The organism is Effusibacillus consociatus, assembly GCF_042652925.1.
Taxonomy (GTDB): domain Bacteria; phylum Bacillota; class Bacilli; order Tumebacillales; family Effusibacillaceae; genus Effusibacillus; species Effusibacillus consociatus.
Genome location: NZ_JBHSHC010000098.1, coordinates 1 through 48,105 on the forward strand (window position 1 = coordinate 1; position 48,105 = coordinate 48,105).

Below are 48,105 nucleotides of genomic sequence, written 5' to 3' on the forward strand. Positions count from 1 at the left end.
CAACCGCCGCTTCCCTTGTCCTGATTGGGCTCGTGGCGGTTTGTACATCTACGGACTGTCGAAGCCGGGTTCTTCACACCCCTAGTTTCTCCGATCAAGAAAAGAAAAAGACCTTCGGAAACAACTCCCAAGGTCTTTTCTGTAACTGTGTTCAATTACAGTACTTTGCTCAAGAATGCACGTGTCCGTTCATTTTGGGCATTTGTAAATATTTGCTCCGGGGAACCCTCTTCCATAATAATTCCTTGATCCATAAAAATCACACGGTCACCAACTTCACGGGCAAATCCCATTTCATGGGTTACAACCACCATGGTCATGCCTTCAGCGGCAAGAGACTTCATGACGTCCAACACTTCGCCGACCATTTCCGGATCCAGCGCCGAAGTTGGTTCATCAAACAGCATGATCTTCGGCTGCATTGCGAGAGCACGTGCAATTGCAACGCGCTGCTGCTGTCCGCCCGATAACGAGTTCGGGTAGGCATCCGCTTTTTCTGACAGACCCACTTTTGCCAAAAGCTGCCGAGCCCTTTTTTCGGCCTCGTCTTTCGATACTTTCCGAACCTGCATCGGAGCCAACATAATATTCTCCAACACGGTCATATGCGGAAAAAGGTTGAAGCGCTGAAACACCATTCCTACCTCTTCCCGGACCTTGTTAATGTTGGTCCGTCTGTCGGCAATATTAAAACCATCCACGATCACTTCGCCTGAAGTAATCTCTTCCAAAGCGTTCAAACAGCGCAGGAAGGTACTTTTGCCCGAACCGGAAGGTCCGATGACACACACCACTTCACGTTCCTTAATCTCACAAGTAATGCCTTTTAAAACCTCATTTTTGCCAAAGTATTTATGAAGATCCTTAACGTATATCACCTTTGCCGTACCTCCTTTCGAGCCAAGAGACAAGGACGGATAAACCTAAGGTCATTACCAAATAAAATATGGAAATTGTGATATACGGTTCCCATACGCGAGACGTCGCTCCAAAAGCGCTTTTTGCGGCAAACGCCATTTCTGCCAAACCTATCACTGATACAAGTGAAGAGTCTTTTAAAAGCATAATCGCTTCATTTCCAAGAGGTGGTAACATACGACGAAAAGCTTGTGGTATAATAATAAAGCGCATTGTTTTACTGTAAGTCATTCCTAATGAGCGAGCAGCCTCAGCTTGTCCTATATCGATCGATTGAATTCCGGCACGGAAGATTTCTGCAATATAAGCACCAGCATTTAAAGATAAGGCAATAATTCCGGACACCAACGCACCATGTTCTGATTTGATTTCACGAGCCAAATCCCCCGCAATCAACCAACCTCCGTCTGGATTGATCAGCAAAGGCATGATGGCGAAATGAACAATCAAAATTTGAACGAATAAGGGAGTGCCCCGAAAAAATGTTATATAAAGCAAGGCTGGCCAACGGAAGAAAATTGCAACCAAGTATTTGCCCAAACCGTACTTGGCGTAAGCTAAACGTGCGATACCAGCGAATAGCCCGATTAGTGTTCCGAACAAAACCCCAATTACTGTGATTTCGAGCGTCATCACAGCTCCCTGCAAGAACATGGGCATGTAATCACTTATGACATCCCATCTGATCCCCATCAATTCGACCCACCTTTTAGATCATTAAATTCCTTGGACCTCCACAAAAAGAAGAACGCAACCTGCTGGCCACATGTTGCGCCTCCCAATTTTTTTAAAATTTACTTCTTACCGAAATATTTTTCCACGAGCTTGTCGTAGGTTCCGTCTTCTTTAACCTTTTTGAAGCCGGCGTTGATTTTGTCAAGAAGTTCCTTGTTTCCTTTTTTAACGGCGATTCCATAGTATTCTTTTTCAAATGACTTGTTGTCTTCTATGAACTTCAAATTTTTCGGAGCGTTATTTTTGACGTAGTTGTTAACAACACCGTTATCGGCTACTACCGCTGCCAAACCACCGTTCTCCAATTCTTTGAGTGCCAGCGGGGTGGTGTCAAAGCGGACAATATTCGGATTTGTCTTGCCAAATTTTTCGGAAACAATCTCGTCACCGGTAGTGCCTGTCTGCACGCCTATCTTTTTGTCCTTTAATTCATCAAGTGACTTCACGGTCGAAGATTGGGGAAGAGCAATTAATTGTTGCGCCTCGAAATACTTTTCGGAGAAGTCCATATCTGCTTTACGTTTGTCAGTAATGGTTATTGCCGAAATCAGGATATCACGATCCCCATTTTTGAGTGTTTCAAAGATGCCATCCCAAGGAGTATTCTTGAAAGTCACCTTAAAGCCACCCTTATCCGCGATAGCTTGCAAAAGTTCAATGTCAAAACCTACAATTTCTTTCTTATCGTTTACAGACTCGAACGGAGCGTAAGCTGCATCCGTACCCACTACATATTCTTTTGCTTGCGGTGCAGGAGTCGAACCTCCAGCTTGATTGTTGCCCGCCGGCTCAGTCTTTCCTCCGCATCCCACCAATGCTGTTCCCAGCAGCAAGGTAGCCGCAAACATGAGACCTTTTACTTTCTTCATTCAATAGAACCCCCTTCGTGTTGTGTAGAAAATTCTAATTTCTATTATCTATAGAACTAGTGAATTTGTACACAAAAATTAATATACATATTATCGAATAACTATGCAATAGGCATTTTTGGCTCAGTTTTATACAATAATTTCCATTATAAATGGAATAAACAGTAATTTTACGCTGCATTAAGATCATCGCTCGTTTAAATATTTATGTAAAACTGATGGAAACTTATGAGGTTCCAATGACTGCTTCGGTACCCTGAACAACCGGATTAGAAAAAATCCCCAGGATCCACCTAGGGCTCGAATACATTAATTGCATAACTACCAGTTCTGTCTTGCCGATTAGCGTAGATTTTCCAAGTTTAACAATCACCCTCATGTATTTTACTTCCTCAAGTAGATTACTTTATCTCTTGCAAGAGTATCCCGACTACCCTTAAATCAAACTCCGTGTCTACATCAACTGATCGAGAATGTGGCATTGGAAAGGCAACTGTGCCAATATTTACAAAGCCTTTCTTTTCCCTTAACCACTGGCATTCCGCCACATATACGGCCCCATTTAACGAATAAACTTTTGGCAAATCTTGACGCCTTAAAATCAACCGTTCTGTTTGAACTAACGGTTTCAACGCATTTCCCTCATCCAATGTATACATCCAATAGGGACTTTTCTCGGGTTCGGTGACAGAAACACACGCTGGAGCGCCCTGATTCACACATTGTTCAATACACCCGTCAATGTCCTCCGCTGTTCGCAAAGGAGAAGTAGGCTGCAGCAACACGACATAATCATATTTTGGGGAGAGTATGTCAACGGCATGCAGTACCGTGTCAATTCCTGGAGTATCATCTTGTGCCAATTCCAAAGGTCGTTGAAATGGCACCTCGCATCCCCACGACTCAGCCACTGTCATGATCTCTGCATCTTCGGTCGAGAGGATCAGACGGTCTATATACTTTGACTTCTTCGCCTCTTCAATCGTCCAAGCAATGAGCGGTTTTCCTGCCACTTCCCGAATATTTTTTCGGGGAACTCCTTTGGAACCGCCACGGGCGGGGATAATTGCCAGAACAGTCTTCCCCTGTATCATCTGAAGACCTCCCAATACTCCCCGTTCGCCCGCTCGAAATCATCTTTTCTCCCGATGTCCATCCAATATTCCCGAATAGGAAATACCACAGTTTCACAATTAAGTTGCATCAGCTTTTCATAAAGACTTGGCATATCAAAAAATTCGTTTTTCGGAATCAGTTCCAATGCAGCGGGGTCCAATACATAGATGCCTGCATTAACAAAAAACTTGTGAATCGGTTTCTCATCAATACCAATAAGTCTAAGTTTATCGACCTTCACGACCCCATAAGGAACTTGAAAATCATATTCACGAACACACATGGTAGCCTGGGCATGGTGTTCCAGATGAAAATCAAGCAACTGCTGGAAATTTACTTTTGTAAGCAAATCGCCATTCATAACTATTAGGGGATTGGTAGGTTTTTCAGGCAGCAATCCTAACGCTCCGGCCGTACCCATTCGCTTGTTCTCATGAATATAGCGAATCTCCACTCCCCACCGCGAACCATCACCAAAATATTCCTCGATCATTTCAGCTTTATAATTCACCGACAAATAAAATTGTCGAAATCCGTATTCGATAAAATTATCCATGATGGTTTCCAGTATCGGCTTGCTGCCTACTCGAAGAAGCGGTTTGGGGGCCTCATCGGTTAACGGACGAAGTCGGGTACCTAATCCGCCCGCCATTAGAACCACCCAATTGTCCCGACAATTAGTCTTGAGAAGATTATCCAAAATCTCAATACCGACCACATATCCCTGCCCGTCCACGATTGGAATTTGATGAAGCCGTTTCAATTTCATAATTGCAAGAACTGTTTCTCTCGTTTCAGTTGAACGTGCTGTAATCGGATTGGAATTCATCACAACTTGAACTGCTTCATTTAATGAAATTCCTTTGAGAATACCACGACGAATATCTCCGTCCGTGACGGTTCCCAATAAACGATTATTCCCATCCGCTACTAAAGCGATTTTCATTGCTCCTGCATCAATAATTTCAATCGCCTTTAAAATAGGTGTTTCTGGGGAAATCATGATTTCTTTCCAACGGGTCATCTTTATACCTCCTTGGCAGGAACACCGACTACTGTTACCCCCTCAGGAACTTCTTTTAGTACCAATGCCCCTGCACCAATAATGCTGTTGTTTCCAATTCGCACCCCTTGGATTACTGTTGCCCCCGTACCAATGTGCACTCCATCCCCCACGTGCACTCCTCCGGAAAGTGTAACACCCGGAGCTAAATGTGCATGTTCCCCAATTACACAATCGTGATCAACAGAAGCCTTTGTATTTATGATTGTATTTTTTCCGATTGAACTGCCTGGCTGAATGACAGCTCCAGCCATTATCTGTATTCCTTCTGACAAGACAACATCGCGGGCAATTACAGCCGATGGATGAATCACGCTTGCAAAGCTATATCCCCGATCTTTAAACTGATCGAACAACCTTTTTCGAGCAACCGGTACTCTCAGTGATCCAAGTCCATTGACTAAACCTAACGAATCCGGGTGGTAGTCTCCAACTACGTCGTCATTACCAAGGAATTGAATTCCTAATACATGATTTAGAACCACCTCCGGTTTTGGATCAGTAAATCCCAGTACAGATATATTTTGAATTAATAGTGTATCGAGCAGCACCTTGGCGTGACCACCTCCACCAAGAACGATCACCGGTAGACTCATCTTCTCACCTTTTCATCCGCTTCATAATTTTTTTCTGCTGTCTTTCCAAGCCACTCCCAATAGTACATAGGCGAAATCCCATCTCCCGGCCTTTTCACCGTTAGGTTTTCTGTCGTGAATATCTCGCCTTCCCGAATCGTTCGAGCAGCTACCAGGCTTTTTCGTGCAACCGATATGTTTTTTAACTCGGATGGGGCCGGAGTTTTAAGCGGCGATCCTAACGCTGCCTCGACCTGTCGAATTGATCGGACCATATCTTTTAACTCATCCGGTTCCAACGAAGCCTTGTGATCGGGGCCGGGAAGATTCCTGTCCAACGTGAAATGTTTTTCTATGACCACGGCTCCACGGGCTACCGCAGCAATGGGTACAGCAATTCCAGATGTATGATCCGAAAATCCTACAGGCAATCCAAAAGCGGTCGCTAAGGTATCCATTGCCCGAAGATTTACATCTTCAAATGGAGCGGGATACTCGGTTGTACAATGGAGCAGGACGACATTTTGTCGTAATGCCTGTTGACCCTCCACGGAGCAATATGCGAAATGAAAAGCCTCGATTGATGGCATGGAATCGGGTTCCGTATATCCGAACGCCAGAACTGCCAAAGCTTGCTCAACCTCTCCTAATGTGGACATTCCTGTGGATAGGATGATTGGCTTGCTCGACCTGGCCGCTTTTAAAAGTAAGGGAGCGTTTGTAATTTCACCCGAAGAAATTTTTAATTGTTTCACGTTGAATTTATGGACGAGCAGATCTACACTATCGAAATCGAAAGGAGTAGAGAGAAACTGAATTCCGCGATGATCGCAGTGCTGAATAAGAATCTGATGATCCTCTTCGTCCAATTCAAGTTTTTTGATCATCGCATATTGGGATTCGGACGCATCCGTTGTTCTGGTCTGGTACTCCGCTTTCGATGCATTTTTCCTTACAAGATTGTCTGCCTTGAAAGTTTGGAACTTTACCGCATCAGCTCCCGCTTCGGCAGCAACATCAATCAGCTTCTTTGCCAGGTCGAGGGATCCGTTGTGATTCACCCCGGCTTCGGCGATAATATATACATTTTGGGATCGGTTTACCATTCGCCGTCCACCTCAAAAAAATGTTTGTGCAGTAAACCACTTAAATCCGGTAACCCCTTTAAGACGGCTACAATTCTCTCTGAACTGTTTCCGTCCCCATACGGGTTGTCCGTGTCCGAGCAATCTTTTATGAATGCTTCTTGAATCGCCTTAACAATTTCATCGGCAACCGGTTTGCATTTGATTACGGACGATGCTTGTAAGCGCCCTTTTTGTCTGTCTCCGATATTGACTGTAGGCTTCTTAAATGACGGAACTTCGTAAAGACCGCTGGAAGAATTGCCGACTACAGCATCCACTTGTGCAATCGTACTGAGGTAACGAAGTTGACCAAGTGATGTATAGGCTTTGGCATTTTGACGAGTTGAAACATAATCATCGATCATTCGAATCAAAATCCGTCCGTCGGTGTCCGCATTAGGTTTGGTAAATATCAGGCCCACATCGTTCCCCAGACAGTCCAAGGCGGATAACAGTTGTTGAAACTGTTCCCCGGCAGGCTGTTCATCCAATGTCGCCGGGTGAAAAGTAATCAACAAATTCCGCTTTTTAAATTGAAAGTTTAAATCCCTTTCTAGTTCCTCTCTGCCAAGCAAGGACAACCTTTTTATTTGATCAATTCCGGGACTGCCCACGTTATGGATGTGTTCCGGATTTTCCCCCAGTTGGCGAACCCTTCTAGCAGCCGCCTCATTGGTCACAAAATGCAAGTGTGCCATTTTGGTGATACTGTGACGAATCGATTCATCGAAGGCTCCCTCCGTGGTATCCCCACCTGCTATGTGTGCAATTGGAATTTTAGCAACCATTGCAGCCTGGGCAGCCGTCAAAATTTCATAACGATCTCCAAGCAGCACCAGAATGTCCGGTTTCAATCGCGCCAATGCATCGGCAAAACCTATCACACCCAGACCAATCGACTTGGCAATTGCGACAGGTGTATCACCGGATAGAAGCATCTCAATTTTTTCATCAATAATGAAACCATCTGCTTCAATAGTCTTATAGGTGAGCCCAAACTCGGGAGACAGGTGCATGCCGGTGACAATGAGCTGCAGTTCCAACTCCGGATCATCCTGAATCCCTTTCATTAACCAGTAAAGAAGACCATATTCAGCACGTGTTCCCGTCACAACACAAATTTTCCGTTTAGACATACGCCTCACCTAAAAAACACTGCTGGGAATATTAATTAATCGTTTCTCTATACTTTCCGCCTTAGATACATCCATTCGCGGACACTCCTTGTACATGGGCAGTTTATGCATTAACGTCCATGCAGGTCGGGTCATAATTCCTTGGTTATTGGTGAGTTCCAGTAATGCATCCCGCATTTCAGCCTGTTCTTCATTTAGCAACAATACGTTGAGCCAATAGTTACTCAGCGCAAACTCAGGTTCCTCAAAACATCTGATTCCCTCAATCGTTTTGAAAACTTCCTGATAACGTTTCGCAAGCGCACGCTTTTTTTGCAAGAAAAGAGGAAGCTGCTCAAACTGGGCACATCCGAGTGCAGCATTGAGGTTTGGAAGTCGGTAATTATATCCGATCTGATCGTGGTAAAACTCCCATTTGTGAGGAACCTTGGCCGTAGTCGTTATGTGTTTGGCCCACTTTGCCAGAGAATGATCGTTTGTAAGGACCGCCCCGCCACCCCCTGTAGTGACTATCTTGTTCCCGTTAAAGCTAACAGCGGATACACGTCCCCAGTTTCCCGTATGACGACCTTTATAATAAGACCCGAGGGATTCAGCTGCATCTTCAACCAGTTCAAGATGATACCGAAGACACAACTCTACCAAAGGATCAAGGTCTACGGGGTGACCAAAGGTATGCATCGGCACAACCGCTTTTATCCGTCGGCGGGTATATTTGTTGAAACATCCTTCAGGTCGAATTTCAGCAATGTCTTTGAGGTAGAGATCCAGTTTTAGCGGATCCAATCCAAGAGTTTTCTCCTCACTGTCGACAAAATGGGGAATCGCTCCACAGTATGCAATTGCATTTGCGGTTGCGATAAAAGTGAAGGTCGGCAGCAGTACCTCATCGTTTGCCTCAACCCCAACCAGTTTGAGACACACATGTAAAGCAGCCGTCCCATTCACAACAGCAACCGCTCGTTTCACTCCGGTAAATTCGGCCAACTTCTCTTCGAACTGATCCACAAACTTTCCAACAGACGATACCCATCCCGTATCCAAACACTCTTTCACATAGGCCCATTCGTTGCCGGAAAAATGCGGTTCGTGCAATCCGATAAAATCACGATCATTTGGAACACAGCTTTTGATAGCATCAAGTATTGATTCCGGGCTGATTTTATTGGTCATATATTGTAGAAATCGGCCTTATAGCGGCTCAAGTTTTCCGGGTTCGTGAACCACTTTACCGTTTCCTCCAGCCCCTTTCTGAATCCGTCTTGCCCCCCATATTGCGGTTCCCATCCAAGGAGAGTCTTTGCTTTCGCATTATCCGCCCAAAGCCTTTCCACTTCACTCTTTTCCGGACGAAGCCGCGCCGAGTCGATTACAATTTCAACCTCTTGGCCCATAACGTCCGAAATCAATTGAACCGTATCTCCAATTGAAATTTCATAATTGCTCCCAATATTTATGACCTCCCCGACAGAGCGATCGGACTCGGCAACCGAAATAAAGCCGCGAACCGTATCCGCCACGTAATTAAAATCCCGCGTGGGATGGAGAGAACCTAGATTGATCGAGCGATATCCGTTGGCAATTTGAGTAATGACGGTCGGAATGATGGCCCGTGCGGATTGACGGGGCCCGTACGTATTAAATGGTCGTATAATGGAAACCGGAGTTTCAAATGAATAATAAAATGACATGGCGATTTGATCAGCACCGATTTTTGATGCCGAATACGGAGATTGTCCTTGAAGGGGGTGCTCTTCTGTAATAGGCACAAATTGTGCGGTACCATAAACCTCACTTGTAGAGGTATGAACCACTTTTTCAACGCCCAACTCCCTGGCAGCCTGTAGAACATTTAATGTACCTTTGATGTTTGTGTCCACATAGGTATCGGGAGAATGATAAGAATACGGGATGGCAATGAGAGCCGCTAAGTGCAGGACCACATCGCAGCCTTTCATCGCTTGTTTTACACCATAAGGATCACGAATGTCTCCGGCGAAAACTTCGATGTGATCCCGAATTTCTTTTGGTGCATGATCCAACCATCCCCAAGAATTAAAGGAATTATAATAGACAAACGCCTTGACAGAATAACCTTGCCGAACCAATTCCTCCGTGAGATGGGATCCGATAAACCCATCCGCACCTGTTACGAGGATTTTTTTATTCTTGATATTCACCTGATAACCTCCTATTATCTAAACCGCCAATAAGAAACTGAGATTATTAATTACTCTTTTTTGTCGATAAAATAGGGTCCTTGAAGAAGGTCATAAGGATTCGAATAGGCTTGGGTGACTTCCTTCGCTTGTCCATTAGCCTTCATCTCATCCAACAGTTTTTCACGACGAACGTATAATAATCGCTCTATTTTTTGATTAATCTCTAATGTTTCCCCAAATATAAGTCTAATCTGTTCTTCCTGTTCTCTTTCGGGTGAATTCTCCTGTCGAGACTCTAATGAAATGTACTTATCAATCAAAATTTGGCGATACTCAAACAGTGAATCTAATAAATCATACTTCTGTTGTTCCAAGGATTTATAGATAGATACGGTTGCCTCTCGAATGTTACGTACAAGGTCCAGCAGCCTAATGTTAAACTGATCTTCTTGCATAGAGTCCCCCTATGCATTGGTACCCGAAGTACCGGTTTGAACTCGTATAGATTGGGCTGCTTCCCGAAATGCTTCATATAACGATTTGACATGGTCGAATACTTCTTCCAGAATAATTGGATCTTTCTTTATATTAGCTTCAACTAAGCGCTGATTGATATAGTTATAAATTGCCAGTAGATTTTCTGCAATATCCCCCCCTTTATCTCTATCAAGTGTGATAATTAATTCGTTTATAATATTTTGCACACGTATAATTTTGTCATTGGCTAATTGAATATCCATCTTATTAATCCCAATTATCGCCTCTTTACAAAAACGCATAGCCCCTTCGAACAACATAAGCAGCAACCGTTCCGGGGTTGCAGTCTGAACAGATTGATCTTGATATTTTTGAAATGGATGGTTTATCATTTACTCTTCACTCCCTGGATTGGTTTCTCGAATTATTCGGTTTATCGCTTCCTCGACATATCCTTTGATCTCTATTGAGGCCTCAAGTATCCCGGAATAGAGTAATTCAGCATTCTGTGTTATCCTCATAGCTTTTTGATATTCATTTTCATTGGGTGATTCTTTGGTATACTGCCCTTGGATTATTGTTAGAAGTCGGTGTTGTATCAACAGGTCTAGCCATTTCTTCTGATTCAATAGATTAATCTTCAGTTCAATTTGTTCCAGCATATCACTACACTCAATGACTTTTTTCACTCGAAAACGTGGAACCTTATAAAGATCCCGCAGTTCAGTATTTTTCTTAAGTGCTAATTTTGCTAATCGCTTCAGTTGATGCAAGACGCGGCTCATTCTCCTTAATTCTTCAATAACTTTTGTAAGATCCTCTTTAGGTGGGACGACTGCTTCGTTAATTATTCCTGTAATATCAAACTTCTCTATACAAAACCTCTTCGACACCTCATTCAAAGTCATAACGTCAGTGCCCGCGATCTTTGCTCCACCTTCTGTCGCATCAATTACCTTAATCCCGGAACCTAAACTTTCGATCCGTTCCTCAAACCATCTTCTATAGTGATCCAGGGTGTGATCAGTTAACACCGGCTCCCCATCAATACCTTCTACGTAGAGCATCCTTGTTCCATCATGTATTGACTTCTTCATATCTTCATAAATCGTACCGTCCGCATAAGCTTTACCGCCGGGATACGCTAAATCCTGCCCAATTAATATAATTGGATCCGCTCCCATCCGGTAAGCCAAATCAAATGCAAGGGTCGCCACTGACCCCCCATACATAAGTTCCCCTTTTTCCTCAACATACTGTATAACATCACTAATTAAGAATTCATGGCTAGCATTACTCGAGAAACATCGTTTGCCATGTTCTTCAAGAATTTTATAATGGGCTGTTGGCAGGAAAACCAAAGGAACATCGGTCGGTGTTACCCCTATGAAATGTTGATAGTTTTTTTCGGAACCATCTAATGCTACAAGCAAATCCGGAAGGATCCCTTGGTTTTGTAGTACACGGTAGGCAGTATCAACACAGACAATGACTGCTTTTCCTTTTATTTCGTGCAGGAGGCTAACGTTTTTGGAGAGGGAAGGCCCTGCCGAAACAACAATTGCCGGACGCCCTTTAAATTTACCAAACAACTTATTTACTCCTGGATTTCGTAGGATCGAATTTAGATTAAAAAGATTGTTACGACACCAATCCCTCTGAAAGAGCAAAATTGTATTTTGATCAAGGCGTATGCCTTTGCTAATTTTCTTTACCTGGTTACGAATCTCTTCGATAGTAGTCTTAAACAATCTGCGATAAGCAGGCCATTCTAACCATGTAACTTTAAACAAATGCTTTCTTAATAATTCGCCTACCCAAAAGGCCATAACGGAGACCTTCTCGCCAATAACGAATTCACAATTTTCGTCTCCGATTAAATCGGTAAGGTCGACAGTTTTCATAGCTTCGACAAAAACTCGCCTTGAAGGTTCAAGAATTAACATTGGTACTTTCTTACCATTATTTCGACGAAGAACGATTGCTGGGTAGCCTAGTCCAAAACCAACTAAAATAACCGCTTCTTCTAACCTTTGCTCATCAGCCCAACGCTCCACTTCAATCATTGGTTGGTATTTACTGTAGACAACTCCTTCACCCTCGAAGGTTTGTAAATGCAAAGTAGGAATTCCTGACTTTGATGGTTCTGTTTGGACAACCACGCCTTCTTCAGATTCGTCACCCCACTTTAAATAGCTCATATACAGTTTGTAACGATGTTCACGCAATGCATCTTCATTACGTGCTAAAGTTCGATTCATGTTAACCCCCCCCCCTCCTAAACAGGCTTAATACTATAGTCCGAAAGGGTTATTCCAATATCAACCAGCGTTGGTGCCAATACATACTCGAGAATGTCAGCTATATCAGTAGTACTTTGTAATTCCATTGCCTGTTCAAGCTCCAGAAGATGGTTGTGAAATTTGATGTTAAGATTATAAAGATCATCATTTCGTTGCTCGTTGCACAATTCCAATAGGCCACTGATACAAGAGTTCGTCCACTCCAGCCCCTCAATTGCTTGTACGAATAATTCGTAAGATTCTTCTTGCCGATCCGCTTGGAGTAAATTTGCAATCTTAATAATTCCTTTACATAAATTTGGAATGTAGTCTGTTACTGATTCGAGTAAGCCTTGGATAAACTGATTTTTTTGCTGAGTTGATATAATTGCGTGATGAACCTCATTACAAGGAAAGGATTCAACCTTATCTGCTAGCACCTCTACACCGTTTATAATAATACTCACAATTATCCGTTCCTGAACTCGCAGACTCTCTACAAGCGCATTATAGACAGTCCCAAAGGAACCAAATTCGTGATCAGTAATAACTCCATCCACTTGTAGCATTAGATTTTTTTGCGAATTCATTTTAAAATATCCTCCCTTAGGTCCTCTACGAACTCCTACAACTCCCTGACGTAATAAATCTCCCATCTGTTCTCTTACATAAGAGGGGGTTATATTTAACAAGTAACTCAATAGTTGAGAAGTGACAGGATTAGCGTAGGAAGAATTGCGTGATTCCAAAATGGACAATAGACTTTCCTGTATTGCGGATCGCACAATATACCACCTTTGTATACATAAGTCGACATTTATTCAAAGAAAGAGACAGGGCTTGTAGCCCTTGAATATTGTTCTCCATTACCCCATTCGTTGCATCAAAAATCCCCCTGCGGCATTGGTCTGCTGCATCATGGTTTCCAAGTTTGTAAATTGTGCTTCAAGTTGGTTTCTTTTCATTTCTAATCGTCGATTAAATACTTCCATTCGATCGTTAAATGAATCGATTTCTTTGTCCATCAGTTTGATTCTGCTCGGAAGCAATCCCTTAGGTGCCGATGTTGAACCAAATAATGCTGTTGTTGAATCCGTCAGCATAAATAATTTACTGTTTAGCATTCCCACCATTCCGGCAGCATTTGTACTATCATTTTCATCCAATCTACCATTACTGTTTATATCTACGTATAAAACTTTCATCACTTCATTCGGGTTGTTAGTCAACGCGTCTCGCAACTTTTTGTCGTTAACCATAAGGCGTCCGCTTTTCCCTTTGTCAGTACTTGTATCTACCTCAATTCCGATCGAATGTAAAGTAGAATAGACCTGACTTCCTGAAAATGTAGCACCCATAATAGAACGCAACGATGATTGGATGGAAATTAGAGCGCTATCCCCTCGCAAGAGACCTTTGCTCATCAACGCGTCAGACTTAGCATCCGGAACCTTATGCTCTTTGAGTCGAGTCTGGATTAGATCCATTGTTGCATTATATTGATCCACAAAGTCACGTACTAATTTAACACTGGAATCCAAATCAGCTTCGACTGTCAATGTTGCTTTAGCGGGTATACCGCTGCTACCGGCATCTTTCAATAGGTTCAAATTCACTCCCATGATTACGTCTGTCAAGTTGGAGTTGAATTTACGAATTACTTGAACACCATTTACTTTAAAATCCGCATCTTGTCCAACATCTGTCGCAATCAAGTTCCCACCTGCGTCGATCAGCCCAAGTCCACCCGAAGCAGTAGAACCAAAAATTGATTGGGACGCAGAACCCGTGATCTGGATCGAACGTCCAGCACCGGTCTCTGTTGAAGCAAGAATAAGCGTTTTATCTACAACAGTCGCTTTGACTTTCATCGGATTCGCAGTGGTTGTGTTATCCAGCGCAGAGTTGATTTTGGTTGCAATCGTGGTTAATGAATCGGAAGGGTCAATTGTAATATCCTTAGATGTCTGGGTATTCCCAACCCCATCTTTATAAACAATATTAAATGTGCCAGAGTAATTAAGCCCCGTGGTCGCAGAAGATAAACTCGCTGTTGACTTGCCAGTCAGAGCGGTGGCCAACTTCGTAATTTCAATGTTGTAAGTTCCTGACACGACTTTAGTAGCATCAGCGGTAGTGGCTGTGACTGTTTTGTCATCAGATGATGTCATTTTCTTAGCTAGCACAGAAGTCGCTTTGGAAAGGGCTTCCGCTTTTGTTTTCAGTGACAGTAATGAAGAATTAACCTCGTTGTATAATCCTTTACGCAACTCAACCAGTTTCTGCTGCTGCTTCATTTTGACGAGAGGCTGAGCCTCGAGCATCATTAACTTCTCTATTAGTGACTTTGTGTCCATACCTGATACCAGACCGCCAAGACCACCCATTCCAGATATACTCATAACTTCAACTCCTTTACAGTTGCCGATCGATTATAACTCCGGTCGTCTCCTCAATTTTTTTTATCATTTCAACTACACCTTCTGGAGGTAATTGGTAGATTACTTTTTGCCCTTCCTTTTCAACAAGTTGTACAATCGGTCGACCCCCATCTTGTTGTATTCGAAACATCAGTTTGCTGTTAACCTGTTCCAGCACTCGATTTATCCGTTCCGCTTGCTCTTTCAATGTCCTGTCTGTTCTTGTGGGCTGTTGGTCAACAGTTACTTTTGCTTCAGAAAAACTAGAGGTTAGCTCGAATCGATCTTTGTAAAAATAATCCTGCAAAACCTGATCGACAGTGATTTGTGGATTAATCCGCATATCCCCACCCCCTTCACGTGGTGAAACTATAGAAAAAGCCGGCCGGCAAATTGCCAGCCAGCCACTGTTTTTACTGCACTATTAACGGAGCAGGGAAAGAACGCTCTGCGGAGCTTGGTTGGCCTGGGCCAACATTGAAGTTCCTGCTTGGGTGAGAATTTGGTTTTTAGTAAACTTCACCATTTCAGCAGCCATATCGGTATCACGAATACGAGATTCTGCAGCAGTAAGGTTCTCAGCAGCAGCAGACAAGTTGTTAATGGTATGTTCCAGACGGTTTTGGACGGCACCCAACTTCGAGCGTTCTTTATTAACAGTCTCGATACCTGCATCAACGTAAGTAATCAACTTAGAAGCGATTGACTTCTGATTGCCGGCAGAACCACCGGCAATAGAAAGACGGGCAGCCGTAATACTTAATTGGGAAGCACCCATCTTGTTTACAGCCAGACCGATAGTTTGACCGGAATTTGCACCGATTTGAAACTTTTTATTGCTGAAGGTTCCATCGAGTAACTTTTGTCCGTTAAATTCGGTGGTAGTGGAAATACGGTCGAGTTCAGATTTCAATTGATCCAATTCATCCTTGATCTTCTGACGATCAGAGGTAGTGTTAGTATCATTGACAGCTTGAACAGCCAATTCACGCATACGCTGCAGAATGGAGTGCGACTCGTTTAACGCACCTTCAGCTGTTTGGATGAGAGAAATACCATCTTGGGAGTTTTTCACTGCCATGTTCAGACCAGAGATTTGGCCACGCATTTTCTCAGAAATCGCCAGACCAGCAGCATCGTCACCCGCGCGGTTGATGCGATAACCGGAAGACAGTTTTTCCAAGGATTTTTGCAAATTCACATTGTTTGCTTGCAGTTTGTTCTGAGCAAAAAGCGCAGAAATGTTGTTTTGAATACGCATTGAAATAGTTCCTCCTTGAATGTGTTCTGACGGCATCCTTGCCATCTTTCATTGAATAAAGTGAATTCCCAGCGGGCCGGCCCCTATCCGAGAAATCTCTTTCTATTATTTCTTATCGGCATTACCCAAATATTATTTAGCCCCAAAAACACAAATAAACAACTATTTATGGTCAATTTCACGACATTTTAAACTTTATCTGTATATTTCGACCTGATTCATCATTTTTCACTTTGTTTTTCATCCTCAGAATTCATCTCTGTTCTTTTGACTTTTAAGGTCGACTTCTGCATGAATTCTTTCAAGAGCTCAGATGAGTCATTCGATACTATTGCTTTTTGATTTGTTAAACATATTTCATCGTAAATCTCCCTTCGAAGTATAGAAATATCTTGCGGGGCCTTAATGCCTATACGTACCTGGTCCCCGCGGATATCCAGAACTGAAATTTCTATACTGTCGCCGATCATAATTCTTTCCCCGACTTTCCGCGCCAATACTAGCATACTATCCCCCCATTATTATTAAGTTGTCTGGAACAACGGATATCTGGTTGGATAATCCACATCCGCCAACACAATCTGTTTGCCAAGTCCCTTTTGATGGTTTATGATCACCGGAGCCATTAAATTTACCTTAAAATCATTGGGAGTATCTCCGATAATTGTCACAAGAAGCACGATCGCATCGTCCTCGACGTCAAGCTCAATATCCTCCAGCTCTTTCTTTGGCAATTCGATATGATAATCTTCAATTAAACCACGGGGATCCGTTAATACGATTGAAATATCCCGTTTGTTCTCTCGAAGAATATAAAAAGGACCTTCTTCATCCACCTTACTTAGTGTACACTCCACCATACTTTCCAAACCCGGCAATCCATTCGGCAATACAACACGAAATTCCATTATCGTCTCCTCCTTACGAAAAAAACCGGGTTACACCCGGGCATCAAAAACTTTTCCAATTGTTTTTATTTCAATAGAAGGATATTGAACCATGTAGGTTTTAACGTTACCCAACCGAACATCGCGGTCAATTGTCCACGGTCTGTATAACACTTTTATTTCCCCCATATGAAACTCCGATTCTGCGGGATGATAAATGAACTCAATATTCGGCCGATGGGATGGGACGGCCTTTACGTTAACATCCAGTTCCTCACCCCAAGAATCCAGCACTAACCCCCCCACCGTTACCGGATTCTCAATATGCCCCAGCAATTCTCCTTCTTGAACAATCCGGGTTGTGGCTTCCATCCAGTCTTTCTGCGCCAGTTCTACAGCCTCCCTGCTCAGTTCCGAAGATGGTTTTAAACCCATGTCGGAAAAACAGGCGGATTGATCTATTTTTAACTCACCGTATCCGTTGCGGGTAATTTCCAGGATAGGAGGCTGTATCTCCATTTCTAAAGGGGGACGTTCTGACTTCATTCTGACTTCAGGATGTTTGATCTCAAGTCCGATACGCCCAAAGGTTTGATGGATCTGAAGCCGGACCATTCTTCATTACCTCAAAAAATCTACAAGGCTTGGTTGAATTACCCGGGCCCCGGTGCCTAGAGATGCACGGTATACATTTTCTTGCATTTTAAAATTGGTGATTACTTCCGCCATATCTGCATCAATTGTATCCGATGAGAGCTTGGTTAAAGAAATGGACGCTTCTTCCACACGATTTCGGACCAAATCAACACGATTGGATCGAGCACCTACATCCGCCCAGGCTCGATGGATTTTGTCTAATCTACTGTCTATACGGCCGATGGTTGCACTCGTTGTTTGGGAATCATTCGCTAAAAGGCTGTTTTTTAAATCTTGTAAAACCGCGAAAGCATTATCAGATTCCTGACCCACAGGTTTTCCGAATACCGACTGCCCTGAAATATTCACCACAATATTAGCCCCATCCGCTGCGGCTATTACAATATCATGCGTATCAGCGCTTTCGTTTTGGGCATTTGCCTCGGTGTATGGATCTTGATCTGTCATTTGTCCATTAAAAATGCTTTTCCCGTTAAAGCGTGTATTCGCAACGTTAACCAATTCTGAATACAACTGCTCAATCTCGGCCGCGATATTGGCTTTTGCCTCTGGCGGAACTGGATCGTTGGCACCTTGTACGGCTAATTCACGAGCCCGTTGAAAAATCGTATTTACTTTTGAAATCGCACTGTCACTGGCATCCAATAGACTTCGTGCAACATCGAGATTTCGTTTGTATTGTTCATTGCGTTCCAGCTTTGCTTCATACCGCATAGCAAAGCTGACCCCCACAGGATCATCCGAAGGTGAATTAATCCGCTTGCCGGTGGACATCATCTCTTGATAATTTTGCATGCGTTCGTTATTTGATCGCAAATTTCGAAGCATCTGATTGCTTAACATCGATTGGGTTACACGCACCTGTTTCACTTCCTTCCCGCAAGGTCAAGGTTCTATCTGGTCAATCCCATTCCATTAATAACCCGGTCCAGAATCGAATCGATCATCGTAACTATTCGAGCGGAGGCGTTATACGCCTGTTGAAACTTAATCATATTCGCCATTTCCTCATCGATGGATACATCAGTAACCGATTTACGTTGATTGTCAATCTGATCCACCATGGCCCCCTGATTGGTTTCCATTCGTTTCGCTTGTCGTGATTGCACTCCAAATTCCCCGATCATCGACTGAAAGTAGTCCTCGATCGTTCCATTGGATACAACCGCTGTGAATCCACTTCCGGAAAAATCCACATCACGGTTCACCAGTTCCCCGATCATGAGAGCAATATCGCCATTGCCCTTTAATGCTTTTCCATTCGCATCCAAAACATTGGAAGTGGATATATATTGTTCATCATTCACAATCAGATCGTTTAATTTGATGTTAGCAGCAGTGAATGTAGAAGAACCGTCTGTTGTCACAAAAAACGGTGGGGCATTTTTAGCCGGATTATGTGCTGTATAGCCAAATTCGTGAATCCCGTTCAATCCATCCAAAGTGATGAGAGTGCCTTTCGGCAAAGTTTTGTTGGCTGGCACAGGAGCCCCTTTTGCAAGCGTAGTACCATCCGGCAAAACGGCATCAAACGGCATTGTGGCAGTGGATGCATCGAAAACATAATCGTTCGGCAGTTTCGATTGAACTTCCCCTTGAACCAGACCGTTCACCAGTGCATCAAGTTGTCCTTGATAAGTTTTAACATAAGTGGTCCGACTCTCAATTAATCCTTTAATTTCGCCACCTGTAATGCCAGGGGTTACTGCTCCCGTACCGGAATCAAACGTTAACAAAACAGGGGCTGCATCCCCCTGAATTACTGTTTGTCCTCCAACTGTTAATGTGTACTGCCCAGAAGCTTCAGTGACCTTTACATCAACTATCTTCGAAAGAGCGTCAACAAGTTGATCACGACGATCCCGAAGGTCGTTTGCGTTGTCCCCTAAGCTCTCAATTACTTTGATTTGATGATTGAGATCTTTTACTTGATTCAAAGTGGAATTGACTTCGTTCACCTTAATCCCGATGCTGTCTTTCAAATCACTATCCAAGTCGCTTAACTGTTTTGATATGTGTTGGACGGCTTCAACCATTTCAATAGCCGTTTGCTTTACCACTTTTCTTGCCGTAATACTTTCCGGAGATGCACTCAGGTCATGCCAAGAATTAAAAAACCTATTAATTACGTTAGCAAGTCCATTTTCAGAAGGTTCGTTAATGGCAGCTTCAATCTTATCCAACGTCTGCCGCTTTATTTCCCATTCTCCAAGCGAACGGTTCTCATTGCGAAATTGAGCGTCCAGGAATTGATCCCGGATGCGCTTAATCTGATCCACATCCACGCCCTGCCCAAGCTGTCCCGGTTCCGTCCCCCGGGACATTGCGGGATATTGAAGAGGCGGAAAATGAACCATATCCACCACCTGCCGGGAATACCCGGGAGTATTGGCATTCGCCACATTGTGCGAAGTTGTATTCAATGCTGTTTGTTGTGCGTATAGTCCACGCTTTGCGACTTCTAACCCGTGAAAAGTCGAACGCATCGCGCACCTCCGTAAATTAAGGTAAGAGCCTATTCATGTCTGTTCAAATATTCGTCAGCAGAACGGTTAAATCATGCCTTGGTATCAAAAAATCTCCGCTGCCCGGAGGTAGCCTGCCCGGAATCCCCTCTGCCTGTATAGGTTCCGGAATCCGGCACGTCTGTCATCAAGCTTATGGAACGTTGCACCAACTCAAGAGATTGCTGAAGCAGCTTTCCGTTCAGTTCATTTGCCGCTTTGACTTCGCCGATCACTTGGAGAAACCGCCCGGTAAGCAAATTGATTTTCGCGGTCCGTTCCGGGTCACTTTCCAACTCTGCCAATTTTGAGGCCGTCAACTCTTCCAACTTCATTCCGTGTTCATCCGCAATTCGTTTCCCTTGCTGAATCCGCAGTTCTTCCAGCTTCTCGACCTTGCGAATGAAATGGATTTCTTTGTTCACGATCTCCTGGAGTTTCTCCATGTCGCCATTGATCAACGCCCGTTTTTTTTCTTCCGCGAGCTGCAGCAAATGTTCATGTTCACGCAACAATTCCTCAACTGTTTCGACAAGTGATTGGATCAATGGCATCGCTGATCCTCCTTACTCCCCCAGAAGATAACGGGCAATTTTTTCAGCCACTTTGCCCGGATCAATTTCATATGTCCCGTTCTTTACCGATTGTTTGATCTGTTCGAGTTTCTCCCTATGTTCCGCACGCTGGCGGGCGTCCGTTTGCATTAACCCGCCCTGAGCCATCTCCAGCGCTTCCGAAGAAATGCTTACTTCATCACGACCCGACCGATTCGTATTTACAGACCCCGTTTTCGGGGTGGAGTTATTTTTCTGATAGGACTGAATCGAATTGATTCGTCCATTATTGTCGATTTTCATGGTATTCACCTCACAAAATCAAAAACCGATACTCAGAGTGTCTACCCGTTGTATCGGTATAAAAGGCACATTTTATAAATTCGATTTTCTGACGAAATTACAAATTAGAGTTATTTTTCGCCAATTTACTTATGAATACTATACAAAACCATTCTATTTCCGATCATACCGGTTCTTCAAATGAAAATCATTCCCCCGGTTTGCGTTGGAAGGCTCTTGACCGGCAGCCGATTCGTGCTGTACCACCCGGTTCAATTCCGCCTTGAGATCGTCCGTACAAGTCCGGCAAAAACGGCCCATTTGAATCGGAATTCCGCATCGTTCACAAGGATAGGTCATGCCGGGAAAATTCTTCGCGATCAAACGACCCTCGCGAATAAACCGATAAATCTTTTCCAGGCTCACTTCCGTCGCTTCATGGACTTCTTGTGGCGTGGATCCCTGATTGTCACGCAGGTACCCGCTTACTTTGTAAAAGTCATCCTCTTCCTGCTTGATGCAATTGGGACAGATATCCTTGGCATAGCGATTGAACAAACGTCCGCATTCTTTACAATTGGACAGGGTCATACCCGGGCACCCTCCTATCATTCAATTTGATTATACTGGAAATCTTGTCCCTCGACTAGGAGATTTTTCGACAGTATATTACAAATTATCTGGCGACAGTTATCACGTATACTTGCTCCACGCCTGCATCCATCAGACCTTTTGCACAAGCTTCCGCGGTCGAACCGGTTGTATAGATGTCATCCACGAGCAAAATTCGTTTTCCTTGAATCTCACTTACATACTGCAAGTCACAAACGAACGTTCCCTGTAAAGCTTGAATTCGTTCTTTGCGATCGCGTGTGGCCTGGCCTTTAAGATGAAGGTGGCGTCGCAGGGCGGGCAGACAGGGGATTTTCGTGTAGGAGGAAAGGTGGAGAGCCAACCGTTCAGCCTGGTTGTACCCGCGTTCTTTTAACCGCTCTGCATGAATGGGCACAGGAACCAGCCAATCGATTGGAAAATGGGCCAGGTGCAAATCCCACGCCTCATGTAAACAGGAAGCCAGTATCGTGATAAGTTCATCTTCCCGGGAAAATTTAAACCGATGCAGCAAGTCACGGAGGACTCCTTCGTATTTTCCATAGGAGCGGGAAAGCACAAACGAAGTTTCCCGTTCACATTCCGGACAGTGCCCCGGCTGTGGCACATGTCGTCCGCAAAGAAGGCAGTAAGGGGGTTCTATCGGTGAAAGACTGGAGCGGCAGCGAAAGCAAATGCCTTTGTCCTCGAGCCATGCACCCTCATTGCGTAGAATTCCAAGCAGACTGGCCGGCAGCCCCTTATCCGTCGAATTCGTTTCGGGCAACAAACCCCGACAGGACATACAGGAACGCTCCTGCGGATAGAGCAACCCGAGGAGCGCTTCCAGGTAGTATCGCAGACTCATCCGAAATAATAAGCGATCGCGAGGATGCCAGGGCCAACATGTGTCCCGATCACCGGGCCCAATTCGCTTAATTCAGGGTTGACGTCCGGAAACTCATTCCCAATCCTCTCCTGAAACTCTTTTGCGTCGTCAAGATTGTTTGAATAGATGACAGCCAAATGAACGGGTTTCCCCGCATTGGCCGCCTTATCTTCACGGAACAGGTCCAGGATGCGGTCCAACGCCTTCCGGCGGGTACGAACCTTGTCGAAGACGTCCAGTTTCCCCTCCTTGGTAACGTACAAAACAGGCTTTACCTGCAGCAAAGAACCGACCAAAGCGGATACCCCCGAGATACGCCCTCCTTTGTGGAGGTGTTCAAGCGAATCCACAATAAAATACGCCGTTTGGTTGTCAACAATATACTGAATCCGGTCAATAATTTCTTCTTTGCTCTTTCCCTCGTCACGCATTGTTACCGCTTCCCCGACCATCGCTTCCAGGGGATAGCTGGTCAGTTTGGAATCGATGACAGTAATATCTCCCTCTACCATGCCCGAGGCTGTTTTTGCCGCATTAAAGGTTCCGGATAGCCCTGAGGAAATAAATATGCCGATAATGGAATCATGTGTTTGCAGCAGTTTTTCAAATGCCTGTACAAATTCCCCCACCGCCGGTTGCGAAGTGGTCGGTAATTCTTTGACCCCAGGCAGCATGTCCCAAAACTCCCGAGTGTGAATCTCAACACCTTCCCGACGCGTATCCGACCCAAAGTTTACCGATAAAGGAACAACTGTTATCTGATTGGTTTCTATGTAGTCATTTGATAAATAGGCCGTACTGTCTGTGACAATGGCAATTCTGGTCATCAATGGACCCCCTTAAGAAAATACCATCTGTTCCACATTATATCAAAATCGTGACCATTCTTCCCGAATTTTCTTACTGTCCAAGAAATTTTAACCAGATGCTGTCTCTTCTATAATTGTCTCTTCGGCAGGCTAAACGAAAATGTGCTCCCTTTGCCCACAGTGCTCTGTACATCCACAGTTCCCTCATGGGCTTCCACAATATGCTTTACGATTGCCAGTCCCAGACCCGTTCCACCCGATCTGCGAGCCCGGGCTTTGTCGACCCGGTAGAATCGCTCAAACAGTCGCGGCAAATCTTCCTTGGGAATTCCAATTCCCGTATCCTGCACACGAACTGTCACCCGATCCTCCGCTTCTTCCAGATAAACATCGATCCGTCCACCTTCCGAAGTGTAGACAATCGCATTTGCAATCAGATTAATGAGAACTTGCGAGATCCGATCTTTTGCAACTTCAGCGAAAATCGGTTCTTCAGGGACATGGGCCTCCAATGTCAATCCGTTCTGTCCTGCTTGATGAACAAGCTTGTCCACTGTTGTTTTCACCAGGTTGTTCATCTCGCACACTTCGAATTGCAATACGGCGTGCCCCGATTCGATCTTCGAAAGTTCAAGCAGGTCATTCACCAGTCGACTTAGACGGTCGGACTCCTCATAGATAATCTTGATAAACTGTTTTCGCATCTCGGGATCTTCCAGCGCCCCGTCCAGCAGGGTTTCCGCAAAGCCCCTAACGGCTGTTATGGGTGTTCGCAATTCATGCGAAACGTTGGCAACAAACTCGGTTCGCATCTGTTCCACCCGACGCCATTTGGACACATCATGCAGCACGACAACCGCTCCCACAATGGATTCGTTTTTGCCTTTGATCGGAGTCGCAAACAGTTCCAAATTGGTCTCGACAGGGGATGTCAGCACAATTTCCTTCCGTCGGGGCTCTCCTGTCAGCAGAACTTCATCAATCATGGAAGAGAGACCGTATGATCTTCCGACTTCCCAATGCCACTGGCCCAGGAGTTTTCTGCCCGCATGGCGAAGCAGACTTTCCGTTGCCCGGTTGACAACGAGAACCCGTCCGGACCGGTCCACCACCATGACTCCCGAATCCATACTGGCGATGATACCCTCCAATTTGCTTTTTTCCTGGGTCAGGTCTTCAATCTGGTCCGACAATCTCGTGGCCATCAGATTCACCGATTCCCCCAGCACTCCAAGCTCATCCTGTGCACGATACCGAACCCGTTCATGAAAAGCGCCGCTCGCAATCCTGCGTGTAACGCGGGTAATTTCTTCAATCGGCCTTGCAATTCCTAAGGCAAAATACGCTCCAACCAATGACGATATGACAGCAACCGCCAATAGCGATATGCCGACCGATCCCCATGCATGGCGAAGCTCCTGATAGGCCCCCGACAAAGGCAGCCCAACCCGAATCACTCCCAGCACATCGGGTCCGCCTGTAACGGGAACCGCAACCAGAAGCACATTTGTGCCTTTTGAAGGGTCCAATCGAATATCACTTCCGACCTGACCGTGTAGCGCTTGCTCAATCTCAGGTTTGGAACGAGCGTCTTCAAAAGGACGAAGAGAGGTGTCATATAGCGGCTCCCCGTTTTTTGAAAAAACGGTAATTCTTTTCCCTGTAGAGGAATGGACGGTGGATGACAGCTCTGAAATATATGGCATAGAAGAATCGGGTGCCACCATATACGGCGACACCCAATTTGCAAGAATCCTCGCTTCGTCAACTAACGTTTTGCGGAGGTTATCCATATAGACACGCTCAATAAACTGAAGTGTGTAGACTCCAGAGATGATCAGTGTCAAGACAATCAAAATCATGTATGTGAATGTGATTCGACCGCGGATCCCTTTCACATTACGCCTCTCCTTGGACCAGCTTATAACCGACACCCCGAACCGTCTTAATGTACTCCGGGTTTTTCGGTTCTTTCTCCAATTTGTCTCGCAAATGCGAGATGTGAACGTCGACAATCCTCGTATCACCGGCGAATTCATAACCCCAAACCTTGTCCAGCAAATGATCGCGGCTTAAAACGCGTCCCATGTTTTTGGCAAGGTAATGCAGAAGCTCAAATTCACGGGGAGTCAAGTCAATTCGGTCCCCCCGGATAGTTACCTCGTACTTGTTTACGTCAATCGTAATTTCACCGCAAGCATAGACTCCTTCTGCCATACCCGCTTCATCACCGAATCGACGCAGAACAGCTTTCACTCGGGCCACCAATTCCCTTGGTGAAAATGGTTTGGTTACATAATCGTCCGCCCCGATTTCAAGTCCAAGAATGCGGTCAACTTCATCATCTCTCGCTGTCAACATGATAATAGGAGTAGAAAATCCTTCTCTGCGAAGCTGCTGGCAGACGTCCATTCCGCCAAGTCCCGGCAGCATCAGGTCAAGAATAATCAGATCCGGCCGTTCCGCCTGTACGATCTCAAGACCCTTCACTCCGTTATCCGCCGTTAAGACTTCGTAGCCGGCCTGAATGAGATTGTATTCTACCAATTTGACAATAGATTCCTCATCATCGACTACCAGTACGCGATTCGCCATGTTACACCCCTTTACGAGTTTTGGATGTTTAACTCAGGGAGTCGACCAGAATATAACAAACTCCTGCCAATAATGCACAAATTGGAATCGTGATGATCCAGGTCAGGACAATGCGCCCCGCAACTCCCCATTTTACGGCACGAAACTGTTTTGCGGCTCCTGTCCCCATTACAGATGATGATACCACATGAGTGGTCGATACAGGCAAATTAAGAGCCGTAGCTGTTTGAATTACAACAGAAGAGGTAACATCGGCAGCGAATCCGTTTACCGGTTCCATCTTAATAATCTTGGAACCGACCGTTTTAATAATCCTCCAGCCGCCGACCGACGTACCTAGCCCCATCGCCACAGCCGCGGAAATTTTCACCCAGAGCGGGACTTCCAAATTCGTTTGAAAACCACCCGCTACCAAAGCGAATACGATGATCCCCATTGCTTTCTGGGCATCGTTTCCGCCGTGCGAAAATGCCTGGGCCCCGGCAGAAAAGATTTGAAAGAAACGAAAATACTTATTGATCCTGTGCGGTGACAGGTTCTTCACGATTAACTTCAATATAAACATAACAATAAAACCGACTCCGAACGCCAAAATGGGGGACAAGACTAGAGCTTGGAATATGGTTTTAAAGCCCGCCCAATTCACGCCATTCAATCCGGCAGCTGCTATTGCAGCCCCGGTAAGAGAACCGATCAAAGCATGGGAAGAAGAGGATGGAATCCCGTAATACCATGTAATCAGGTTCCAGACAATAGCTGCCAAGAGAGTGGCAATCACAACTTCAATCCCATTTTCAATTTTCCCGGGATCTGCGATTTTTCCGCCGATCGATTTGGCTACCCCCGTGAAAAAGAGTGCCCCCACAAAGTTCAGGACGGCCGCGTAAAAAACGGCAAATCGAGGTGACAAAGCTTTTGTGGAGACAGAAGTGGCAATTGCATTCGCCGTATCATGAAAACCGTTAATAAAATCAAAAGCAAGAGCGAGAAATACAATGATGACGATCTCTGTCATGACAAATCCTCCTAAGCGTTCGTCATGACAATCGACTCAAGAATGTCGGCCACGTCTTCGCAACTGTCGGATACCCCTTCGAGCACCTCATAAACTTCCTTCAGTTTAATGATTTCGACCGGGTCTACTGTCCGGGCAAAAAGCGACTTGACAGAATCACGCATGAGCTTGTCCCCTACGTTTTCAAGCTCGTTAATTCTTACGGTGTATTGCCGGATCTCCAGCATCTTTCTTTTCTGCAATGCTTTCATCGCTTGCTCCAGTTGTGCCGCACAATCTACGATGTTCGCTGCAAAATCAATCATATAGTTGTCCACCGATTGAATATGGAACATGTCAAATCGGTTCGAAGCCGCTTCCATTCCATCTAAAATGTCATCAAGCTTGGTGGCGAGCGCCAGAATATCTTCACGATCAATCGGAGTCATATAGGTTGCGTTCAACGCGCGAATAATTTGGTGTGTATACTCGTCTCCGGCAGCTTCGTAAGATTTAATGACGGTAAACAATTGCTCTCCGTTTTGATAGCTCTTCAGTCCGATCTGAAAAGCGCCGGCGGCAGCCGAAATGTTTTCCGTTACCTGGACCAGCATGTCGAAAAATTGATTCTGTTTTTTAAACACAAAAGTACCCCCCGCGGGAAATGATGAAATATGTCGAACGTTGATATTATAATGTATTTTTCAAGATGTTTTTTGTAAAGGTTTTGTAAATTTTTTCGCAAAGGGGGTACATATAGTTTTACAAATTCAGATCTTTCCGTTTACCCGTTACCATGTAGATGACCCATTCCCCTATATTCGTTGCATGGTCGGCAACCCGCTCCAAATATCTGGCTACCATCAACAAGTGGGTAACCTGGCGATTTGTTGACCAGTCGGTTCCCATTAATCCGATAATCTCTTGGAAAATGTCACTGTACAATTTGTCAATCTCATCGTCTTTTTCGGCAAGCGCTTCTGCCCTCGCAACATTTCTTTCCACATAAGCCGTCAGAGACTCACGCAGCATATCCTTAGCCATGTCCGCCATGCGCGGGATATCTACCAGCGGTTTGACCAGGGTTTCACCGGATAAGCGGATAGTTGTCTTCGCGATGTCGACCGCATGGTCTGCAATACGTTCCAGATCGGTTACAATTTTCATGGCCATCCCAATGACCCGGAGATCTCCAGCCATTGGCTGCTGCAGCGCAATCAGGCGGAGACAACGGGTTTCGATGTCTAGCATCATCTCGTCAATCTTATCGTCCTGCTCAATTATTACCTCAGCCAATTGTACATCCATCTTGGCAAGCGATTTGACCGCTTGATAAATCGCTTCCTCTACGAGTGTCCCCATCTTTAGCAGCTCTGCCTGCAATTCATTGAGCCCTTGATGAAAGTTTGAACGTGTATCCATACAATTCCGCTCCTTTTACATCGTTATTAAAGCCTCAACCAAAGCGCCCGGTAATGTAATCTTCCGTTCGCTGATCATTAGGCGTCGTAAAGATCTTGTCTGTTTCACCGGTCTCGATCAGATACCCGTTCAAAAAGAACGCTGTCACATCCGAGATGCGGGCTGCTTGCTGCATGTTGTGCGTAACAATGATAATCGTATAGTTTTCCTTCAGAGTCTGTGTCAGTTCTTCAACCTTCAGCGTGGAGATTGGATCCAAAGCGGACGTAGGCTCATCCATAAGCAGCACATCAGGTTCCACCGCCAGCAAACGGGCAATGCAGAGACGCTGCTGTTGGCCGCCCGACAGTCCAAGTGCCGATTTATTTAAACGATCCTTGACTTCGTCCCAAAGTGCGGCCTGTACAAGACTGCGTTCCACGATCTCGTCAAGAACCGCTTTTTTCTTAATTCCGTGAATTCTCGGTCCATACGCAATATTGTCATAAATACTCATCGGAAACGGGTTCGGTCTCTGGAACACCATACCCACGCGTTTCCGGAGCGACACGATGTCGGTGTCGTCCGAGTAAATGTTTTTATCGTCAACGAATACATTTCCGGTAATTTTAACTCCCTCTATTAAATCATTCATACGATTCAATGTCCGTAAAAATGTGGATTTTCCGCAACCAGACGGTCCGATGAGGGCTGTCACCGAATTGCTTTTCACAGTGAGATCTGTCTCGAAAAGTGCCTGATTCTGTCCATAGAACAGGTTCAATTTTTCAACTTTAATTTTATCTTCAACCGGTTTCATCATTGTCCCCCCGAAAGTCGTTTCTGTAGCAGACGGCTTGGAATTGCAATCAACAAGTTGAACACTAATACAACGAGCACCAGCAGTGCGGCACTTCCCTGTGCAATTTCTCTCGCGTCAGGCACGATCGCAGATGACTGTACATACCACAGATGAACCGATAACGTTTCCCCAACCGCGAACGGATTGACATCCGGATAAAACCGTGACACGGATAACCCGGAAGTATAAATCAATAGTGCTGACTCACCCAACGCACGTCCTGCTACAAGAGTGATTCCCGTAATCAAGCTTGGAAGAGCTGCAGGAATCAATACTTTACGGATCGCCTGCCATTTGGTGGAGCCTAGCGCCAGCGATGCCTCCCGGTAAGATTCAGGAACAGCCCGCAGTGACTCTTCCGTCACCCGAACAAGAACCGGAAGATTAAGCAACGCTAAAGTTAAAGACCCGGCCAGGATCGAGAATTTAAATCCCATCCATGTGACAAACAACAACAGGCCAAACAGACCAAATACTATGGAAGGAACAGAAGAGAGCGATTCGACCGATAAGCGGATCAAATCGGTAAATTTATTTTTCTTGGCAAACTCTGCCAGATAAATCCCCGCCCCCATTCCAATAGGCAGCGAAAACAACAAGGACAAAAACAAAATATAAAATGAATTGAACAACTGCGGTCCTACACCGCCGCCGGCCACTATTTCTTCCGGCCTGCCGGTAATAAACTTCCAGGTCAAATGGGGAAGACCGTCCCCCAATATTCGAAACAAAAACCATGCAAGGATCAGAATTATGGAAACCCCGGTTGCCCAAAAGAAAATCGTTGCGATCCGGTCTGTGGTCTTGCTGTTCATTTCAATTCACTCCTTCTCGCAACAATTCGAATCACCAGAATCAACAGCATCGAGATTACCAAAAGCAGAAGAGCCATCAAATATAACGCATTGTTCCACGTGGTTCCGTAGAACGTATTTGGCATATCTTTCACAATCGCCGTTGTAAGTACGGTTGTGGAATCTAACAAAGACTTCGGCATCTGCGGAGAATTCCCGATCACCATAAACACCGCCATAGTCTCCCCGATAGCTCGTCCCATTCCCAAAATCACGCCGGTTAATATTCCGGGACGAGCGGCAGGCAGCAATACACGCCAAATCGTTTGCCAACGGGTAGCACCGAGCGCCAGGGACGCCTCTTCCAAACTCCTGGGCAACGAACGAATCGAGTCTTCCGTAATGGAGAGAATCGTCGGCATAATCATAATCGCCAAAATCACGGCGGCAGGCAGCATCCCATATCCGGTTTCTCCCGTAAGTTTAGCCAAAAAGGGAACAAAAACCGTCAAACCAATGAACCCGTATACTACAGAAGGGATTCCGACAAACAAATCGGTTGCAGGGCGAAGGATCTCCCGCATCCATTTCGGTGCGATTTTTGCCATAAAGACGGCGCCGGAAACTGCCAGCGGCACCGATAAAATCACTGCCAGAATTGTCAGTGCAAACGTACTGAATATAAACGGGAAAGCGCCAAAGCGATTGTCAGAAGGTGTCCAGTCTGTCGAAAAGAAAAACGTCCAAGGAGAGACTTCTCTAAAAGTTTGAACACCTTGAAACCCTACAAATAACATAATGGAAAAAATTACAGCAGAAACAAGAACAGCACTTCCAATAAAGATCCATCTCATCGTCCGATCAGTGCGTTTTTGTATCTTTGCCCACCTGACGGAAGTTGAATTTTCTGCCCTTCCGGCCTCGATTGAAGCCAATGGAATGACCCCCTTTTACAAATGACAGTAGGACGGTGAAATTCACCGCCCTTAAATTGTTTAATTAAAACATTCTTTCATGGGTACACTCATTACTTCTTCAGAAGGTTCGCTGGAAGGAACTTCAATTCTTCCACACGCTTGCTTTGGAACTCATTACTCAGGATATAGTCAAGGAATGCTTTAACTGCGCCTTGCGGCTCACCCTTGGTGTACATACGCTCTTCACCATAGAGTTTATAGGTACCGTCTTTAATGGCTTCTTTGCTGAACGCAACACCGTCAAACTTAACAGCTTTAATGCCTTCTTTCACATATGCGGTATCAACATAACCGATCGCACCCGCTGTGGTGGTTACCGCCGTCACCATCGCACCGCTGGATTCTTGTACAACCGCATCTTTTGTAACGGATTTTCCGTCAAGTACAAGCTGCTTCACCAGCTTGAGGGATCCGGAGCTGTCCGGACGTGTAACAACGACAATCTTCTGGTCTTTGCCGCCAACTTCTTTCCAGTTGGTGATTTTTCCGGTGAAGATATCAGCAGCTTGCTGCTTTGTCAGGTTTTCAACGTTAACGTCCTTGTTTACGATAATCGCAAACGGAGCAATGGCCACGATATGCTCTTTTAATCCTTTATCTTTAAATTCATCGCCCGCTTTCACATCAGAGTTACCGATGTCAGACGTACCGTCTGCCACATTCTTCAAACCGGTGCCGGAACCGCCGCCCGAGACTTGAATCGAAACTCTCGGATTCTTTTCCATGAATTCTTTTGCTGCTTGCTGAACGAGTGGTTGAAGTGCAGTAGAACCAGATGCAGTTACTGTTCCGGAAAGTTCTTGTCCGCCAGGAGCAGCACCGCCGCCTTGCTGACCTTCTTTACCCGCAGATCCGCAACCAGCCAATACTCCCAAACCGAGAGCTGCAATCATTGCTAAGCCCAATGCTTTTTTCGACATAGTATTTAACACTTGTTAAATCCCCCTTTAGGCTTAAGTTCTTCTTCATTGTACTTGTCCGATGTAAATGAATCGTTGCTGAATTGTTAAGAAATTGTAAAGTTCATCGAATCAGATCGAAAATTGTCTTGTCTCGTCGTCCAATTGATTCATGATGGTTACCAACTGTTCCGTTGCTTGTTGTAAGTATTTCACTTCCTGCATTTGATTTTCGCTGATCGTTTTAACCTGTTCCGCGGTTGTCAATGTATCGCGGGAGACCTCCCGCACCGAGGTGAGTGAATTCTCAAGTTCCTGCACCTGTGCTGCCCATCCTTCAATCACATTCACCATATGGGCAACCATGGATTGTGTCGAATTGATTCCTTCCGATATACTGACCATTGCCTCTTTGGCCCGCATCGCCTCCGACAATCCCTCGTCGACTTCCCGTTTGCCGATTGCGGTCGCTTTCACGGCATTTGCAGCCTCATTTTCAATCGATTGCGTAAACCTCAGAATTTGTTCAGCAGCCTTCTTGCTCTGATCGGCAAGTACCCGTACTTCCTGGGCAACAACGGCGAACCCCCTTCCGGCCTCACCGGCTCTGGCAGCTTCAATCGAGGCATTTAACGCCAAGAGATTGGTTTGATCCGCTATCCCTTGAATGGACGTAAGGATCCCCCGAATTTGCTGCAGTCCCTCCACCAGTCTGCGGACAGTCGCATCCAGTTCTTCCGTCAGTCCGGCAACCTGATGCATCCGTTCCGCATTTCTTCCGACCACAGTCAGCCCCTGTCCAATGTCAGTTTTCATTTGTTCGGTGATCCCGCTGGTCTCCTGCATGACACCTACAAGCTGGTTCGCTTGTCCGCTCATCTCCTCCATTCGGGAGGCCGACAGATCGACCGCACTTGCCTGCTGTTGGGCTCCGCTCCCGATTTCCTGCATTGCAATCACTGTGTTCTTAAACTGTTCCCTGTTCTTTTCCACCACATGAAGCAGGGAATCAGACGCTTCCTTTCCCGACTCGATCCCGCGATCCAGAACCCGGATCATGCCTTCCATCTTTTGCACCATTGAATTTAAACCGGCTCCAACTTCCGCCACTTCCTTCACTGCGTTCGATTCTTCCATCCGAACCCGCAGATTCCCTGCCGCGACTTGATCCATTACAGTTTGTATGGTGGAAAGAGGCTTGAGCATTCGGCCAACCAGCCAAAATATAAGAAGCACACTGCCGACCAGTACTACAACAGCAATACTTAATGCAATGGAACGGACTTTATTGACAGGTGCAAGATACCCTTTTTCCAAAACCTCCAATACATAGAACCAGCCTTTTTCGGGAATCTGCTGGTAGGTTACCGTTCGCGTCTCCCCATTTCTCTCAATTTCAAGAACACCCGTCTTGTGTTGCAGAATTTGATCAACCACTTCCTTGTCAAGGTCTTCTTGCGCCTGTTTAATAGGAGCTTTCCCACCGTCAGCCGTAATCATCCATTGTTTGGGTTCCCAACCTTTTTGAGTCAGACGGGCTCCTTCCTTTGCCATTATGTACTCGATCTCTTTGGCCAATGAGGTGGAATCAATTGTTGCCAACATAATATTGACCTTCTCGTTCATCATGCTGGCCGATCTTTGGAGATCGGCTACAACCAGAGAACGGATCTCTTTTTCAGATTGAAAATAGACCTGTCCTCCTGTCGCAAGTACCGCTATCACCATAAATCCCGCAACCGCAAAGGACAATTGAGTGCCCAAAGATTTGCGTCGGAATAAATCCTTCTGCCGCATCATTGAAGCAATCTTTTGTCCGAACCAAGAGCCCGACTTGTGCAATGCATTCCAACAAGCGTTCAATTTCTCAACCACTGTTTCTTTCACGCCAATACCCCCAAAATTCGACAAGATTTGCCAACAACATATCATTTAATTGTTGAGGAAATATTAACGTGAAGTAATAATTTGCATTCGACCACCCAACTTCACCGGCTGCAGGAAGCTGGAGTATTTGGACTGAATGCCTCCTTCTGCCTTGTCCAATAATAAAAGGAAAATCATCTGAGAGGGATCTGGCAATGACAAAATTGGGGCTTGCATTAGGAGGAGGCGGAACTGCCGGTTGCGCACACCTTGGTGTTTTATTGGCGTTGGAAGAAGCCGGAATTCAGATCGATTGTCTTGCTGGTACAAGCTCCGGAGCGATCGTTGCAGCGTTGTATGGATACGGGTACTCTGCCAAAGAACTGATCGACATGGTCCCTTCCCTTAGCAAACGCTTCCTCGATTATGACTACCAGTCTTTTTTGTTGAGACTGGTGAACCGCACAATTAAAATCCGCGGGTTCATTAAAGGGCAGAAACTTCACGATCTGATCGCCGACAAAACAAATGACGCACACATGACCGATCTGAAAATACCGGTGGCGCTGTTATCGGCCGATATCAAGGAAGCGCGAAAAGTGATATTCACGTCTCACCCGTTAGAGAACGAAAGCAAAGAAGCGGATGTAATTACAGATATTCCGGTGGCAGATGCTGTCCAGGCAAGTTTCTCAATTCCTGTAGTTTTTTCGCCTGTCCTTTATGGAGGCAGAATGCTGGTAGATGGTGGAGTATTGGATAATTGCCCGGTTGACGCAGTCCGTCTGCTTGGAGCCGATCGAGTGATTGCAGTGGATCTTGTGTTTGCGGACCCTGTAACATCATCATTTGATTCCGTAACGTCCATCCTCACCCGAGTGGTCAGTATTAATTTGGCGATGCAAGCAAAACAAATGACGCGCAAGGCAGACATCCTCCTGCGTCCCGAAGTCGGATCTGTCGGAATCCTGGATTTCTCAAAGCTTGACAAGTGCATCCAATGCGGTTACGAATACACCCGAAGCCGTATGAACGAAATAAAAGAAGCTCTGGCAGGATTTTACACAAAAGGCGGATCCCATGCTTTCTTGCGCCATCTCAATGTATGACTGACCACATTCAAATTGCGGTCCAACTGCACATCGACTCCAAACGGCAGCTTTCGGTGATACCAGAACCGCACATCACTCCAGCGGACCTCATATCCGTCCTGCAGTTCAAACCAGGTAACATGGATTCTTTGAGCGAATCCCAGAAAAGCGCGAACCCCGTCCATCAAAATCGGGCGCATGGGAACCAACTACTGTACTGACCATCAACGCATGTGCCAAGCTTGGATTCTGTGCCACTGCAGGATCAATCTGGGCCAAACCTGCCAACGTGACTCCAAGCAGCAGATGGCTTCCTGTATCCATGTTCTCTCCTCCCAAATCTTCGGTGCTCTAACCGACCACAAACCCTAACCACAGATAAAAACTGACCCAGACAATCACACCGGTGAAACAGCTCACCACTGATAGCCTTTCATCAAGGGGGGCAATTTGCGAAACACCGTCTTGTCATCGGCATCGATTTCAATTGATTGCAGGCCTTCAATCCGATGGGTTTCCAGGGGACGGATTCCGAAACGGTCGGTAATCACTCCTTTTGCTTTCAACATGCTGTAAAGTTCGTTCAGTTCCAGCAGATTTTTCATTTCAACACTGGCACACCCGATCAGATATTTGTGTCCGTGTTCCGTGATATAATCGGCAATGCCTTCCCATAGCATCTGAATAGCCCTGCTTCCACGATATTCCTCAGCAATGCAGCTTCTGCCAAGCTCAAGAGTAAATGGTTTATACTCCTGAAATCCGGAAAGATCAAATTCAGTCTCCGAGTAGAATCCAAGGTTCAAGCTTGCCCTGTCTCCCGGCAAAAGTCGGTAGGTACCTACCACCTGACCGGATTCAAGATCCTCAACAATCAGGTGATCGCAATAGGCATCGTATTCATCCCGTTCAATGCCTGCTTCGTTGAAAAGATTGATATTTCGGGCCTCTTCCACGAATACCTTGTACCGCAAGCGCAGCGCTTTTTCAATTTCAGCTGCGCTTTTCGCAATCTTTACGGAAAGAGAAGAAACTTGTTTCAGCTTTTCTGCAGGTTGGCTCATCATCCCACACCCTTCGTATCGATTAACGATCACTGTGAAACTTGCGGTTTCTTGAGCGAATCCGATCTGTCAACAATTGTGAGTTCGCAAAATCACGCTGTCGGATGACCGGTGTCGACTCGGCAAACTTCGCTGCAAACTCCATGAAAAGAGGGGTAGGTTTCCCGTACTGCTCAATCACATGTTGTTTTGTCACCCCGTGTACCTTTTGGCAATGTACCGTTGTTAACTGTTCCAACAACTCAGAGCAAACCGGACATTTGATCACCCACATCGCTCCTTCTGAAAGGACATCTGTCGTTGCAATAAAGTTACCAAACAATTTTGAAGATCTCGTTTTGGTATCGTTAATTTTTTGTATAGAAAAAGCCCTTGGGTTGAGAAAGTTCCCAAAGGCTTGTTGGCTTAGAACGAAATTTTATTCCCATTTGCAGCCGCGGCAGTTTGTTGTGCCGGTGTCGATTCAGCTGTCGAAACCACTGTATTGGATCGCTACTTCCCGATGACGCACCAGCCGTTTGTTGGGAATTTGGCTTTACAACCATGGCGGTGATCATCTTTTCATCTTCGTCATGATCTTCCTTGCCTGCTTGCTCGGTATGTCCCGCCCCTTCTTTGTGCTCGTCATGATGACCATGGACCGCCCAAGCGTAGTCAAGCGTTGTAAATACCCCTTTGTCATCAGCCGTGTTGAAGAGGTGGAAGAATTCCGACAACATGGTACTTAAACTTCGAATGTTCCTCATCACCGGCCTCTTCCGCTGCTGCACCATGACTACCGTGAAACTCATCGCCAACTTTTAGCCCAAGCGTTTTCGCTGCATGCGCACCGATTACCGCATCCCCTGTTTTCCCGTACCAATTGCCTTCGCGTGGAGATACACTGGGATACCGGGTTGAAAAGTCATTTGTGCCCTACTTGGTTTCCAAATGGTTTTACTAGTCTCATTTGTCATCACGTATTGATTGTCAAGGGAAAAGCACGTAAAAGTTACCGTTGAGAATATAAAAACAACAGCCAGTATCGACAACAAGACCTTTAGATAGGTATCCAGCTTCCAATTGATTGATGATGAGCAATGTCGTTACAGACAGCACAGTACTTATAAGAATTGTCCATATAATTATCAAAAATGCACCCTTCCTACTCCTATTTTTTTCGGAATTCGTCGAATATTTATTATTTCAAAATATATGAATTTATACTATAATATACCTGAAAGTAAAAACTACTATTCGGGGCGATAGTTTTGATGAAAAAGGTATATCGTTTATTATTTTCGGCGTTAGCGCTTGTTTTGGCGCTGGCCGCACCAGCGGGGGCAACTGGAAAAGCAAACACAAAGGAATTGACCGCTGAACAGGAAAAACAAATTATCCAAAACATGACCAATCTCGAAATCGACGAAAAGACCCAAAAGATTCTGTTGAACAAAGTCAAAAAAGGCGAGAAAGTTGACTCGGAGATTCCAGAGAACAAGGCGAAAGCTGAAAAATATTTGGCGATTAATCCGAATGAAAACGAATCTCGAAAGATTAAATTCGAGGACGGGTCTATGTTCGAGCAAATTGTTTCGGATAAAAAGGTCGTCAAAAAGTTTACATTCAAGGATGGCTCTGCTGTTATTGAGTCTGTGGACACAAGTAAAGGGACAGTTTCTTGTGGTACTGGATACTGCAACTATAAAGGTGTTCAAGTGAAGCAAAGTACTGTGTTTATGAGTGCATACTTTTATGCTGATTTTACAATCATTAATGGTGGAGATGATTACATTTCCAAAGTATATGATTACTACATTGGAACGTGGGGGAACTATGAATTTGTATCGTTCGGAATAATTAAACAACAAGAAGCATGGGGCGAAGCAGCACAAGCTGAATTAAGATGGAAAACAGACGAAGGCGGATACAATACTGAAACAAATTGGCTGAAGTTGTATGTTGGCGGTAACGACTATTGGTCTAGTGCTAATTATGGGAATTAAATAATATATATAGACAGGGGTGAGCCTACCCCTGTCTATTTTTAGTATAATCATCACAGAACCAAAAAGGAGGGGCTGCCCTTGTTACGACGATTTTTGGTCAAGTGGATCGTGAGTACTGGAATATTAGCGGTTGTGTATCTTTTGTCAATGGGATGGGGCGATGACTATTATAAAATTCCTCGGGTCTATATTTCCTTCTTGTTTATCACTTTTATCCCTATCATGATTATTCAATTTTTGATGGAAATATCTAAAAAAGGGAAAGAAGAAAAAGGGTAGTCCGCGTTCGGATGGTGATTAGTAAATGAGTTTTGATTTATCGGTTGCTTTATATCAAGTTGTATTAATAAGGCGTAATGGTTTTGATACGTTTCTTCATTTACAGGGTTATAAAAAGAAAATGAAATTTGTGGCACCTGCATAGACAGCGGTGCCCCTCTTTTTTTATAAAAGATGACACAAATGAAACAAATGAGATGGACCGATAATGGCCGTTCTCTGCCCCTTTTTAATGTGTAAGGAAGGTATAGAAAGAATCGGAACAATCCCAGACTTTAACGTGTATGCTTTCGTAAGCTGTATGGCTTGGATCATCAAAAACCCCTCCTCCGAAAAAGGGAAAGAGCAGGAAGTATGCTTCCCGCCCTGACTTCCACTTTCACTTTCTTATTCCATCACGATACGTTCCGACAAGGAATCCCAAGTCAGCTTTTTGCCAACCGCTTTTTCAAACGCTTCAAGCGGCAGGTACATTGTACCGTTGTCCTCACTGAGCGCGGTTGGCAATGTCAGCTTTTCGCCATTTACGGTAATCGTATTTTGGTTTATGGTTGCAACGATCTTCAAGCCTTCTTTCTCAAAGGTGGCAGTCTGGGTTGCAGCATCCCAAGAAGTCTTCAAACCATACTCGGCGTACAACGCTCTTGCCGGGAACAGCACCTTGCCTGCTCGGTCGATCTTGAACAGAGGATAGAGATATTTCGCTTGCAGTTTCTTTGTCGCTTCAACCAGATCCACACCGATCGTTTCGGCGGCAACTTTCGCCAAGTCGGTGTTGTCATGAACGCCGCGTAGTGCATCGATCGCTGGCCCATAACCCCAGATCCCGACATCTACTCCGGAATGACCGTGACCCGTCCACCCGACCAGCGCATGCTTCGCTACTACAGCATTCAGACCGCCTTCACGGCCGTAGGAGCTGCCGTCACCTTGAAGAATTTGTTGCAATTCGGCTTCGGTCCACTGATAGGTGGAGTATTTCGCCAGGATATTGCGAACGTCTTCAGTAGTTTTTGCGTTCTTCAGTTCTTTACCGATCAGTTCGGAAGATTTGCTCAACATCTTGAAATCTTCCAGATTCACGTCATAGATATTGTCGCGAGAGAGACAGACCGCCCGTTTCATGGTCAGCTGAGATAATAACGGTCGTGTTGCCGTCTTTCATTGCAAAATCAATCGCTGCTTTCACCGCAGCATCGAAATCCAAAGTTTCTTCCACATTGCTGTGAATGCGATAAGATATCAATCGATTTCTTGGTCATATCGGCCAATGAAGGAAAGCAACTTTATAGCCGGCAGTTTGGAAGTCGCCAAGAATGTTTTTTTCGGTACGTTTTCCTTTTTCTTGTACACCAGATGCAAGATACTGGCTGGCAATATGCATAGAGGAACCCACTTCCATCCATATTAATGGAAAGGGAGGGAGTTCATGTTAAAACGCATCTTCAATTTGTCTTCTCCTGTCGGAATCGCCTTAACTGTCGCAGGGGTTGTATTAGCCTTATCACCGGAAGCTCGCAGGGTGACACGTCAAGCATTGGTTAAAGGAACCTCCCTGCTGCTTGGTGCCATGGATTCTGCAAAATCGGCAACAGCAGGATTGGCGGCGGGTGTCTCAGAGTCCACCGCAAAACTGAGCGGGATGCTGGAAGAAGTAAAAGACTCTGCAATGGAAACAATGAGGGAAGATGAAGATTTGGTGAGGGGAGCGGCGATTGATTCAGGCATAAGCGAAAACAGACCTGAAATTCATTAAAAAAAGGAGTCTTTTCGGCTCCTTTTTCTAATATCCCGGTTATCGATCCCCTTACAAACTCTTAAAATTTTCACCACATAGCGTCCACAATGCTTTGCTAGAATGGAGATGCAGTGATATTTATTTTGCGGGAGCTGGATCACCATGGAACCTATCATCACAATTGCCGGACGTGAAGATTTTGCGGAAATGATTCAGTTGGCGGATTTAACTATGCCGGACAGAATGAACCTCCACGAACTCAAAAAGTATTTCGAACTGTTTCCCGATTTGATTTTTAAAGCGACGGACGGTCGACAAATTGTCGGATTCTGTTGTGCCGGAATTGATATGTACCAGTCTGCCGGGTGGCTTTTGTTTAATCTGGTAAAGCCGGAGTATCAAGGAAAAGGGCTTGGAAAACGACTGATCAAAGCCCGTTTGACTGCCCTCGAAAAATTCCCGAATCTCAGCCGGGTTCTGGTAACTGTCAGCAAGGAAAATACACGCTCGATCAGGGCGTTGGAATCGTTTGGTTTCTATTTCAGTCATCGGGAATACGATTATTATGGACCCGGCAAAGACCGGGATATTTTCGAGCTGCTGTTTCTGCCTCCAACGAGCATCACTACTCTGCCTGAACCTGTAGTATCCCTAAACTGCTAATGAAAAAGCCTTCACATGAGAAACCGAAACCCGGTTCCCGCTGCGAAGGCTATTTTGTTTGGAGTTAATCTCCCAATGTCCCTTTTATATATACGCTGCCGACTTGTGCTTTGGCCAATTTTTTCAATTCAACCACCCGTTTTGTCAACATCTCTGGTGACTGGCCGGGAAGTTCTTCAGCAAAGCACTCCAGCAGCGCAATCGAAATCGCTACACCTTCTGCATTCACTGCTTGGCCCCTGCGATCTTTTACAGGTAACCATCCCCCACCTTCTCTGCCTGCAGTCCCTCTGTCGGACCCTCCATGATAGAAGCCGGGGATCCCCTTGTTGAAAACCGAATTGATCATTAAACCACTTGAAATAATCCAGATCGGCGTAAATGATCGAGAACGGTTGCTGCTTGGAGATCCGCTTCATCAGTTCCCCTTCAATCCGGCGGTTGCCCGGTAACGGTTAATGGATTGGAATCCCTTGCATGCTCGATTTCCACGGTGGAACGGTCAATTTTTATGTAGTCGGGTCGAATCTCCGCAATGGCCTGCAGGGAAGAATACCCGGCGCCCGCATCATCAATTGCAATTCGATACCCTTGTTTCCGATAATGATCTAAAGTCCTTGTAATGGTAGCATAATCATCAATTGATTGCCGTTCGGTTATCTCAAACACCACATTTTGCGGTGTAAGACCCGTTTGTTCAAGTAATTGGAGGGTCTGGCCCGGAGTGAAGTGCGGATCATGAATCACGTTCGCGTTCATATTGATAAACAGTTTATGGGCGGGATCCTTGACCGAAAAGCCTTGGATCGCCCGTTCGCGGGCAATTTTCTCCAATGTATAGAGACTTCCTTCTTTTTCGGCAAAGTCAAGCAAACGAAGAGGGGAGGCAAAGAAACTTCCCTCCGGCCCCCGAGACAACGCTTCATAGCCGTGGATCCCCCCACTTGCAAGACATACAATGGGTTGATAATGTGCTGTTATTTCTTTGCCGGTGAGAACATCCAGAAACTCCTTTCTTTTCTGTGCGTACTCTTCATCCGCTTCGCTTTTCGCCTCGTGAATTGCCTCCTTGATCGAGTTGTAAAGAACCACTTCCGTACTTCCGTTCATACTGGTGTCTAACAGAGCAGCCCCTACATGCAATTCAATTTGTTCGTCAGCCAACACTAGATAGTCGTTTAATTTTTCTTCCAGATCGGTTCTCAAATCAAGAGCCGACTGTCGGAAGTTCATCAGAATCTGCTTTCGGTCGCCTTCATCCAATTCAACAAACAGGAACACGTCGTCACCGAACATTCGATGGGCAAATACCCCTTTGGTTCCGTCGTTTTCAACCTCCAGGAGTAACTGTTTTAAAATCTGAAGGATCCGATCGCACAGCTTTTGCCCATATCTGCGTTCGATTTCGCCAAACCGTTTGATATCTAAATACATCATCCCCACGGGGTGTTTCTTGATGTGTTTGTTAAGAAGATCAGCAAACTTTTCATTATTCAGGTTATCGGTTAATAACATCACATACGCACGACGATTTGCCATACCCCTGCACCCCTGACGACAAAAAACGTCAAATTTCGATTGTACGAAGCCGGGATTACTTTGTGATTGGAAACACCGGTGCTTGTTTCGGAATCCCTACCGGTACGTAGTGAAACCCGTATTGGCTCATTACTTGCGGAGCAAACAGATTTCTTCCGTCAATTATCAGCCTGTTGTTCATCAGATCGCCTACTCGCTGGAGGTCCATTCCATAAAACTCTTCCCATTCGGTCAAGACGACAGCTGCGTCCGCACCGGTTACTGCTTCGTACGGGTCGGCTGCAGGTATAAAGTCCAACAACCGCCGCAAAGCTTCCATATCTGCTGCAGGATCGTAAGCAATCACTTGACCTCCGAGTTCAACAATCCGTGAGATAATCGCCAGAGAAGGCGCCTCTCGCACATCGTTCGTATTGGCTTTAAAAGCAAGTCCCAGCACGGCAATCTTTTTTCCTTCCAATCCGCCCAGACATTTTTCCAACTTTTTCACAACCCGCATGTGCTGTTCGTGATTCAATCGCAGGACTTCCCGGAATAAAGATACATCCACACCGTTTGCTTCCCCAAGCGCCACAATCGCTTGCGTGTCTTTCGGCAAGCAGGAACCGCCAAATCCCACACCCGGCTTGAGGAATGCAGGACCAATCCGGTGATCGAGTCCGATTCCGAGCGCTACCTGGTGAATGTTTGCGCCTACTTCCTCACATAGATTGGCTATCGTGTTAATGTAAGAAATTTTGGTTGCCAGAAACACATTGGCGGCATATTTAATCATCTCCGCACTCTGCCAATCGGTAAAAACCACCGGGCATTCAAGCGGTTCAAACAACTTCTTCAGGATTTGTTTCGCCGAGTCGGTCCGGCATCCGATCACCATTCGATCCGGTGACAAAAAATCTGCAATCGCCGTTCCCTGCCGCAAGAACTCCGGAGTCGACACCACATCGAACCGAAACTCAGTATCCGCATTCAAGTAGCGGGACACTGCGTCGCAGGTTCCAATCGGAACAGTACTCTTAATAGCCACCATCATGCTGCTTCGGGCATATTCTTTCAATGCCTTAACCACATTCCAGAGAGCCGTCAGATTCGGATGTCCGTTGTCACCGGGAGGCGTTCCGACCGCTATCATGATCAAATCTTGTTCTTGAATCCCGTGAGTAAAATCTGCCGTGAACAGCAAACGTCCCTCCTGCACATTGCGTTTGACCAAGTTCGGCAGCCCGGGTTCGAATACAGGCAGATCCCCCTCTTGGATACGTGTCACTTTTTGCAGGTCATTCTCAATGCAGACCACGTGATGACCCCAATCGGCAAATACAGCCGCTGAAACCAGCCCAACATACCCGGCCCCCACAATACAAATCCTCATCTTCTCTCTCCTTTCGATCCAGTGATGGCGTCTATTTAATCCCCGGGACAGATCGTTTCAGCACCGTTTCTTTCTGAATCGCGGAACGGTAACTTTCCGTCAATCCGTCAAAGATCGAATCCCAACTTCTCTTTAACCCGTTCGTTCTGGCAAAATGGGCCATCTGAAGCCGCAAATGATCGTTGCGGACCAGCACGTTCATGCCTTCACGGAATGATTCGACAGAACGCGGATGACACAGCAGCCCGTTTTTCATATGGGAGATTATGTCCACCACCCCGCCGGATTCCACTCCGACAACCGGGAGTCCTGATGCCATCGCCTCCAACACCACATTTCCGAAAGTCTCCGTGCTGGAAGGAAAGGCAAACAAATCACAGGAGGCGTACATCTCGGCCAGCTCCTGCCCACGAAGAAACCCGGTCCACGTAATATTGGGATGCTCCTGGCGGTTCATCTTCGACAGGAGAGGCCCGTCTCCCACCACTATCAAGTGTACACGGTCTGCAACATCTTGTGGCAGAGTTCTATAACTTTCCAGCAAAATATCAATGTCTTTCTCGGGTGCAACGCGTCCCACATACAGCAGCAGAAGTTTTGACTCGTCAATCCCGAATTTTTGGCGAATCAAAGGGTTGCGGCAGACTGGACTAAACCTGGCTGTATCAATCCCTCTGCTCCAGATCTCCACGTTTCGGATCCCTTTTTCCTCCAGGATCTCTTTCGTAGCGGTGGATGGACAGTAGTTTCGTTCGCAATAATTGTGGAACCAGCTAACGTAGAACCAGAACATTTTTTGCACCATCGAAGGCACGAGCCGTGCCAAGGCCCCCTGATGTCCAGGACAGTAATAGTCAATATATTGATCAAAATTGGTGTGATAGGAAGCCACCATCGGAACTTTGTGGCGCCGGCCGAAACGATGACCGATCAATCCCAACGTAAAAGGAGTGACCAAATGAATCAGATCAGGCTGAAATTCGAGAAGCTGCTTTTCGATTGTCGCATAACGGTAGAGGGGAATTCTGCATTCCGGGTATAAAGGAAACGGAAGGCTCAACACCCGGCGGATATTCTCAGAATCAGCGGTCTGTCCCCGATCATCCGGCGCGAATACCAAGAATTCAATTCCTTGTCGCTCCCAATACTGAACGAGACGGCCAAGTGTCATCGCAACCCCGTTGACCTGAGATAAAAAGGTTTCTGTAAAAAGTGCTATCCTCACACAAATCCCCCCCCGCTTATTGCGCCTTTACGGCTGTCACTTCTGTTTGTTCCAGCACAGCACGGGCAACCTCATCGGCTGCAAACGGACGCCTGACGGACTCCATGCGCTCGATCATCCGTTTTCGAGCCGATTCGTTCTCCAGTAAATACCGAACATACGGGCTGCCACGATTTCCGTTCTCGCAGCCACAGCCACACCCAATTTTGACATCAGCTGCCCGTTTCGCCACTCATGGCCTGGAATGGGAGTGTACAACACCATTGGCAGCTTCATGGCGAGTGCCTCCGAAACCGTTAGACCGCCAGGCTTGGTGACGAGCAAGTCGCTCGTTGACATGAGCCGCGATACCTGTCGCATATAACCGAGGATTGTCACATTCGATAGATCTCCGTATTCTTCCTGTAATTCTCGGCGCAGTGCCTGATTCTTTCCGCACACCACCGTGATCTCATCCTTGCCGTCTGATTGGACAATCTGCTGGACCATCGGCAGCACGCCGATCCCCAGGCCGCCGCCCATGATCAGAATCCGCTTGGTTGAGGAGTTCCCAATCCGTTTCAGGTTCGGAATTTCCGTTCCAAACGACCTGGCGATTGGAATTCCGGTTACCCGCACCTCCGATTGGCCTTTCACACGATCTCGCAGGGCTGCTGCCATCTCCTGATTCGGAACACAATACAGGTCCACCCCGGGATGTGTCCAGTAGCCATGAATATCGAAATCGGTCAGCACCGTGCATAAAGGTACGCGGAGACCTTTCCGTTTCATCTCCGCAATCAGACATGCGGGCAGCGGATGGGTGCAGACAACCGCATCCGGTGACAGCCTGCCAAGCAAAGTACCGACATCTTTTCGCAATACACTTCGCACAATTAAGCGGCTGATCCCATTCATCTGTTTTTCCCGCTGCCAGGGGTCGCGGAACAACCTTTTTGCAAAGGGCCACTACCGCATGACTGATCAACAAACTCAGTGCCAGATGAATCCCCGTTTGATGCCAGAAGGGATCTCCGCTCAACAGCAAGACAAGTGACAGACTGATACATCAAACAGCACCGCCCAGATTGGTAATCAGGGGCATGAACCGATCGGAGAACGACGACTTCCATGCATGATTTACCCAGAAAAACGTCGTGATGTCACCACCACGCATCCACTCAGTCACCCTCTGCATTGCTGTACCCCTTTCCTGCTCCTAATACTTTTAGGGTAACAACGAAATATTAAGATCTCATAAAGGTTTCATAAAGACCTGTTAAAAATACACTCGTCATGGCTCGGAAAGCTTCGAGTACTTCTGACACTCACTCCCGATAACATCAAGCTTCGTCGGCAGTTTGCCCGATCAGACCTTTCACCCTAAAGGTCTGACCGGGTATATTGAAAATAAGATTTTTCGACAAAGAGAATCTCTCCACTTAAATAAACTTTCTTTTCGATAGCGAAGCAATTGCTTCGAAACCTGTCGGGTGGTGTCCAGGATTGACGCATACGCGCGGGCAAAAAAAACGCTTTTTGGTATTATCACCAAAAAGCGTTTTTCAAAGCTTAGGCTGACTTTTTCTCCTTATCAGAGTCGTCTCCCATTATACCCTTTGTTGAATCTTTAAACTCTCTGAGCGTGTTGCCAAAGGCGCGCCCCAACTCAGGCAGCTTTTGCGGCCCAAATATGATCAACGCCAATACGAGAATCAAAATCAGGCCAGGGATACCGATACTGGATAACATGGACTACACCCCTTTAAATCCGGTAATTGCAATTGTGGACGCTCTTCCAAATCGGTGTGTCGGATGAGGATTCCAAGACTCGGGATGCTGAATGTTAAGGAACAACGTTTTCTCGTCCGGAGTGAACCAGGGACCTGTCGTTTCACTTCCGACCGGGCCGGACAAGAATTGGAATGCCTCTCCGTAGTTTTTGCCTGCGGTTGGGATCATAAGGAATGCACAGTTGCCAAACTGTTCATAAACCTTTTCGTCATCTCCGTAATCTTCAGCCACCCAAAGGTTGCCTTCACTGTCAAAATGCAGGTTATCCGGGCAGGAAAAACCGTTATGCTGACCGCCAACAGCAAACACTTCAAATGTGAAGGAATCGCTGGCATGGTCTTCATCAGCGGGAATGAAGCGCAGGATTTGACCATGGAAGTTCCCGTGCTTGCTGTTGTTTGTTAACGACAAATATACGGTTCCATCATGCGGATGGATTTCCACGTCTTCCGGACGATCCATCGGAGTCCCCCCGACCGCTCTGCCTGCTTCACGGGCAAATGTTACCACGTCTGCCTGACTCTTAAAGAACGGTTCATTTGCTCCCGCTTTCTTGTAAGTGCGAAGCTTTTCGTTCTTGTTATAGTCCAAAGCGATCCACTTTCCGTTATATAAGTCGGCTGCATACAAGGTGCCGGATTCCAAAATGCTGAAGTTCGCCTCACGGTTATTCGGATTGAATTTCTTCTCGCTGATAAATTTATAGAAAAACTCATCTCTCGAATCGTCACCCATGTAAACCACCACACGACCGTCCTTGGTCAGTCCCATCGCAGCATTTTCATGAGCGAACCGTCCTAATGCGGTATGTTTGCGAACCGGAGCATCCAGGTTGAACGGATCGACTTCAACAACCCATCCGTAATGCTCGTCCACAAAATCTGGCCATCCGTAAGACTTTCCATATTCGGTGTTTTCCTCGCAAGACAGAACGGTGTTCCAGAGAGTCCGACCCCCGCTGCAGTTGCCAAGGCTTCCATAGACCACTTTTGCACCCTTTACCGCAGTGGATCCCGAAGCCGGACCGGTAAGTTCGATTTTCGTGTTCCCATGTACACGGCGGTTGTACTTGTCATCCTTGATCATTTTCCAAGTGCCGTTTTCTTTCTTGATCCGGATCACGGAACCACCCACCGATTCCTTCTGCATCTGGAGAAGATCCGGATACTTGGCAGCTAAGGAGTTTTCATATTTGTCAGCAACAATGCCCAACATCCCCAACATCTTCATGTAGTTTTCAGGCATCGGGAATTCATGGTTCACCCACAGCAAGCCTTCTTCCGAATTGTTGCCTCCCTCCACCGCATCGATCGGGAAGTAGACTGTCAGGTCCACACTGTCTCCGAATTTTTCTCCCTTGGAATTGATTACATCCCCATAAGTGGCAATAATGTCGTATTTAAAACCTTGCGGCAACATCACATCATTTTGCCGAGTCCTTGAAATGGGCTTAAACTTCGACGGAATTCCTTGTGCAGCTTTATCAGGTTCCCATGTCTTTCCGGCTGCCATTGCAACCTTGTCCAGACCGGAAACCGCACCGATCATTGCAGCAGTTCCAACTCCCATATAAGTCATGAATTCTCTGCGGCTAAATTTTTGACTCATTTTTATACCCATTCCTTTCGCTTCGCTCAAGGCACAAAACGGAATGAAATCCGTTAACCTTGA

General features: G+C 45.8%; 59 protein-coding genes and 2 pseudogenes. 6 read left to right on the forward strand and 55 right to left on the reverse strand.

The window, feature by feature from the left end:
* Positions 1-155 precede the first annotated feature (155 nt).
* The 38 genes and pseudogenes from ACFO8Q_RS12730 to ACFO8Q_RS12915 all read right to left on the reverse strand — a co-directional run bounded on the left by ACFO8Q_RS12730 (position 156) and on the right by ACFO8Q_RS12915 (position 33,723).
* Positions 156-878: an amino acid ABC transporter ATP-binding protein gene (locus tag ACFO8Q_RS12730; RefSeq protein ID WP_380026177.1), complete on the reverse strand. Its 723-nt coding sequence runs from the start codon at positions 876-878 to the stop codon at positions 156-158.
* A complete protein-coding gene (locus ACFO8Q_RS12735) occupies positions 865-1,611 on the reverse strand; it encodes an amino acid ABC transporter permease (protein WP_380026178.1) in 747 nt (248 codons plus the stop codon). The genes ACFO8Q_RS12730 and ACFO8Q_RS12735 overlap by 14 nt, the downstream gene beginning before the upstream one ends.
* Positions 1,612-1,712: 101 nt before the next feature.
* On the reverse strand, positions 1,713-2,522 hold the full coding sequence (locus ACFO8Q_RS12740) for a basic amino acid ABC transporter substrate-binding protein (protein ID WP_380026179.1): 810 nt from the start codon (positions 2,520-2,522) through the stop codon (positions 1,713-1,715).
* 401 nt (positions 2,523-2,923) lie between these two features.
* Positions 2,924-3,616 (reverse strand): acylneuraminate cytidylyltransferase family protein, encoded by a 693-nt coding sequence (locus ACFO8Q_RS12745; protein ID WP_380026180.1) that lies wholly within the window; start codon positions 3,614-3,616, stop codon positions 2,924-2,926.
* Entirely contained in the window at positions 3,613-4,662 is a 1,050-nt protein-coding gene (locus ACFO8Q_RS12750; RefSeq protein WP_380026181.1) for a nucleotidyltransferase family protein, read from the reverse strand. The genes ACFO8Q_RS12745 and ACFO8Q_RS12750 overlap by 4 nt, the downstream gene beginning before the upstream one ends.
* A gap of 2 nt (positions 4,663-4,664) precedes the next feature.
* A complete protein-coding gene (locus tag ACFO8Q_RS12755; protein WP_380026183.1) occupies positions 4,665-5,297 on the reverse strand; it encodes an acetyltransferase in 633 nt (210 codons plus the stop codon).
* Positions 5,294-6,382, reverse strand: coding sequence for an N-acetylneuraminate synthase (gene neuB / locus ACFO8Q_RS12760; RefSeq protein ID WP_380026185.1), 1,089 nt, complete (start codon positions 6,380-6,382; stop codon positions 5,294-5,296). The genes ACFO8Q_RS12755 and neuB overlap by 4 nt, the downstream gene beginning before the upstream one ends.
* Positions 6,376-7,539 (reverse strand): UDP-N-acetylglucosamine 2-epimerase, encoded by a 1,164-nt coding sequence (neuC, locus tag ACFO8Q_RS12765; RefSeq protein WP_380026186.1) that lies wholly within the window; start codon positions 7,537-7,539, stop codon positions 6,376-6,378. Before neuC ends, neuB begins: the two co-directional genes overlap by 7 nt.
* A 9-nt stretch (positions 7,540-7,548) precedes the next feature.
* On the reverse strand, positions 7,549-8,712 hold the full coding sequence (locus ACFO8Q_RS12770) for a LegC family aminotransferase (protein WP_380026188.1): 1,164 nt from the start codon (positions 8,710-8,712) through the stop codon (positions 7,549-7,551).
* Positions 8,709-9,719: an NAD-dependent 4,6-dehydratase LegB gene (locus ACFO8Q_RS12775; protein WP_380026190.1), complete on the reverse strand. Its 1,011-nt coding sequence runs from the start codon at positions 9,717-9,719 to the stop codon at positions 8,709-8,711. The genes ACFO8Q_RS12770 and ACFO8Q_RS12775 overlap by 4 nt, the downstream gene beginning before the upstream one ends.
* A 50-nt stretch (positions 9,720-9,769) precedes the next feature.
* Positions 9,770-10,156, reverse strand: coding sequence for a flagellar protein FliT (locus tag ACFO8Q_RS12780; protein WP_380026192.1), 387 nt, complete (start codon positions 10,154-10,156; stop codon positions 9,770-9,772).
* Between the two features lie 9 nt (positions 10,157-10,165).
* Positions 10,166-10,570, reverse strand: coding sequence for a flagellar export chaperone FliS (gene fliS, locus ACFO8Q_RS12785; RefSeq protein WP_380026194.1), 405 nt, complete (start codon positions 10,568-10,570; stop codon positions 10,166-10,168).
* The gene (locus ACFO8Q_RS12790; protein ID WP_380026196.1) at positions 10,571-12,439 is read right to left on the reverse strand and encodes a motility associated factor glycosyltransferase family protein; all 1,869 of its coding nucleotides are present in this window, start codon (positions 12,437-12,439) and stop codon (positions 10,571-10,573) included.
* Between the two features lie 17 nt (positions 12,440-12,456).
* Complete coding sequence (locus ACFO8Q_RS12795) at positions 12,457-13,050, reverse strand: DUF8042 domain-containing protein (RefSeq protein WP_380026246.1); 594 nt, start codon at positions 13,048-13,050, stop codon at positions 12,457-12,459.
* 15 nt (positions 13,051-13,065) lie between these two features.
* Positions 13,066-13,245 (reverse strand): annotated as a pseudogene (locus tag ACFO8Q_RS12800) (hypothetical protein); the annotation flags it as partial.
* A gap of 81 nt (positions 13,246-13,326) precedes the next feature.
* Entirely contained in the window at positions 13,327-14,862 is a 1,536-nt protein-coding gene (fliD, locus tag ACFO8Q_RS12805; RefSeq protein WP_380026198.1) for a flagellar filament capping protein FliD, read from the reverse strand.
* A 13-nt stretch (positions 14,863-14,875) separates the two neighbouring features.
* Positions 14,876-15,223: a flagellar protein FlaG gene (locus ACFO8Q_RS12810; RefSeq protein WP_380026200.1), complete on the reverse strand. Its 348-nt coding sequence runs from the start codon at positions 15,221-15,223 to the stop codon at positions 14,876-14,878.
* Between the two features lie 81 nt (positions 15,224-15,304).
* Entirely contained in the window at positions 15,305-16,141 is an 837-nt protein-coding gene (locus ACFO8Q_RS12815; RefSeq protein WP_380026202.1) for a flagellin N-terminal helical domain-containing protein, read from the reverse strand.
* Between the two features lie 221 nt (positions 16,142-16,362).
* Positions 16,363-16,647: a carbon storage regulator CsrA gene (csrA, locus tag ACFO8Q_RS12820; RefSeq protein WP_380026204.1), complete on the reverse strand. Its 285-nt coding sequence runs from the start codon at positions 16,645-16,647 to the stop codon at positions 16,363-16,365.
* 18 nt (positions 16,648-16,665) lie between these two features.
* Entirely contained in the window at positions 16,666-17,049 is a 384-nt protein-coding gene (gene fliW / locus ACFO8Q_RS12825; protein ID WP_380026206.1) for a flagellar assembly protein FliW, read from the reverse strand.
* Positions 17,050-17,079: 30 nt separating this feature from the next.
* Positions 17,080-17,643 carry a DUF6470 family protein gene (locus tag ACFO8Q_RS12830; RefSeq protein ID WP_380026208.1) on the reverse strand — a complete coding sequence of 188 codons (564 nt, stop codon included), beginning with the start codon at positions 17,641-17,643 and terminating at the stop codon, positions 17,080-17,082.
* A gap of 6 nt (positions 17,644-17,649) precedes the next feature.
* The gene (gene flgL / locus ACFO8Q_RS12835) at positions 17,650-18,546 is read right to left on the reverse strand and encodes a flagellar hook-associated protein FlgL (protein ID WP_380026209.1); all 897 of its coding nucleotides are present in this window, start codon (positions 18,544-18,546) and stop codon (positions 17,650-17,652) included.
* A 32-nt stretch (positions 18,547-18,578) separates the two neighbouring features.
* On the reverse strand, positions 18,579-20,171 hold the full coding sequence (gene flgK, locus ACFO8Q_RS12840) for a flagellar hook-associated protein FlgK (protein ID WP_380026210.1): 1,593 nt from the start codon (positions 20,169-20,171) through the stop codon (positions 18,579-18,581).
* A 71-nt stretch (positions 20,172-20,242) separates the two neighbouring features.
* Positions 20,243-20,743, reverse strand: a complete 501-nt coding sequence (locus ACFO8Q_RS12845) for a flagellar protein FlgN (protein WP_380026211.1) — start codon at positions 20,741-20,743, stop codon at positions 20,243-20,245.
* A gap of 12 nt (positions 20,744-20,755) precedes the next feature.
* Positions 20,756-21,046: a flagellar biosynthesis anti-sigma factor FlgM gene (gene flgM / locus ACFO8Q_RS12850; protein ID WP_380026212.1), complete on the reverse strand. Its 291-nt coding sequence runs from the start codon at positions 21,044-21,046 to the stop codon at positions 20,756-20,758.
* 153 nt (positions 21,047-21,199) lie between these two features.
* A complete protein-coding gene (locus ACFO8Q_RS12855) occupies positions 21,200-21,616 on the reverse strand; it encodes a TIGR03826 family flagellar region protein (RefSeq protein ID WP_380026213.1) in 417 nt (138 codons plus the stop codon).
* A gap of 85 nt (positions 21,617-21,701) precedes the next feature.
* Entirely contained in the window at positions 21,702-22,421 is a 720-nt protein-coding gene (locus ACFO8Q_RS12860) for a ComF family protein (protein WP_380026214.1), read from the reverse strand.
* 59 nt (positions 22,422-22,480) lie between these two features.
* Positions 22,481-23,332, reverse strand: a complete 852-nt coding sequence (locus ACFO8Q_RS12865; RefSeq protein ID WP_380026215.1) for a DegV family protein — start codon at positions 23,330-23,332, stop codon at positions 22,481-22,483.
* 110 nt (positions 23,333-23,442) lie between these two features.
* Positions 23,443-25,212 (reverse strand): two-component system histidine kinase PnpS, encoded by a 1,770-nt coding sequence (pnpS, locus tag ACFO8Q_RS12870; protein WP_380026216.1) that lies wholly within the window; start codon positions 25,210-25,212, stop codon positions 23,443-23,445.
* A 1-nt stretch (position 25,213) separates the two neighbouring features.
* Entirely contained in the window at positions 25,214-25,909 is a 696-nt protein-coding gene (locus tag ACFO8Q_RS12875; RefSeq protein WP_380026217.1) for a winged helix-turn-helix domain-containing protein, read from the reverse strand.
* A 28-nt stretch (positions 25,910-25,937) separates the two neighbouring features.
* Complete coding sequence (locus tag ACFO8Q_RS12880; RefSeq protein WP_380026218.1) at positions 25,938-26,924, reverse strand: inorganic phosphate transporter; 987 nt, start codon at positions 26,922-26,924, stop codon at positions 25,938-25,940.
* Between the two features lie 11 nt (positions 26,925-26,935).
* On the reverse strand, positions 26,936-27,547 hold the full coding sequence (locus ACFO8Q_RS12885; protein WP_380026219.1) for a DUF47 domain-containing protein: 612 nt from the start codon (positions 27,545-27,547) through the stop codon (positions 26,936-26,938).
* 118 nt (positions 27,548-27,665) lie between these two features.
* Entirely contained in the window at positions 27,666-28,325 is a 660-nt protein-coding gene (phoU, locus tag ACFO8Q_RS12890; protein ID WP_380026220.1) for a phosphate signaling complex protein PhoU, read from the reverse strand.
* A gap of 34 nt (positions 28,326-28,359) precedes the next feature.
* The gene (pstB, locus tag ACFO8Q_RS12895; RefSeq protein ID WP_380026221.1) at positions 28,360-29,124 is read right to left on the reverse strand and encodes a phosphate ABC transporter ATP-binding protein PstB; all 765 of its coding nucleotides are present in this window, start codon (positions 29,122-29,124) and stop codon (positions 28,360-28,362) included.
* A complete protein-coding gene (gene pstA, locus ACFO8Q_RS12900) occupies positions 29,124-29,981 on the reverse strand; it encodes a phosphate ABC transporter permease PstA (protein WP_380026222.1) in 858 nt (285 codons plus the stop codon). Before pstA ends, pstB begins: the two co-directional genes overlap by 1 nt.
* Positions 29,978-30,814, reverse strand: coding sequence for a phosphate ABC transporter permease subunit PstC (gene pstC / locus ACFO8Q_RS12905; RefSeq protein ID WP_380026243.1), 837 nt, complete (start codon positions 30,812-30,814; stop codon positions 29,978-29,980). Before pstC ends, pstA begins: the two co-directional genes overlap by 4 nt.
* Before the next feature lie 173 nt (positions 30,815-30,987).
* The gene (locus ACFO8Q_RS12910) at positions 30,988-31,869 is read right to left on the reverse strand and encodes a phosphate ABC transporter substrate-binding protein (RefSeq protein WP_380026223.1); all 882 of its coding nucleotides are present in this window, start codon (positions 31,867-31,869) and stop codon (positions 30,988-30,990) included.
* Between the two features lie 99 nt (positions 31,870-31,968).
* Positions 31,969-33,723: a methyl-accepting chemotaxis protein gene (locus ACFO8Q_RS12915; RefSeq protein ID WP_380026224.1), complete on the reverse strand. Its 1,755-nt coding sequence runs from the start codon at positions 33,721-33,723 to the stop codon at positions 31,969-31,971.
* Positions 33,724-33,917: 194 nt separating this feature from the next.
* Here ACFO8Q_RS12915 and ACFO8Q_RS12920 point away from each other — a divergent pair, with 194 nt between their 5' ends.
* Positions 33,918-34,811 carry a patatin-like phospholipase family protein gene (locus ACFO8Q_RS12920; protein ID WP_380026225.1) on the forward strand — a complete coding sequence of 298 codons (894 nt, stop codon included), beginning with the start codon at positions 33,918-33,920 and terminating at the stop codon, positions 34,809-34,811.
* Here ACFO8Q_RS12920 and ACFO8Q_RS12925 read toward each other — a convergent pair.
* From ACFO8Q_RS12925 to ACFO8Q_RS12945, 5 genes and pseudogenes are all read right to left on the reverse strand, one after another.
* Positions 34,763-34,978, reverse strand: a pseudogene (locus ACFO8Q_RS12925) (metal-dependent hydrolase); the annotation flags it as partial. The gene ACFO8Q_RS12920 and the pseudogene ACFO8Q_RS12925 overlap by 49 nt on opposite strands.
* The gene (locus ACFO8Q_RS12930) at positions 34,920-35,117 is read right to left on the reverse strand and encodes a metal-dependent hydrolase (RefSeq protein WP_380026226.1); all 198 of its coding nucleotides are present in this window, start codon (positions 35,115-35,117) and stop codon (positions 34,920-34,922) included. The gene ACFO8Q_RS12930 and the pseudogene ACFO8Q_RS12925, both read right to left, overlap by 59 nt.
* 92 nt (positions 35,118-35,209) lie before the next feature.
* Complete coding sequence (locus ACFO8Q_RS12935) at positions 35,210-35,857, reverse strand: GNAT family N-acetyltransferase (protein WP_380026227.1); 648 nt, start codon at positions 35,855-35,857, stop codon at positions 35,210-35,212.
* Between the two features lie 22 nt (positions 35,858-35,879).
* A complete protein-coding gene (locus tag ACFO8Q_RS12940) occupies positions 35,880-36,125 on the reverse strand; it encodes a hypothetical protein (RefSeq protein ID WP_380026228.1) in 246 nt (81 codons plus the stop codon).
* Positions 36,126-36,204: 79 nt separating this feature from the next.
* Positions 36,205-36,603, reverse strand: coding sequence for a hypothetical protein (locus ACFO8Q_RS12945; protein ID WP_380026229.1), 399 nt, complete (start codon positions 36,601-36,603; stop codon positions 36,205-36,207).
* A 507-nt stretch (positions 36,604-37,110) separates the two neighbouring features.
* On the opposite strand from ACFO8Q_RS12945, the gene ACFO8Q_RS12950 reads away from it, so the two are divergent.
* Both ACFO8Q_RS12950 and ACFO8Q_RS12955 read left to right on the forward strand, forming a co-directional pair.
* Positions 37,111-37,842 carry a hypothetical protein gene (locus ACFO8Q_RS12950; protein WP_380026230.1) on the forward strand — a complete coding sequence of 244 codons (732 nt, stop codon included), beginning with the start codon at positions 37,111-37,113 and terminating at the stop codon, positions 37,840-37,842.
* An 81-nt stretch (positions 37,843-37,923) separates the two neighbouring features.
* On the forward strand, positions 37,924-38,124 hold the full coding sequence (locus tag ACFO8Q_RS12955; RefSeq protein ID WP_380026231.1) for a hypothetical protein: 201 nt from the start codon (positions 37,924-37,926) through the stop codon (positions 38,122-38,124).
* A gap of 387 nt (positions 38,125-38,511) precedes the next feature.
* On the opposite strand, the gene ACFO8Q_RS12960 is transcribed toward ACFO8Q_RS12955, so the two are convergent.
* The 3 genes from ACFO8Q_RS12960 to ACFO8Q_RS12970 are packed head-to-tail and all read right to left on the reverse strand — an operon-like array spanning position 38,512 to position 39,508.
* The gene (locus ACFO8Q_RS12960; RefSeq protein ID WP_380026232.1) at positions 38,512-39,186 is read right to left on the reverse strand and encodes a copper amine oxidase N-terminal domain-containing protein; all 675 of its coding nucleotides are present in this window, start codon (positions 39,184-39,186) and stop codon (positions 38,512-38,514) included.
* 22 nt (positions 39,187-39,208) lie between these two features.
* On the reverse strand, positions 39,209-39,343 hold the full coding sequence (locus tag ACFO8Q_RS12965; protein ID WP_380026244.1) for an alkaline phosphatase: 135 nt from the start codon (positions 39,341-39,343) through the stop codon (positions 39,209-39,211).
* A gap of 39 nt (positions 39,344-39,382) precedes the next feature.
* Positions 39,383-39,508, reverse strand: coding sequence for a hypothetical protein (locus ACFO8Q_RS12970; RefSeq protein ID WP_380026233.1), 126 nt, complete (start codon positions 39,506-39,508; stop codon positions 39,383-39,385).
* 45 nt (positions 39,509-39,553) lie between these two features.
* Between ACFO8Q_RS12970 and ACFO8Q_RS12975 the strand changes: the two genes are divergently transcribed.
* Entirely contained in the window at positions 39,554-39,880 is a 327-nt protein-coding gene (locus ACFO8Q_RS12975) for a hypothetical protein (protein WP_380026234.1), read from the forward strand.
* 144 nt (positions 39,881-40,024) lie between these two features.
* A complete protein-coding gene (locus ACFO8Q_RS12980) occupies positions 40,025-40,525 on the forward strand; it encodes a GNAT family N-acetyltransferase (RefSeq protein ID WP_380026235.1) in 501 nt (166 codons plus the stop codon).
* 64 nt (positions 40,526-40,589) lie between these two features.
* Here ACFO8Q_RS12980 and ACFO8Q_RS12985 read toward each other — a convergent pair whose 3' ends face one another.
* Positions 40,590-40,754, reverse strand: a complete 165-nt coding sequence (locus ACFO8Q_RS12985; RefSeq protein WP_380026247.1) for a hypothetical protein — start codon at positions 40,752-40,754, stop codon at positions 40,590-40,592.
* On the reverse strand, positions 40,702-40,911 hold the full coding sequence (locus ACFO8Q_RS12990) for a hypothetical protein (protein ID WP_380026245.1): 210 nt from the start codon (positions 40,909-40,911) through the stop codon (positions 40,702-40,704). Before ACFO8Q_RS12990 ends, ACFO8Q_RS12985 begins: the two co-directional genes overlap by 53 nt.
* On the opposite strand from ACFO8Q_RS12990, the gene ACFO8Q_RS12995 reads away from it, so the two are divergent.
* Entirely contained in the window at positions 40,855-40,977 is a 123-nt protein-coding gene (locus tag ACFO8Q_RS12995) for a hypothetical protein (RefSeq protein ID WP_380026248.1), read from the forward strand. The genes ACFO8Q_RS12990 and ACFO8Q_RS12995 overlap by 57 nt on opposite strands.
* On the opposite strand, the gene ACFO8Q_RS13000 is transcribed toward ACFO8Q_RS12995, so the two are convergent.
* From ACFO8Q_RS13000 to ACFO8Q_RS13030, 7 genes are all read right to left on the reverse strand, one after another.
* Positions 40,955-42,064, reverse strand: coding sequence for an EAL domain-containing protein (locus ACFO8Q_RS13000; protein WP_380026236.1), 1,110 nt, complete (start codon positions 42,062-42,064; stop codon positions 40,955-40,957). The two genes, ACFO8Q_RS12995 and ACFO8Q_RS13000, sit on opposite strands and share 23 nt — an antisense overlap.
* Positions 42,065-42,119: 55 nt before the next feature.
* Positions 42,120-43,436 (reverse strand): UDP-glucose dehydrogenase family protein, encoded by a 1,317-nt coding sequence (locus ACFO8Q_RS13005; RefSeq protein WP_380026237.1) that lies wholly within the window; start codon positions 43,434-43,436, stop codon positions 42,120-42,122.
* A gap of 31 nt (positions 43,437-43,467) precedes the next feature.
* The gene (locus ACFO8Q_RS13010) at positions 43,468-44,661 is read right to left on the reverse strand and encodes a glycosyltransferase family 4 protein (protein ID WP_380026238.1); all 1,194 of its coding nucleotides are present in this window, start codon (positions 44,659-44,661) and stop codon (positions 43,468-43,470) included.
* A 114-nt stretch (positions 44,662-44,775) separates the two neighbouring features.
* Positions 44,776-45,558 (reverse strand): MGDG synthase family glycosyltransferase, encoded by a 783-nt coding sequence (locus tag ACFO8Q_RS13015; protein ID WP_380026239.1) that lies wholly within the window; start codon positions 45,556-45,558, stop codon positions 44,776-44,778.
* A gap of 151 nt (positions 45,559-45,709) precedes the next feature.
* Positions 45,710-45,838, reverse strand: a complete 129-nt coding sequence (locus ACFO8Q_RS13020) for a hypothetical protein (RefSeq protein WP_380026240.1) — start codon at positions 45,836-45,838, stop codon at positions 45,710-45,712.
* Positions 45,839-46,212: 374 nt separating this feature from the next.
* Positions 46,213-46,392: a twin-arginine translocase TatA/TatE family subunit gene (locus ACFO8Q_RS13025; protein WP_380026241.1), complete on the reverse strand. Its 180-nt coding sequence runs from the start codon at positions 46,390-46,392 to the stop codon at positions 46,213-46,215.
* Between the two features lie 3 nt (positions 46,393-46,395).
* Positions 46,396-48,105: PhoX family protein (locus tag ACFO8Q_RS13030; protein ID WP_380026242.1), on the reverse strand; the 1,710-nt coding region annotated here is incomplete at its 5' end.

Coding starts and splice junctions, on each gene's coding strand:
- ACFO8Q_RS12960 (WP_380026232.1), bottom strand. CDS start 39,186: ATGTTGAGCAAATCTTCCGAACTGATCGGTAAAGAACTGAAGAACGCA.
- ACFO8Q_RS12855 (WP_380026213.1), bottom strand. CDS start 21,616: ATGACCCTGTCCAATTGTAAAGAATGCGGACGTTTGTTCAATCGCTAT.
- ACFO8Q_RS12845 (WP_380026211.1), bottom strand. CDS start 20,743: ATGCCATTGATCCAATCACTTGTCGAAACAGTTGAGGAATTGTTGCGT.
- flgK (WP_380026210.1), bottom strand. CDS start 20,171: ATGCGTTCGACTTTTCACGGGTTAGAAGTCGCAAAGCGTGGACTATAC.
- ACFO8Q_RS12790 (WP_380026196.1), bottom strand. CDS start 12,439: ATGAATCGAACTTTAGCACGTAATGAAGATGCATTGCGTGAACATCGT.
- ACFO8Q_RS12795 (WP_380026246.1), bottom strand. CDS start 13,050: ATGAATTCGCAAAAAAATCTAATGCTACAAGTGGATGGAGTTATTACT.
- ACFO8Q_RS12950 (WP_380026230.1), top strand. CDS start 37,111: ATGAAAAAGGTATATCGTTTATTATTTTCGGCGTTAGCGCTTGTTTTG.
- csrA (WP_380026204.1), bottom strand. CDS start 16,647: ATGCTAGTATTGGCGCGGAAAGTCGGGGAAAGAATTATGATCGGCGAC.
- ACFO8Q_RS12865 (WP_380026215.1), bottom strand. CDS start 23,332: ATGACCAGAATTGCCATTGTCACAGACAGTACGGCCTATTTATCAAAT.
- fliS (WP_380026194.1), bottom strand. CDS start 10,570: ATGATAAACCATCCATTTCAAAAATATCAAGATCAATCTGTTCAGACT.
- ACFO8Q_RS12735 (WP_380026178.1), bottom strand. CDS start 1,611: ATGGGGATCAGATGGGATGTCATAAGTGATTACATGCCCATGTTCTTG.
- fliD (WP_380026198.1), bottom strand. CDS start 14,862: ATGAGTATATCTGGAATGGGTGGTCTTGGCGGTCTGGTATCAGGTATG.
- phoU (WP_380026220.1), bottom strand. CDS start 28,325: ATGGATACACGTTCAAACTTTCATCAAGGGCTCAATGAATTGCAGGCA.
- ACFO8Q_RS12810 (WP_380026200.1), bottom strand. CDS start 15,223: ATGCGGATTAATCCACAAATCACTGTCGATCAGGTTTTGCAGGATTAT.
- pstC (WP_380026243.1), bottom strand. CDS start 30,814: ATGAGATGGATCTTTATTGGAAGTGCTGTTCTTGTTTCTGCTGTAATT.
- ACFO8Q_RS12920 (WP_380026225.1), top strand. CDS start 33,918: ATGACAAAATTGGGGCTTGCATTAGGAGGAGGCGGAACTGCCGGTTGC.
- pstB (WP_380026221.1), bottom strand. CDS start 29,124: ATGAAACCGGTTGAAGATAAAATTAAAGTTGAAAAATTGAACCTGTTC.
- ACFO8Q_RS12770 (WP_380026188.1), bottom strand. CDS start 8,712: ATGACCAATAAAATCAGCCCGGAATCAATACTTGATGCTATCAAAAGC.
- ACFO8Q_RS12815 (WP_380026202.1), bottom strand. CDS start 16,141: ATGCGTATTCAAAACAACATTTCTGCGCTTTTTGCTCAGAACAAACTG.
- ACFO8Q_RS12745 (WP_380026180.1), bottom strand. CDS start 3,616: ATGATACAGGGGAAGACTGTTCTGGCAATTATCCCCGCCCGTGGCGGT.
- ACFO8Q_RS13000 (WP_380026236.1), bottom strand. CDS start 42,064: ATGGCAAATCGTCGTGCGTATGTGATGTTATTAACCGATAACCTGAAT.
- ACFO8Q_RS12875 (WP_380026217.1), bottom strand. CDS start 25,909: ATGGCGAATCGCGTACTGGTAGTCGATGATGAGGAATCTATTGTCAAA.
- ACFO8Q_RS13020 (WP_380026240.1), bottom strand. CDS start 45,838: ATGCAGAGGGTGACTGAGTGGATGCGTGGTGGTGACATCACGACGTTT.
- neuC (WP_380026186.1), bottom strand. CDS start 7,539: ATGTCTAAACGGAAAATTTGTGTTGTGACGGGAACACGTGCTGAATAT.
- ACFO8Q_RS12830 (WP_380026208.1), bottom strand. CDS start 17,643: ATGGTCCGGCTTCAGATCCATCAAACCTTTGGGCGTATCGGACTTGAG.
- ACFO8Q_RS12970 (WP_380026233.1), bottom strand. CDS start 39,508: ATGCATATTGCCAGCCAGTATCTTGCATCTGGTGTACAAGAAAAAGGA.
- neuB (WP_380026185.1), bottom strand. CDS start 6,382: ATGGTAAACCGATCCCAAAATGTATATATTATCGCCGAAGCCGGGGTG.
- flgM (WP_380026212.1), bottom strand. CDS start 21,046: ATGAAAATCGACAATAATGGACGAATCAATTCGATTCAGTCCTATCAG.
- ACFO8Q_RS13005 (WP_380026237.1), bottom strand. CDS start 43,436: ATGAGGATTTGTATTGTGGGGGCCGGGTATGTTGGGCTGGTTTCAGCG.
- ACFO8Q_RS12755 (WP_380026183.1), bottom strand. CDS start 5,297: ATGAGTCTACCGGTGATCGTTCTTGGTGGAGGTGGTCACGCCAAGGTG.
- ACFO8Q_RS12930 (WP_380026226.1), bottom strand. CDS start 35,117: ATGGATACAGGAAGCCATCTGCTGCTTGGAGTCACGTTGGCAGGTTTG.
- ACFO8Q_RS12935 (WP_380026227.1), bottom strand. CDS start 35,857: ATGAGCCAACCTGCAGAAAAGCTGAAACAAGTTTCTTCTCTTTCCGTA.
- fliW (WP_380026206.1), bottom strand. CDS start 17,049: ATGGAATTTCGTGTTGTATTGCCGAATGGATTGCCGGGTTTGGAAAGT.
- ACFO8Q_RS12980 (WP_380026235.1), top strand. CDS start 40,025: ATGGAACCTATCATCACAATTGCCGGACGTGAAGATTTTGCGGAAATG.
- ACFO8Q_RS12780 (WP_380026192.1), bottom strand. CDS start 10,156: ATGCAAGAAGATCAGTTTAACATTAGGCTGCTGGACCTTGTACGTAAC.
- ACFO8Q_RS12750 (WP_380026181.1), bottom strand. CDS start 4,662: ATGACCCGTTGGAAAGAAATCATGATTTCCCCAGAAACACCTATTTTA.
- ACFO8Q_RS13025 (WP_380026241.1), bottom strand. CDS start 46,392: ATGTTATCCAGTATCGGTATCCCTGGCCTGATTTTGATTCTCGTATTG.
- ACFO8Q_RS12860 (WP_380026214.1), bottom strand. CDS start 22,421: ATGTCCTGTCGGGGTTTGTTGCCCGAAACGAATTCGACGGATAAGGGG.
- pstA (WP_380026222.1), bottom strand. CDS start 29,981: ATGAACAGCAAGACCACAGACCGGATCGCAACGATTTTCTTTTGGGCA.
- ACFO8Q_RS12975 (WP_380026234.1), top strand. CDS start 39,554: ATGTTAAAACGCATCTTCAATTTGTCTTCTCCTGTCGGAATCGCCTTA.
- ACFO8Q_RS13015 (WP_380026239.1), bottom strand. CDS start 45,558: ATGAATGGGATCAGCCGCTTAATTGTGCGAAGTGTATTGCGAAAAGAT.
- ACFO8Q_RS12880 (WP_380026218.1), bottom strand. CDS start 26,924: ATGACAGAGATCGTCATCATTGTATTTCTCGCTCTTGCTTTTGATTTT.
- ACFO8Q_RS12740 (WP_380026179.1), bottom strand. CDS start 2,522: ATGAAGAAAGTAAAAGGTCTCATGTTTGCGGCTACCTTGCTGCTGGGA.
- ACFO8Q_RS12945 (WP_380026229.1), bottom strand. CDS start 36,603: ATGAGGAACATTCGAAGTTTAAGTACCATGTTGTCGGAATTCTTCCAC.